Source organism: Nocardia anaemiae NBRC 100462, from assembly GCF_001612725.1.
In the GTDB taxonomy this organism is placed as follows: Bacteria; Actinomycetota; Actinomycetes; order Mycobacteriales; family Mycobacteriaceae; genus Nocardia; species Nocardia anaemiae.
In genome coordinates this window covers 1-57,671 of sequence record NZ_BDAZ01000071.1, presented here as the reverse complement: position 1 = coordinate 57,671, position 57,671 = coordinate 1, and the positions used below count along the sequence as shown (strand labels likewise).

Genomic DNA, 57,671 nt, shown 5'->3' with positions numbered 1-57,671 from the left:
CATCACCGCGACGATGCGCTCGCTCGGATCGGTGATCTCGCGAGTTCGCTCGGCCACCGCGGCGCCGACCCGACGGGCTTCCCTGTGCACGAAGGCGATTCGCAGCGCTTGCCGGTTCGGGAAATAGCGGTACAGGGTGGCGCGCGAGCAGCCCGCGGCCTTCGCGACATCACCCATACCGGTATTCGTGACGCCGCGCTCGACGAACAGTTGCGCGGCGGCATCGAGAATCTGCTCGGCCGCGATATCGGCGCGCTTGGGGCGCAACCAATCTCCCGATCCCGCCGTCATCGCGACACCCGGAACGGCACCCGATCCGGCCAGCGCACATAACTGCCGGGGGCATAACGCACGCTGTCGATATCCACGACGAAATCCGGGCAGCGCGAAAGCAATTCCTCCAGCGCGACGCACGCGACCATGCGTGCCGCGGCCGCGCCGAGACAGTGGTGGTTGCCGTGGCTGAAGGTCAGGATCTGCTTGGGCCGCCGCAGCACATCGAGTTCGCCTGCATCGGAGCCGAATTCGCGTTCGTCGCGATTGGCGGAGGCGTACAGCAGCAGCACGCGACGCCCGGCCGGAATGGTGGTGTCGTGAATCTGGACGTCGCGCACCATGGTTCGTGCCAAACCCTGCACCGGGGAGGTGAGCCGCAAGAACTCCTCGACCGCGTCCGGGATGAGCGCCGGATTCTCGATCAGCAGTCGACGCTGATCCGGGCGCTCGGTCAGCAATTGCACCGCGCCGCCGAGATTGCCGGTGGTGGTGTCGTTTCCGCCGGTGATCATGGTGAAGGCGAAGCCGAGAATCGAGATGATGCCCGCATAGTCGCCATCCGCGCCGAGCCCGGAAGCCACCAGATGCGAGATCGTATCGTCGGCGGGTTCGGCGCGACGGCGTTCGATCAGATGGGTGAAGTACTGCATCAATTCGCCGATTGCCTCTTGGGCATCGAGCGGACTGCCGCCCGCGGAGGCGGTCATGATGTGATCGGTCCACTCGTCGAATTTCGGCCGATCCGGCTCCGGCACACCGAGATAATGCGCGACCACCATGCTCGGCAGCGGCTTGAAGAGTTCGACGACGATATCGCCCGCACCCGCCGCGCGCAGCCGCTCCAACCGCTCGACGACGAACGCGCGCACCTGCGGTTCGACCGAACGCACCTGCCGCGGCGTGAAACCCTTCATGACCCGTTTGCGGAAGGTGGTGTGGTCCGGCGGATCGGTGAAGACGAACGGCCGCGGTTCGGGCAGCCCGATCTCGCCGAGGTCGCGGTAGTCGACGGTCAGGCCGCCCGCCGAGGAGAAGGTCGCGACATCCCGCGCCGCCGCGTACACGTCCGAATAGCGGGAAAGGACGTAGTAGTCGCTCGCCGGATCATCCTGGGGCACAACGTGATGCACGGGGTCATGGGCGCGCAGTTCGGCATACATCTGCCACGGGTCGCGCCAGGTTTCGGCGGATCGCAATTCGAAATGCGGTCGGTGAGACAACTCTGTCGTCATGACCCGAGAGTAAGACAAAATGCCAACTCTGTCTAGAACGCGTTCCAGCTGCGGTCAGCGGGAATCCCTCGCCACTTCGAACCGGCTGCGATACACGTGTTTCGCCTCGTCGATCACCTTTTCGTCGATCACGGCAACCGGGATGACATCGGTGACCACCGGCTCATGATCCGGCCCACGCCCGACCTCGCGACCGCGCAGTATCCACGCGAATCGCCCACTCTCGCGACCGAGTTCGGCGTATTTGCACAGTCGGCGCGCTATCCAGTCCTCGGCCGGGCGGGTCCACCACGGCTCCGGAGCCAGCGTTGTCACCGACAGTCCGGGCAGCTCCACGCCCGACTCGTAGTCGAGACTGGGTCCGTCATCGGTGTCGGGGCCGTCGGAATAGCGAAGGTAGACCGGCCGCCCGGTGACCAGGTCGACGAGGTCGGCCAGGGCGTGGATAGTCGGCAGCTCTGCCACGGGTCGCCCTTCGGGTTCAGAGCAGTGTTATCACCAGCAACACCGCAACCACGATGAACAGGATCGCCAGCACCGCGCCCATGGCGATGAAGCCGACTCCGGTGGGCGGGAAGTGTCGGCTGGTGCGCGGTTCTGGCGCGGACAGGCCGGAGGTCTGCGCCGTCTCGGGCGGGGTCGATCCGGGACGGACGCCGCCACCCGCCTCGAGATCGGGAGTGCGTCGGGGATCAGGATCCATCGACATTGCGCTGCCCTTCATTGCCGGTGATCATTTCCGGGTCCGACGGTTTCCCTGCGCGTTTACGCCGTAGCACCCATATGGCAACGGCCACCGGTATCACGACGAGTACCAATAGAAGCTCCATACCGGCCGCATACCCGGACTCGCACCACTTAAAGGTCCTTGTTCACTCGAAGATTGCCAGAAGCTCGAGATCAGGTGGAACCGCCCGCCTCCGCGTTTCTGTGCCTTCGCGATGACATAGGACGGCGGTACGGTAGTAGAAGTTCGGCCGAAATGCGGGGAGGCGACGATGGTGCAGATCGAGCGGCCCCCCAGCGTCCAATGGGAGCGGCCACCCGGGATCCGGTGGGAGCGGCCACCCAAGGTGAAGACACCGGATGCGGATGCGCCGTGGCACGAGATCGTGCCACGGCTGTGGATGGGTGGGCATCATTACGGGAACGCCGACGGCGTGCGGGTGCCGGTGATCGTCGGGACCGAATTCGATGTGGTGATCAGCCTGTTCCAGGCCGACGGGCACGGGCCGGGACCGGATGTCGAACACCATCACCTCGCCATTCCGGATGCGGAGCTGCGCGCCGAGCAGCTGACGGCGGTGCGCGAATTGGCCAGGATCGCCGCTGCCGCGGTTCGTGCCGATCGCTGTGTCATGGTGCGCTGCCAGTACGGATACAACCGCTCGGGTTTGGTGGTCGCCCAAACGCTGCTGGATCTGGGGCATTCGGTCGATGACGCGATCGCCCTGATCCGGCTGCGGCGCTCGCGCTACGCGCTGAATAACGAGTTCTTCGTGAACTACCTGACGATCGGGCTCGACGGAACCTGAAATGCCAAGTGCCCCAACCACTTGGTCGGGGCACTCCGATTTCGGCAACTGAAGCCCATCAACGCGGGGCGTTGGCCGGATCGGCAACGGTCGGATGCGTGCCTTCGCGATGCGACCGCCGCACGTCCTCGAAGAACTCCCGCGAGAACATTGCCGACAGCACGGCGATGCCCGCACGGTGCACCCGGAATTCGCTGCGGTTGCTGGTGCCGACGAGGCGGATGACGCGACCCGCGACATCCTGTGGCCGCGCGAAATCCTTTACCCGGCCGCGGCCGGTCCAGTGCAGTTCGGTCTGGTCGACGACGGCGTCATCCGGGACGAGCAGTTTCACCATGGCGTGATCGAGATCGGCGTGCACGACGATCTCGCCGTCGCCGGCGATCTGCGGCGAGCGCAGGTCGATCACCACGCTGCCGTAGCGGGCGGTGATGTCGAAGGTATCGGCGGCGGTCCAGTTGCCGAGGCGCTTGACGGTCTCGTGGTCGACGTGGATCCGGGTGGCGGTCTTGGCGGTCATTTTTCGATCCTTTCGGGCGGCTTCCGCTGGTGTATTCATAGTGGCATACACACTAGTGTCTTTGCAACTAGTATCTTACAACCTAGTTGTCGGAGCACCACTAGAATGGCGGTATGACGGCATCGACGCAGTTCAAGCGCTCGCCCCTGGCGATGGCGCTGCTCGGCATCCTGCATCTGGAACCGATGCACCCCTATGCGATCCAGCGACGGATCAAGGAGTGGGGCAAGGACAAGGTCGTCAATGTCAGCCAGCGCGCCGCGCTCTACAAAACGATCGGCAGGCTGCAGGAGGCCGGACTGGTCACGGTCCGCGAAACCGGCCGCGACCAGCAATATCCGGAGCGGACGGTCTACGAGATCACCGATGCGGGCCGTTCGGCCTGCGCGAATTGGCTGGCCGAGATGATCGGCGAAGCACGCAACGAGTATCCGGAATTCCCTGCGGCGCTGTCGTTCCTGATGCTACTCGGCCCCGAGGGGGCCCGCACCGAACTGGAGCGGCGCGCAAAGTCGGTGCGCGCCAAGCTCGCCGAGATGGATGCCGATGCGAAGCAGGCCGCCGCGATGCGACTACCAAGGGTGGTGATGCTGGAGGACGAGTACCAGCGCGCGGTCACCGAGGCCGAATTGCATTGGCTCGACGCCGTTATCGCCGATCTGGCCGCGGGCACTCTCACTTGGTCCAGGGAATCCCTACTGCCTTACCAGCAGCCGTAGCCACAGCAACGGACAACTTCGCCATACGACGCGCGAGATGGCGCGTTCGGAGCGACGATGTATTGCGTGGCAGGACAATTCGTTCCGGTCCCCGACTGGCCCTGGTGTTCGTCGTGAACGATCAGGGTGTGCCCTCGACCGGGCAGTGGCTGCATCCGAGCTGATTGTGACCGGTCACAGGCGCGGACCGCGGTAACTGTCACCTGGTCCGTTGCCGCCATGGGCGAGCGCTCGGCCCGTAAGGTACCGATCATGGTTCCCACCGAGATATCCGAGCTGGTCGAGTCGGTCGTGGAGTCGTATCTGCTCGACGGACCGCGCCGCTACAACCGGACCGAGGTCGCCGAACAATCCGGGACGACCACCGCCCTGACCAAGCGGCTGTGGATGGCACTCGGCTTCCCGGCCGGTCTCGACGACGCCGCCGTCGACTACGCCGATGCCGATATCGCCGCGGTGCGCAATTTCCGCGCGCTCAATGTGCTCGCCTCGGCAGACTCCCGGCAGCAGGCCGCGACCGCGCGCACCCTCGGCCAGGGCATGGCGCGCCTGGCCGAATGGCAGGTCGACCTGGTACTCGCCGAAATCAGCGCTCGGATGGCCGAGGCCGCGCCCGGCACCGACCCGGCCGAAATCGCGCGCACCGCCACCGAGGCGGCCATCTCCACGCTCGAACAGCTCAATACCTACGCGTGGCGTCGCCACCTCGCCGCGGCCCTGGCCCGCTCCCTCGATCCGGGCACCACCGCGGGCGAGGCGGTGCGCGAATTGGCGGTCGGCTTCGCCGACATGGTCGGCTACACCCGGCTCACCAGGCATCTGCATCCGGACGAATTGTCCATGCTGCTGGAGGCATTCGAATCCACCACCACCGCCGCGATCACCGAGAACGGCGGCTGGGTGATCAAGAATGTCGGCGACGAGGTCATGTTCGCGGCCGATTATCCGACCGATGCGGCCCGGATCGCGCTCGCCATCCAGGAGAGCACGATGATGGTCGGCGGCACACCGGAACTGCGGGTTGCGGTGGCATACGGACCGGTGCTGCAGCGCTTCGGCGATCTGTACGGTTCGGTGGTCAATATCGCCTCCCGGCTCACGGGTGTCGCCCGGCCCGGCACCGTACTCGTCGATGACGAGGCCGCCGCGGCCCTGGACGGCAATCCGGAATTCGATATTCGCAATCTGCGCAGCGTGCGCGTCCGCGGCTTCAACCGCCTGCGCCCCCACACCCTGCGCCGCAACGGCAGGCATCGATAGCGCGCCACTTGCTGCGCCACAACAGCGGGCACCCGCACGACCTAAGCTCGTTCGGTGGAGTTCGAGTGGGCCGAGTTGCGGAAGAGCTGCGTTATCGAGGAGGACGCGGCGGTATTGGCGTTGAACAAGCCCGCCGGGATTTCGGTGACCGGGGAGCGGCACGACAGCGATATCGTCGAGGCGGCGGCCGCGGTGGGGGAAACGCTGTATCCGGTGCACCGGATCGACAAGGTGACCTCCGGACTGGTGCTGCTGGCGAAGGATCTGGGCGCGCACGGGCAGCTGACCAGGCAGTTCAATAAGCAGACGGCCGAGAAGGCCTACCTGGCGATCGTCGAATCGACCGGCCTGCCCGATCGCGGCGTCATCGAACTGCCGCTCAGCGTCGGCCGCAAGAACCGCGTGCGAATCGCCGCGCCGCGTGAGTCCATTCGCGAGCAGGCGGGGCGCTGGTTCGTCGATGACGCGGATCTCTTGGCCACCAAGAACTATCCGTCGACAACCCGGTTCACAGCGGTCTTGCGCACCGACACGCACACCCTGCTCGCGGTCCGCCCGATCACCGGCCGCCGCCACCAGATCCGGGTACACCTGGCCTGGATCGGACACCCCATCGTCGGCGACCCCCTATTCGACAAATCCGCCCGACACGACCGCACCTACCTCCACTCGTGGCAACTCGCCCTGGCGGCCCCTTGGCGCACACCCCCGACACTCACCCTCCAAGCAACCCCGACCCCCGACTTCTGGCACCCACTACAACCCACCCCCGACGCGGAAGCCCTCCTCCAACACGCCGACAACCTGCTACACACCACCGAATCCCCGCTCCCCCCAACCGAATAGCCTTCGACCAGCCGAACCCACGCACGGATCACTCGGGCAATCCATGGGCGGCCAGCCAAATCGCGCTCGCCGAATCACCTGGCCGGATTCGGCATGCAGCCACATGCTGCATCTTCTGTCCGGCGGTCCAACGCCGCTCACCTCACGCCTGCACTTAATAGGGTGGAACCCCTGAACGGCAACCTGATTCGCGCCCGCTGCGACCAGTCGATGTGCCGCAGCAGCGGCGTGGGGGATCTCCGCGAGCGGCAATCGCCGGAGCGGAAGCGCAGAGGCAATCGCGCGAAGTTGACGCCGCCCGCCCAGGTTCACCACCACGCGCCGCATCAGGGACACGCACGGAATGCGGGAATTCCCTGCGTGGCAATCCAATTCGGCCTGGCGTTATCAATCGAGCGTGGACTAATCCGGCCAACTCGGGGAGCGCCCGAGCATGGCGACGATCTCGTCGAGCGCCGAGTCACCGGACCAGGTGATCACCGGGCCGAAAGCCGCGCCGGGTGCCAGGCGGGCCGAGCCGCCGGGGACGACTTCGGCTACCGATAATGCGACGGCGAGCAGGTCGTCATCGAAATGCACTGTGCGGCCGAGAGTTCGGGCAACGTCCCAGGAGTGCACGACGTAGTCGATGAAGTGGAAGCTGACCGCCTCGGGTCCGGAGAATTCGAAGGCTCTGGTGAATTCCGGCAGTGGGAAGGTGCGGTCGAGCACGCCGTCCTCGGCGAAGGATGCAAGTACATGTTCGGCGGCGGCACGGTAGTCCGCGACCGGGTCCGCGCCCAGCGGGCGCAGCCGCCACAGCGACAGGTCGCCCTCGCCGCGGGAGGCGGCCGCGAAGCCGTAGTGCTGGGTGATCATGTGCGCCAGCAATCCGTGCAGCGTCCACCCGGCGCACGGCGTCGGCTTGGCCAGATCGGTGGCGGTCAGCTGGGAAACAACGTCGATGCTGGTGCGCACGGCCTGGGCATTGAGGGCGATCAGATCGACCTGTGTCCCTAGCGATTTGAGTGTTTGCAGCTCGGCGGCGGTGGCGGAATCGGTGGTCATCGCTGTCCTCTCGATACATCCCAATTAATAAGCTCATGCGTATCGTATGCTCATGCTTATCATAAGCCAAGCGGTATTTTCTACCCATGCCCGAAAAGCGCCCCGATCTCGCCGCGATGATCGCGCCGCTCGGCCGCGCCCTCGCCGCGGCCGAGCTGCCCATACTCGAGCGGCACGGCCTGACCATGTGGGGCTATGTGGTCCTGCTCGGACTCGGCGACGAACCCGTCTATACCCAGGCCGCGCTGGCCAAGAAGATCCGCGCGGATAAGACGCGCATCATCGGCACGCTCGACGAACTCCAGCAGCGCGGCCTCATCCGCCGCGATCCCGATCCGGCCGACCGGCGCGCACGCCTGATATCGCTCACCCCGGCCGGTCGGACCACCCGCGACCAGGCGCAACGCGATATCCAGGAGCAGGAGAACCAACTGCTGTCCCAGCTCCCCGCCGCCGATCGCAAGTCGTTCCTGCGGTCACTGCAGACGCTGTGGGCCTCGGTCGTCGACTCGTCGAGCTGACCCGACGTGCGCGCGACCACTTCCGACCCCGCGGTCTGCTACCGGTGGCCAGCCTCATGACGACGCGGAACCCGCAGGTCATCTAGCCTGAAGGGGTGCCAGCACACGATGCGGGCACACTCTGACGCAATGGAGCGATCCCCCAGAGAAAGCGAACGCCGATGATCCTGGTGGCCCAGGTCAGCGATACCCATTTCGATCTCGGCACCCGCAATGCCGAACGCGCCGAGCGGGTCATGGCCTATCTCGCCGAGCTGCGACGCAGGCCCGATGCCATCCTGGTGACCGGCGATATCACCGATTCGGGTAAACCCGAGCAGTACGCCGAGGCACGCGTCGCACTCGACGCCGATATCCCGGTCTACGCCCTGCCCGGCAATCACGACGACCGCGCCGCCTTCCGCACGATCCTGCTCGGCGAAGCCGCATCTACCGCGCCGATCAACCACGCACACCGGATCGGCAATCTGACCGTGGCCCTGCTGGATTCGAGCGTCCCCGGCGAACCCGGCGGCCGACTCGGCGAGGAAACCTACGACTGGTTGCGCGGCGTACTCGTCGCCGCGCCCGCCGACGCGCCCATACTCCTCGCACTGCACCATCCGCCCGCACATCTGTTCAGTCCGGTCGTCGATGAAATCTCGCTGGCCGAACCCGAGAAATTCGCCGAGCTGGTCGCCGCCGACGAACGCATTGTCGGCGTGATCACCGGACATGCGCACTCCGCCGCCGCGACCACCTTCGCGGGCCGCCCGCTGCTGATCGCGCCGAGCACCGCCTCCGTACTCGGCGGGGAGTGGGAACTCGAACTCCCCCACCGCGTCATGGACTACGCACCGGATCCCGCCGTCGCCCTGCATGTCATCGACGAAAACCACCGCATCACAACACATTTCCGCAATGTCGCGATGGACGGCTGGATCGCGGTGCAGCCGGATTAGCGCCGCACCACGCGTTCGCGGCGGTAGGCGGCCGGTGTCGCGCCGGTCCAGCGCTTGAAGGCGTAGATGAAGGTGGAGGATTCGGCGTAGCCGAGCCGGATGGCCACATCGCTCACCGATAGCGGTGTGGCGGTGAGCATCTCCTCGGCGAGTGCGCGGCGCACCTCGTCCAGCAGTGCGCGATAGCTGGTGCCAGCGGCATCGAGGTGGCGGCGCAGGGTGCGGGTGCTCATATTGAGATCGCGTGCTACGGAGTCGATTCCGCGTGGGGCGGCGAATCCGTCCGCACCACCGGGCACCAGGAGTTCGCGTACCTCGGCCGCGATACCCGTGCGGGCGCGGCGGCGGTCCACCAGATCCCGGCATTGCGCCAGGCACATGGCCCAGGTGTGCTCGTTGGCCTGCGGCAGTGGCTGTTCCAGCATTGCCGGATCGATCGTGAACAGATTGCGCGGCTGCCCGAAACGCGGCCGCACCTGGGTGACCTCCATGATCCGATCGAGGTAAGTCGGCTCAGGAAAACGGAATTCGGCCCTGGTGAGCGGCAGCTGTTTACCGATCAGATCGCTCATCACCTGATGCATGGCGGTCACATCGCGTTCGACCAGGAATTGGCGCACATCGGCCGGAATCGATTCGTCGTGCACCCAGGCGATGAACTCGCCCTCTCCCCATTCCGCGACCGGCAGGCAGAAGGTGAAGCTCAGCTCCAGATAGCGCAGCGCGAACGAGATGGCCTCACCGAGCGTCGGACTGCTGACGCACGCGAAGCCGAAGATGCCGAAGGTGGTGATCCGATACCGGCGGCCGATCTCGATACCGAGCGCGGGTCTATCGGCGAGTTCGCGGACAAGATTGCGGATGACGGCGAGTTCGATGCGCGCATCGATCTGCGCGTCCGGATCATGCAGCATGGCCTCGGTCAGCCCGGTTCCGGCGAGCATGCGCGCGACGGGCACGCCCTGTTCACCGGCATAGCCGACCATAAGCGCCACGCTGGCGATGCCGCGCGGAAAGTTCCAGTCGCGGATGCCCGGATCCTGTACCCGCTCCACAGCGGACATTATGGCCGAAAATCTCTATACGCTGACCTGCACGATCGGCAGTCTTAGAGTGGAACTCAGCTACAGCGGTGTGAGGAGTGCCACATATGACAGCTGGCGAGCGGCCATCGGTCATCATCATCGGTGCCGGTTTCGGCGGCATCGGGATGGCAATCGAATTGCGGCGCAATGGTTTCGACGATATCACCATCCTGGAGCGCGGCACCGACATCGGCGGGGTCTGGCGAGAGAACACCTATCCCGGCGCGGCCTGCGATGTGCCGTCGCCGCTGTACTCGTTCTCCTATGAGCCCAAGCCGGACTGGCCGCAGCGCTATTCCGGACAGGCCGCGATCCACGACTACCTGCGCGGGGTCGCCCAGCGGCACCGACTGCTGGAGGCGATCCATTTCGGTGCCGAAGTGACCGACGCCGAATTCGACGACACTTCCGGCCGCTGGACCGTACGGACCAAGGACGGCACGGCCCGAACCGCCGACGTGCTCATCTCCGCGGTCGGCCAATTGTCCCGGCCAGCCCTGCCGAACATTCCCGGCATCGACACCTTCACCGGTCAGGCATTCCACTCCGCCGAATGGGATCACGGCGTCGAGTTGGCCGGTAAACGCGTCGCCTGCATCGGTACCGGCGCGAGCGCCGTCCAATACATCCCGCAGATCCAGCCGCGAGTCGAACACCTCACGCTGTTCCAGCGCACACCGGCCTGGGTGCTGCCCAAATTCGATACCGACTACACCCCGATCCAGCACAAACTCTTCGCGCGGCTGCCCGGCGCGCTGCTCGTCGAACGCTTCGGCTGGTGGGCCATCGCCGAATTCATCGCGCTCGGCCTTGTCGAATTTCCGTGGATCGCGCGAGGGGTCGAGCAGATCGCGTCGAAGCATCTGGAAGAACAGGTCCCGGATCCGGAACTGCGCGCCAAGCTCACCCCCGACTATCCGGTCGGCTGTAAGCGCGGGCTGTTCTCCAACGACTACTATCCGGCCCTGCTCGAACCCAATGTGCGGGTAGAGACCACCGCCATCACCGAAATCGTGCCGAACGGCGTGCGCACCGCCGACGGCACGGTGCACGAGGCGGACGTGATCATCTACGGCACCGGATTCAAGGGCACCGAATTCCTCTGGCCCATGACTCTCTACGGCCGCGCGGGCCGCAAGCTCGCCGATGCCTGGGCGGACGGCGCGCACGCCTACTGCGGCATCACCGTGCCCGACTTCCCGAATCTTTTCCTGGTCTACGGGCCGAATACCAATCTCGGCGTCGGCTCGATCATCTACATGATCGAATCGCAGGCCCGCTATATCCGCCAGGCCGTCCAACTACTCGCCGAACGTCCCGGCCACGTGCTCGAGGTGCGTCCGGAGGCGGAGGCGCGATTCAATACCGCGGTCCAGCAGCGTCTCGCGCGCACACCGTGGAACTTCTGTTCCAGCTGGTACCGCACCGCTTCGGGCCGGATCACGAATAACTGGCCCGGTCCACAACTCGCCTATCGCCGTCGCGTGCGCAAGCTGAACGCCGCCGATTACCAGCTGACCCGGGTCGCCTGACGCTCACGGTCTCCACAGAAAGACCACACGAACTGTGCACAGGATCCTGGCAGACTTGACCCGTGAGTGATCTGCCCGCCCGCCGCACCGAGCGCGGACCACTGCGCCCGATCGAATTGGCGGTGGGGGCGGTGCTCGGCGGCGCCACCGTCGGCTTGGTCACCGTCGGTGCGCTGATTCCGTTCGCCGCGGCACTGCAACTGGTCGCCGCGGTGCCGCTGGCCATGATCGCGCACCGCTATCGGCTGCGCGCGCTGATCACCGCGACCGGTTCGGCCGTGCTGGTCTGCTTCGTCGCGGCGGGCCTGGTGCCCGCGTTCGGCATTCTCAGTTCGGCAACCATCGCGGGCATTATCGGCACCGTCAAACGACGACGCGGCGGCTTGCCCGCGGTGCTCGGACTATCGGTAATCGCCGGGCTCGGCTTCGCGGCTTTCGCCGTCGGATCGCTGTTCGTACTGTCCCGGTCCCGGGATCTGCTGTTCAACACCATCCGCAGCACCGCGGAGGGCCTGGAGCGGACGGTGGCGCGCCAGCCCCAGCTGGAACCGCTCGGGCGCGGAATCGCCGATGCCGCGGATGCCGCGATCCGCTGGTGGTGGGTCCTGATCGGCGGTGGTGTGCTGGTCGGGATCGTCGCGACGGCGGTGTTCTCCTGGTTCGTACTGGGCTCGGTCCTGGACCGACTGGCCTGGCTGCCCAGTCAGGACCGGCTCGACGCACCACCGGACGCCCGGCCTATCGCCCCGCTTCCGGTGCGGCTGCGCGAGGTCGGTTTTCGCTATCCGGGCGCGCCGGTGGATGCGCTGTCCGGCATCGATCTCACCGTGAATATCGGCGAATTCGTGGCCATTGTCGGCCACAACGGATCCGGCAAATCGACACTGACCCGACTGCTCGCGGGACTTCCGCCGACCACCGGCAGCGTGGACCGTCCCGGCGCGGCAGGCCTCGGCCACCTGGGCGGCACTGCGCTGGTGCTGCAGCGGCCGGAGAGTCAAACGCTCGGCGTGCTCGTTGCCGACGATGTGGTGTGGGGTCTGTCCACCGAGCTCGCCGCCGCGGTCGATATCGATGGCCTGCTGCGCGAGGTCGGCTTGGACGGTCTGGGCGATCGCGAGACCGCGACCCTCTCCGGCGGTCAACAGCAGCGGCTCGCGGTTGCCGCCGCCTTGGCCCGCCGACCAGCGCTGCTCATTGCCGACGAGGCCACATCGATGATCGATCCGGACGGTCGCCGCGATCTGGTCGCGCTCCTGGCCGAACTGCCCAAACGTCATCCGATGGCGGTGGTGCTGGTCACCCATCACGAGGCCGATGCGGCCGCCGCCGACCGGGTGGTACATCTGGCCGGTGGCCGGACCGTCGAGCGGCTGCCTGCCTGGCCGCAACCCGGCGGCGCGGTCCGGCGGCGACCGATGGGCGAAACCATCCTGCGGCTGAGCGACGTCCGCCACACCTATAACCACGGAACACCTTGGGCCGCACCGGCTTTGCACGGCGTCGATCTGACCGTTCGACGCGGCGAGGCGCTGCTCGTGGTGGGCGGCAATGGTTCCGGCAAGTCGACGCTGGCCTGGATCATGGCCGGATTGATCGAACCGAGTTCCGGCCGTTGCGAATTGGGCGGTAAGCCGGTCGCGAAGCAGATCGGCCGGGTGGAATTGGCGTTCCAGCACTCCCGACTGCAGCTGCAGAAACAGACGGTCGGCGACGAAATCGCGGACTGGGGCGGTCGAGCCACCGGATCCGGCGCCGTCGGACGCGCACTCGACGCGGTGGGGCTGGATCGCGCACTCGCCGCGCGCTCCATCGAACAACTCAGCGGCGGTCAGGCCAAACGCGTGGTGCTCGCGGCCATTGTGGCCAGTCACGCGCCGGTCGTCGTGCTCGACGAGCCGCTGGCCGGACTTGATCCGCACGGCCGCGCCGAGATCGTGGAATTGCTTGCCCGCCTGCGCGATTCCGGGCTCACCCTGATCGTCATCTCACATGACGTGCACGATATGGCCGCGGTCTGCGATCGAACCGTCAACCTCGAGGCCGGACGCATACTGGAGACCGATCCGATCCGCGACACCGCGAATGTGCCCGCACACCAACCGGATCCACGTTCGGTGATGCCTGAACCGCGACCCGGCGATCCGGCCTGGCGACTCGGGAACGGAGGTCGATAATGAGCGCGGTGCTGTTCCGCGAAGTGCCGGTTTCCAGTCCGGTGCACCGGCTCTGGGCCGGAACCAAGATCATCGGCGCATTCCTGATCAGTGTGCTGCTCATGTTCCTGCCGTCCTGGCCGGTCCTCGGCTTGATGGCGGTATTCGTGATCGCGATCGGAGTGGCGGCCCGCCTGCCGCTGAGCACACTGCCGCGCCTGCCGTGGTGGTTCTGGGCGGCGATCGGCGTCGGCGCCCTGCTCAATGTGCCGGTGGGCAGCGAAGCCGTGCTGCGCTACACCAATGTCACCGTCTTCGGTCTGATCCTGCTGGCCTCCTCGTTCCTGATCGCCTGGACCACCCCGATGGGCGATATCGCCCCAGCACTGGCCAAACTCGGTTCCCCCTTGCGCAGATTCCGCGTGCCCGTGGACGAATGGGCCGTGGTCATCGCGCTGACGCTGCGCGGACTGCCGCTGCTGATGGAGGAGATCCGGGTGCTGCGCGCGGCCCGCCGACTGCGCCCGAAGAACAGCCTCCGCAATCGCGCCGCCGACAATCCACTCGTCGATATCCTCACCGCCGCCATGGCGGTATCCAGCCGCCGGGCAACCGAACTGGGCGAGGCCATTACCGCGCGCGGCGGCACCGGCCAGCTCACCGCCCGCCCGAGCGCCCCCGGCCGCAATGACGCGATCGCGCTGTCGATTGTCATCGCGGTCTGCCTCGGCGCGGTCGTCCTCGATCTGCTGACCTGATCGGCGATACTGGCCCCTGTGCCGGACCAAGACGACGATGTGCCCGCTTGGCAACGCAAGACGGAGGGTGAATCGCGGTGGGCCGCGACGCTCGCGGTGCTGGTGATCGTGGTGTTGCAGCTCGCGCCGAAGGAACTGCGACAGCAGCCCGCCTGGCTGGTGCTGCCGGTGCTCGAGGTCCTGTTGCTCGGTGGGCTGGTGGTGGCGAATCCGTTCCGGCTGAACCGGGAAGAGCGCTTGCTGCGCAACGGCAGCCTTCTGCTGACGGGACTATTGAGTGTCGCCACGGCCGGTTCGGCGGCTCGACTGGTGTTCCAACTGATCGATGGGACCCTCACCAGGCCCGCGGAACTACTCCTCTCGGGCGGTGCGGTCTGGTTGACCAATGTGGTGGTGTTCGGACTCTGGTATTGGGAGTTCGATCGCGGCGGACCGGCCGCACGCGCGCACGCGCGAAAGCCATTGCCGGACTTCCTGTTCGTGCAGATGCAGAGCCCGGACCTGGCCGAACCCGATTGGGAGCCCCAGTTCCTCGACTATCTGTATCTGGCATTCACCAACGCGACGGCGTTCAGCCCGACCGATGTGATGCCGATGTCGCGGTGGGCGAAGGCGACGATGATGCTGCAATCGACGATCTCATTGGTCTTGGTGATCTTGGTGATCGCCCGCGCCATCAATGTCATGTAGTGGCCGGGCGCATGGCTGGATAGCTAAGAGCTATAACAAGATTCATCATGCAAGCGACAATGAATACCCCGAAAAGCATTCCTCTAAACCTTTTGCGCGCGGTACGGTGTCCTCGGTGTGCGTTCTCTAGATCACATCGCGGCTCTGCACAGCGTCGGGGGGAGGATTTTTCGCGTGCGGAGCGTTGCTACGGCTTGCAAAACCTGATGAAGATTGGACACCGGAATGATTCTCCGCAAGATCACCGCGGCAGCCGTGCCGATCGTCGCCGCTGTCGCGGTCGGCGCGGGCACCTCCTATGCACAGCCGGATGCCGCGCCCGTCCCCGACATCGGGTACGAGGCAAAACTGGTGGGCGACACGATCGTCACCACGCTGACCAACGGGTCCTTCCAGATGTCGACGAACACCGTGGATATCAAGGACAACGCGGGAAATACGATCGTCACGCTGCCGCTGTCGTTCCGGCAGGACGGGCTGGAATTCGGCATGCCGCACGAGATCCGCGACTCGGGCCGGGTGCTGGAGTTGACCGCGGTCAAGGACTACTCGACGGCGCGGCAGGCGGCCACGCCGGTCGCGTCGCCGCGGGAGAATCTGCGCGCGCAGGATAACTTCCTGTCCCAGTTCGGCATTGCCACCGCCATCGGCGGCTTTGTCGGCACGGTGATCGGCGCCCTGGTCGGGCTCACCGGCATCGTCGGCGGACCGACCGTCATCGCCAGCGTCCTCGCCGGCGCGGGTATCGGCGGCATCATCGGTACCCTCGTCGTCGGGGGACCGACACTCATCATCGCGGGCATCGATCTGCTCGACACCCTGTCCGCCCCGCCCGGCACCACCAAATGGGTGGACGCTCCAGTCAAGTAGGACCGAACAGCACTCCGAACGCGGCGCGCAACGAATCCTCGTGGCGCGCCGCAGCTTTCGTTTATCACCCGTGGCAGCCGGGGGCGACCGGAACACCCGCGAAGCGATCGGCGAGGAAGCCCATCGCACCGGGCGCCTCGCCGATGGCTGTCACATTGTGTCCGGGCAGCGGCGAATGCACTGAAGTGAGATCGGCGCCCAGTGCGCAGTATCGCCCGACCAGATCGGTGAAGCCAGCGACCGGGATCACATCGTCGGTTGTGCTGTGGTACAGGTACATCGGCATGACGGGCGCGCTGCCGCCCAGCTCCTGCCGGTCGGTCGCGGCCCGAAATACCGGATGTGACAAGACATCCGGCACGGCCGCGAAGTCGTCCACATGGGCATTGAAGTATTTGAAGACCAGATCCGGACCACAAGCCGAGCCGTCCTCGGCTAGGGCAATGCGACCGCGCTCGTTGAGCAGTTCCGGCACACCGGAATTCGGCTCGTTCTTCGCGATCGCGATCAATACGAGCACTGCCAGCCCCGCCTGCACAGTCCCATCGACACCATGGGCCATGGCCGTCCAATCGGCGGGCACCCCACCCGAGGTGATTCCGGCGAACCGGATATCGGGCGCGTACTCCGGTTGCAGCTGCGCCGCCCACAGTGTCGCGAAGGCACCGCCCGAGTAGCCCCACGCCCCAATAGGGCTCGCCGGACCGACCGCGTCCGGTGCGAACGCCCGAGCGGCTCGGATGCCGTCGAGCACCGCACGGCCGGAGCTGACGCCGTCCAGGAATCGGGAGTCCGGCCCCTCGTAATCGCTGGCCACCACCGCCCAGCCGCGGCGCAGCGCCTCGGCGATGAAGGGCGTGTCGATGTAGGTATTCGCGCCGCCGAGGTCCCAGCCGCCGCGCAGCGCGTATGACGGCGCACACCGGGTGCCGAGACTGTCCTCGGCGATCTGATACGACAGCAGCGGCCGCTGGCCGGGACCGAACCACGGTAGGAGAGGCACGAGCACGGTGGCCATGCCCGGGATCGGCGAACCGTTCCCATCGTTGGTCCGGTATTGCACCTGCCAGGCCGAAACCGGAAGCGGAAGACCGTACAAAGCGATCGAGCGGGTCCGCAGCACGGCGCCGTCGGGCTGCGCACCCAGATCGACCGATGCCGCGTAGAACGGATCCTGATCCGGCGGCGGCACGGCTCGGGCGACGGGCACGAATGCGAATGCGAATGCCACGACCGCGAGAACGATGAGGATCGATATCGCACCGGATCTCCGGTTACCGCCGACGAATGGTGCAGACAAAATTTTCATCGGGGCCTCCAGTGTTCCGACGCGGCGCGACGCACAGTGCGCCGGGGACGCGTCGGCGCCGACTTCGCCCGGCCTCGAATGCCACCACCGTACTGCCTGATCACGGGCCCAGCAATGGTCACGTGCGACCATCTGTGATGCGGTGCGTGTCCGATTTCCGACATGGTTACAGTTGGGGCGAAGCGGGCCTCGGTGCGCTTCGAAAGTGGCCATCGCGCAACCGGATCACCGTCGGGCCGTACCCCGAACGCGATCGGTACCCGAACAGGAGTGAGCTGACCATGCGGCATGGCAACGGACTGGACATCCCCGAAGAACTCGCCGATGTGTGCGCGCCGCACCGCATGGCGGTGATCGTCTACGACATGCAGGTCGGTGTGCTCTCCCAATTACCGGACGGTCCGGAGATCATCGAACGGGTGGCGCGGGTGGTAGAAGCGGCACGGCGCGGCGGTTATCCGATCATCTTCCTGCGGCATTTCTTCCTGCCGCGCCGCCTCAGTGGCACCTTCGCGCTGCGAATGGCCATGAGCTGGCAGCAGGTCGACAATGTCGATGACGTGAAATTCATTCTGCAGCGCGACACCCCGGCCTTCGAGCTGGTGCCGCAGCTGCGGCCGACGGCCGATGAGGTGGTCTTCGACAAGACCTCGATGTCGGCCTTCGAGGGCACGCCATTGGCCGCGGTGCTGCGCGATCTCGGCATCGGCGCGTACGCGATCGCGGGTGTCGCACTGGAGATCGGCATCGCGCCGACGGTCACCCATTCGACCGATCTCGGCTTCGTGCCGGTGATCATCAGCGATGCCGTCGGCGGCCGCGACAAGGAGGCAATGGCGCGCGCCTACGACGATTTCGAATTCCAGGGGCACGCGATGGTCACCGACAGCGCGACCATCATTCCGCTGCTCGCCCGCGAACAGAACTGATCGCGGGAATGGCGGATCGGTACGCCCGGTCCGCCACCGGCGGTTCAGCCGTCCTTGTGGATGGCCTTCTTGGCGGCATCCTGTGCGGCGTCGACCTGGCTGGCGAACTTGCCGTCGGTCTGCTTGTCGACGAGATCGCCCACCTTATCGATGGCCGTATCCACCTTGTCCGCATTCTGCTGGGCCAGGTCCAGCGCCTTATTCGCCAGGTTCTTGAAATCCACCGTGCACTCCTCGTTTTCGAGCCGACACAACCGCGAACAAACGATACCCAGCGGGCTCCCCGCTGACCCGGCTAACCATCAGCGACCGCCGTCACATTTCGCCGAGCCAGGCCGGATGCCAGAGGCGACCGGTCTCGGTCCAGTTCATGAAGCGCACGGAGCCGCTGAGCTTCGGCGTCACCCACACCGCGTCCTCGCGTTCCTCGGCGGTGAGGTCGTTGTCGAACGGGGTGGTCTTGCGCTCCAGCTTGCCCAGCCTTTCGGCCAGATCCCGCATGACCGGCTCACTGAACCCGGTGCCGACCCGACCCACGTAATACAGCCTGCCCTCATGCGGAATGCCGACCAGCAGTGATTTGAAGTTGCGGGCGTCGCTGCGCCGCCAGCCGCCGATCAGCACCCGCTGGGTGCGCCAGTTGCGCTGCTTGACCCACGAATGTCCGCGCTTACCTGGCAGATATACCGAATCCTTGCGCTTGGCGACCACACCTTCCAGACCCTTTTCCTGGCTGTAGCGCAGCGCTTCGGCGCCGGAGCCGTCCAGTCGCGGCGGCACCCGCAGCGACGGTGCGTTGGCGGCGATCGCTTCCAGCACCCGCCGCCGATCCGAATACCGTTTGCGGATGAGGGAAGTCCCGTCCAGATACAGCACATCGAAGGCGACGAACACCGCGCGCGCCGCATCGGCCTGCAGCAGACCGACATTGGCGACGCCGTGATCGTCGAACACCACCGCTTCGCCGTCGAGCACCACATTGTGTCCGGCCAACTCCTCGGCCAGCACCGCCATACCCGGATAGCGTTTGGTCACCACATTGCCCACCCGACTGCGCAGCGTCAGTGTCCCGGAATCGATTTCGGCGATCAGTCGGAAGCCGTCCCATTTGGTTTCGAAGCACCACTCGACGTCATCGAGATCGGCCACCTCACCGTGCGTGGCGAGCATCGGCCGCAGACCGCGCGGAAAGGGCGCGGGCCCAGCGGTTCTCGGCACGACGAATGCGGCTTCGGGTCCGACCGGACCACTGGAGACCCGGTCCTCGGCCGGATCCTGATCGCGCATGAGATGCATCAGCCACTGGGTGCCATTGGTGCGAATCATCGCGTAGTGGCCGCGCAGTCGCTTGCCGTGGAAGGTGACGATGACCTCGTCCTCGCGCCATTTCTCGGTGTCATAGGTGCCGGAATCCCAGATCGTCATCTCCCCCGCGCCGTACTGTCCCTTCGGGATGGCGCCGTGGAAGGTCAAGTACTCCAACGGATGATCCTCGGTGTGCACGGCGAGCCGGTTCTGATCCGATGACGTCGGCGGCCCCTTCGGCACGGCCCACGACACCAGCACGCCGTCGCGTTCGAGCCGCACATCCCAATGCAGGCGCCGCGCGTGGTGTTCCTGGACGACGAACCGATTATTCGCCCCGGGGGTCGGGGTTTCGGAAGGTACCGGTTCGGGCGTCGCCGAGGCATCGCGCATCGATCGGTATTTCGTCAGCGCATCGCTGTTCGAAGTGGGCGGATCCAATTCGGCGAGCAGATCGCCGTCATCGCGCCAGCGGGCGAGCACCTCGTCGAAGCGCAAGTGCCGCAACTTCTTCCGGCTCTCCAACTCGGCCCAAGTGCGCGGTGCCGCCGCATTCGGCTCGGTGCGGCCGCGCAGCGAATACGGTGCGATGGTGGTCTTGGCCGGATTGTTCTGGCTCCAATCCAGGAAGACCTTCCCGCCGCGCGCCGACTTCGCCATCGTCGCGGTGACCAGATCCGGGTGCAGCTTTTCCAGATTCGTCGCCACCTGTTTGGCCACGGTGGACGCACCGCCAGGACTCAACTCCCGATCCAGCGGCACATAGATGTGAATTCCCTTGCTACCGCTGGTAACCGGGAAGGCGTGCAGCCCGATGCCCTCGACCATCTCGCGCACCGCCAGCGCGACCCGCGCGCATTCGGCCAGCCCCGCACCCGGCCCCGGATCCAGATCGAAGACCAACCGAGTGGCGTAGCCGACCTTGTCACCGTCGAAACGCCATTGCGGCACATGGACTTCCAGCGACGCCTGCTGGCCGATCCAGGCCAGCGCGGCCTCGGAATCGATGACCGGATAGACGACCGTGCGGCCGGAATGTTCGATAGTGTGGCGCTCCAGCCACGACGGTGCGTGCTCGGCGAGATTCTTTTCGAAGAAGGACGATTCGTCGACCCCGTTGGGCCAGCGCTTCCGGGTGACCGGTCGCCCGGCGATATGCGGAAGCATCGCGGGCGCGATGGCCGAGTAGTAGGCGATGACCTCGCCCTTGGTGGTTCCGGTTGCCGGATACAGCACCTTATCGAGGTTGCTCAGCTCAACCTCGATGCCCGGACTGCCCGGGCTGCCACCGAATTCCCGGCGGGTCACCATAAATGAAGTTTAGGGGCGAGGACCGACAGATATCGGTCCTCGCCACAGATCACGCCTGCGGCTGCCCCGGATCTTCGGGCTCGGGGGCAGGCTTGGGAGCGGGCGGCACGGACGGCTCCTTCGGCGCGGGCGGCTCCGGTGTGGACTGGTCCGTCGGGACCGCCTTCTTGGCGGCCTCCTGCACCTTGCCGATCTTGTCGGAGTATTTGTGGCCGGTCTTCTCGTCGATGAACCCACCGGCCTTGTCGACCACACCGTAAATTTTGTCGGCGTTCTCGGCCGCCGCTTCCCTACCCTTGCCGACCAGGCCCTTCAGGGTGTCCACGAGACTCATGCCTGCATTCCTTCCTGTCGACGAACCTAGGTATTCACCCAATATCCTCCCACCAGGAATCCCGGCTCGGCAGGTCATTGGGGTCGATGCGCTGGCCGGGTATCGGCACCGCCACCGCGGTACCGGCCGCACGGGCCGCCTCGACCATCCGGCGCACCGGTTCCGACCATCCGTGGAAGGCCAGGTTGAAGGTCGCCCAGTGGATGGGCACCAGCAGTCCGTGTCCGGGATCGCCGACGGCGAGATCGGCATGGGCCCGAACCGCCTCCTCCGGATTCATATGCACATCCGGCCAGGCCTCGTCGTAGGCCCCGATCGGCAGCAGCGTCAGATCGAACGGTCCGAGTGCGGTGCCCGCCTCGGCGAAGGCCTTGGTGTATCCGGTATCGCCGCCGAAGTAGACCCGCCGCGTCGGGCCGATGATCGACCAGGACGCCCACAGTGTGGTGTTGCGCACCAGGCCGCGTCCGGAGAAGTGTCGCGCCTCGGTACAGGTGAGCACCAGATCCGTGCCGTCGCGCTCGCGGCCGAGCGCGGCGAGGGAAACCGAACCGCCCCAATCCAATTCGACGATCCGATGCTCGGGCACACCCCAATGCCGCAGATGTGCGCCGATGCCGATCGGCACCAGGAAGGGCGCGGCCTGTCCCACCACCAGCTGACGGATCGTCGCCTTGTCCAAATGGTCGTAGTGATCGTGCGAGATCAGCACCGCATCCACCGGCGGTAGCTCCGACAGCGGCATCGGCACCGGATGCAGCCGGGCCGGGCCGACCAGGGCCGATGGCGAAACCCGTTCGCTCCAAACCGGATCGGTGAGGATCCGGTACCCGTCGACCTCGATGAGCGCCGATGCGTGCCCGTACCAGGTGACCGCGAGATCGGCGGCCTCGGTCGGCACGTCGGGGATGGCCAACGGAACCGCGGTGCGAGGACGACCGGCATTACGCCTGGTCAGCACCGAAAACAATAGGGAGGGAGCGGCACCCGAGACGAACTGGGTGCTCGGCTCGGTGTTGTGGAACTGCCGATCGCGATAGCTCACCGCACCTGTGGCGTAGGGCTGAATCGCATTGATCGAGGCGCCGATCGCCGACGGGATGTCCCAGACCGCGCGCACCACCCAGGTGAGGCCGAGCGCACCGGCGGCAATACCGAGTATCTTCTTCGGATTCATTTATCGCCCCAGGAATTTCGCCGCGCGCTTTTCTTCCCTGGCCAGCCGCCCCTCTCGGGCATCTTGACTGGTCCACGCCGCCTCCAGCGCCGCACGCTGCTGCGTGGTCTCCGGATCCCGGGTGCCGTCATCGTTGAACTCCAACTTCATATGCCGCAGCGAAAGCGGGGCCAGCTGAGCGATCGACTTGGCCCACGCCTGTGCGTCGGCCAGGGTGCCGAGCCGGTTGGCGAAGCCGAAGGAGTAGGCGTCGGCGGCCGATACCGGTTCCGCGCCGAGCAGAACGGTCCGCGCCGGGCCGCCGCCGATCAGCGATACCAACCGCCGCACGGTCCAGCGGTCGACGGTGATGCCGAGCTTGGCGGCCGGAATCGCGATATATGAGTCGGGTTCCATGACCCGCAGATCCGAGGCCAACGCGATCTGCACGCCCGCACCGAGCGCACCGCCATTGATCGCCGCGATCACCGGGACCGGTACGGATTCGATGATGTGCAGCATCTCGGTCAGGGCCGCCAGAAATTCCTCCGAGTACACCCCGGACAGGTCCGCGCCCGCGCTGAAGAGGGGGCCCCGGCCGGTGAGCACGATCACCCTGGCGTCCTCGGCCGCGGTGACCACCGCTTCGCGGAGCCGAGTGACGAGTTCGATGTTCAGCGCGTTACGCCGCTCCTCGCGCTGTAGTTCGATGGTGACGACATCGCCATCGCGGCTAACGTCGAGCATGCATCCTCCGCAACTGACCGGTTCGAGTGGTTACATCAACTCTGCCACAGGTGGCCGAACATACCGACCAAGCCGATACGATCTCGGTTTGTGCCGACAGACTTCCCCATCCTGGTGATCGGTGCTGGTCAGTCCGGGCTGTCGGCCGGTTACCACCTGCAGCGCCTCGGATTGCGCCCCGAGCGGGATTTCCTCATCCTCGATCACGCACCGGGGCCCGGCGGTGCCTGGCAGTTCCGGTGGCCATCGCTCACCCTGACCACCGTCAACCGGGTACACGACCTGCCCGGCATGTCCTTCGCCGAGACATTGCCACCCGATTCCGACGCCGTGCCCGCGGCCACCGCGGTGCCGCGCTATTACGAGTTGTACGAGAAGCGATTCGACCTTCGGGTGCGCAGACCGGTCTCGGTAACCGTGGTCTGCGACCGCAATACCGACGGAACCCCTTGCGCCGCAGGGCCGGATCTCGCGGCCGGCCGGGGCACGACGCTCAATGTCGAGACCGATTCCGCTGGCACGATCCGGGTGCGCGGGCTGATCAACGGCACCGGCACCTGGGAACGTCCCTTCATTCCGCATTATCCGGGTGCGGAGACCTTCGCCGGACGCCAGTTGCACACACACGACTACCGCATAGCCGACGAATTCGTCGACAAACATGTCGTGGTCGTCGGCGGCGGAGTGTCGGCGGTTCAGTTGCTCGATGAGATCTCACAGGTCACCACAACGACCTGGGTGGCTCGACGCGAACCGGTATTCCGCGACGCACCGTTCGCCGAGGAGGACGGCCGCGCGGCGGTCGCCATCGTGGAAGACCGCGTGCGGCACGGCCTGCCGCCGGGTTCGGTGGTTTCGGTTACCGGATTGCGGCTCGACGATCGATTGCGCGCCGCCGAGGCCCGTGGCGCGCTGCGGCGACATCCGATGTTCGCGAGCATCGAACCCGATGGCGTGCGCTGGGCCGACGGTTCGTTCCAGCACGCCGATGTGATCCTCTGGGCAACCGGATTCCGCAGTGCCCTCGACCATTTGGCCCCGCTACGCCTGCGCAGTCCTGGCGGCGGCATCACCATGACCGGTCGCCTCGCCACGCAGGTGGCCGTCGACCCGCGCATCCACCTGATCGGCTACGGCCCATCCGCGAGCACCATCGGCGCGAACCGAGCCGGACGCGCCGCCGCCCAAGAGCTGACGGCCTATCTCGGCCTGCGTTAGTCGAGCCCGGCGGTGAATGTGGTCGGATCGGGGCCGATGCGGGCGCCCTTGTCGAGCCCGCTGATGGCCTCCATCTGGTCGGGGGTGAGTTCGAAACCGAAGACGTCGAAGTTGGCGGCGATGCGCGCCGGGGTGACCGACTTCGGGATGACGACAATCCCCTGCTGAAGATGCCAGCGAATGATCACCTGGGCCGGAGTGCGGCCCACCTCGTCGGCGATGGAGACGATGGTGTGCTCGTCGAGCAGCGTGCCCTGGCCGAGCGGACTCCACGCCTCGGTGGCAATGGCATTCGCATCGTGGAACGCGCGTAGCTCACGCTGCGCCAGCCGAGGATGCAGTTCGATCTGGTTGACGGCCGGGATCTCGCCGGTCTCGCCGATGATCCGCTCCAGATCGGCCACGGTGAAGTTCGATACACCGATCGAACGCACCCGGCCCTGCGCCTTCAGTGTCTGGAAGGCCTTGAACGTCTCGACAAAGCGATCGGCCTGCGCCACCGGCCAGTGGATGAGATAGAGATCGAGGTAGTCCAGGCCGAGCCGAGCCATGCTGGCGTCGAAGGCGCGCAGCGTGGCGTCGTAGCCCTGGTCGGAATTCCACAGCTTGGTGGTGACATAGATCTCGTCGCGCGGCAGCCCGGATTCCCGGATGGCACGGCCGGTGCCCTCCTCGTTGCCGTAGATGGCGGCGGTATCGATGCTGCGATAGCCCGCCTCCAGCGCGGCGGTGACGACCGTCTGGACGTCCTCCGGCGGTACTTGGAATACACCGAAGCCGAGCTGCGGGATCACGTTCCCGTCGTTCAGCACGATCGAGGGAATGGCGCTGGTCTCGCTTCTGAAGGTCACATTCCGACCGTAGAAGTGCCGCGCCGCGTCGTCAACGAGAACCCCTGGTGTGTTGACCACCGGTTTTCCGAACGGAATCGCGTTTGCGCTGGATACCAGGGCTCTCAGGAATGGCCGAGGCGGCGATAACGGGTATGGCGGGCGGTCCGGATTTCGTCGAGCGGACGGGCGCGCAGCCCGGTGAGTTCTTCGGCGATGGCGGCGACCATGCGGCGGGCGAAGTCGACCGGTTCGTCCGCGGCATCCGGAAATTCCGGGACGATGCGGTCGACGACGCCGTCGGCGAGCAGGTCGGTGGCGCGGATGCCCTGCGCGTCGGCCAGTTCGGGGGCATGGTCGGTATCGCGGTAGACGATGGCACTCGCCCCTTCGGGCGGCAGCGGCGCGAGCCAGCCGTGCGTGGCGGCCAGGACGCGGTCGGCGGGCAGCAGTGCCAATGCGCCGCCGCCGGTGCCCTGGCCGAGCAGAACCGAGACGGTCGGAGTATCCAGGGTGACCAGATCGGCTATGCAGCGGGCGATTTCGGGGGCGAGCCCACGCTCTTCGGCCTCCTTCGACAAGGCCGCGCCGACCGTATCGATCACCAGCACCAGCGGCAGCCGCAATTCCTCGGCCAGCGCCATACTGCGTCGGGCCTCGCGCAATGCGGCGGGGCCCATGGTGTGTTCACCCTGCTGACCCGCGCGGTCGTGGCCGAACACAATGCACGGCTGTCCGCGAAAGCGGGCCAGCGCATGCACCATGGTGCGATCGGATTCGCCCTGACCGGTGCCGCTGAGCGGAACCCGTTGCGTCACATGGCGTAACAGGTCACGGATGCCGGGCCGACTTGGGCGGCGCGAGATCTGGACCGAGTCCCAAGCTGGAACATCCGAGCCCGATTTCGCGGTCCTACCTACCGGCGCGGCCCAACCAGGTTCCGCCGCAACAAGATCTGGCACGCCACCGAGCACGCTCAACGCCCGGTGCGCGATGCGGCGGAACACCGAAACGGGCAGCACGCCGTCGATCACACCATTGCGGTACAGATTCTCCGCGACCTGCACACCCTCCGGAAAATCCCTGCCGTACAACGCTTTATAGACGCGCGGGCCGAGAAAGCCGATGAGTGCGCCGGGTTCGGCGAAGGTGATATGCCCAAGCGAACCCCAGGACGCGAAGACGCCGCCCATCGTGGGATTGCGCAGATAGACCAGATACGGATGACCGGCCGCCTTGTGCGCCGCGACCGCACCCGCGATCTTCACCATCTGCACGAAAGCGACGGTGCCCTCCTGCATTCGGGTACCGCCGGAGGTCGGCGAAGCGACCAGGGGCAGGCCGGATTCGGTGGCACGCTCGACCGCCGAGACGATGCGCTCGGCCGCGGCCACCCCGATCGAACCCGCCAGAAATCCGAACTCGCAGGCGATTACGGCCACGCGTCGACCACGCAGCAGACCTTCACCGGTCAGCACCGCTTCATCTGTGCCAGCCGCCAGCTCGGCCTTGCGCAGATCCTCGCGGTATCGCGGGGATGCGGCCACCGTCACCGGTGGCCGGTCCCAGCTGATGTACGAGTCCGAGTCGAGCAGTTGCCCGAGCAACTCCCGCGCCGAAATCCTCATCGAGCGAGCTTAACCACTCGATTCGGGGGCAAGGGGAATGCGCGAACGCTCAGTAGCCCTGCATGACCTTACGTAGGGCGTACTCGGTGAGCGAGACCAACGCCTGCTTGGCCGGTTCGCGACGGCGGGCATCGATGGACAGGATCGGCACATCCGCGGGCACCGCGAGGGCCTGACGGATGTCCTCGATCGGATAGCGCGGCGCGTCGTCGAATTCGTTGAGCGCAACCAGGAATGGCAGATTGCGCGCCTCGAAGTAGTCGACGGCCGCGAAGCTGTCCTCGAGCCTGCGGGTGTCGACCAGCACCACGGCGCCGATGGCGCCGCGGATCAGGTCGTCCCACATGAACCAGAAGCGGTACTGGCCCGGCGTACCGAACAGGTACAGCACCAGATCGTCGGCGAGGCTGATCCGGCCGAAGTCCATCGCCACCGTGGTGGTCGACTTCATCGGAATACCGGTCAAATTGTCGATTCCGGTACTGGCATTGGTCACCAACGCCTCGGTGCGCAGCGGAACGATCTCCGAGACGGCACCCACCAACGTGGTCTTACCGACACCGAAGCCGCCAGCGACCACGATCTTTGCCGAAGTCGGCTTGCTGGTGCGGGTATCGACCTGTGCCGTCGAATCAAATACGCCGGAGTCCACTGAGAACCCTTTCGATCAGCTCGCGACGTTCATCGTCGCTGGAATCGTCTTTCAAAGTCGCCGAAACTCGCACATGCCCGGCCTCGATGAGGTCGGCCACGAGCACGCGGGCCACCCCGATGGGTATACCCAAACGCGCTGCCACTTCAGCAACGGACGGCGATTCTCTGCACAACTCCACGATGGACGTCTCGATGTTGGTCAGTTCGAACTGCCGCTCCAGGGCGACCGGATGCGATGCGACAAGTGCCTCCAACGCCAACTCGACCGCGGGCCTGGTACGGCCCGCAGTCAAGGAGTACGGGCGAACGAGACTCGGCTCGGCGCTCCCCATGCGGTGATCGTCTATGTCCATCCCACCATCAGGAACCCATCGTGACGCGTGGCGTGGCCTGCACCGTCTGGCCGACACGCTCGACCAACAGGGCCATTTCGTAGCCCACCTGGCCGATATCGCAGGAAGTATTGGTCAGCACCGCGAGATACGAGCCGTCGCCGACTGCCATGAGTAGCAGGTAGCCGTGCTCCATCTCGACTACCGACTGCAGCACGGTGCCGCCTTCGAATAGATTCGAGACGCCTACCGAGAGGCTGGCCAGTCCGGCGGTAACTGCCGAGAGCTGTTCGGCACGGTCCACCGGCAGCTGCGCGCTCGCCGCCATGAGTAGGCCGTCAGCCGAGACCAGGACGGCATGAGCTACGCCAGGAACCTCGTTGGCGAAGTTCGAAACCAGCCAATCCAGCTGACGATTCGTACCACCTAGATCGGGGTTCATCGGTCTCCTTTATCTCCGGTTAGGTTCATTGCCTTCATTGCGCGGCCATCCCGGACGCCCTGCTGGTGACGACTCAAGCTGGACCTGATCGTTTCTGGATCGCGACGCGGCGCGCGATCGGCGTTGCCGGTGACACCGCCGGGGACCAGCCTCCCGCCCGGATTGCGTTGAGGCAACCCGGCGGCCGTCTTTGTTTCGGCCTGGGCCTCGCTGGCGCGGCGGGCGGCCTGCCAGCCCTCGTCGCCCGGTGATTCGAAGGAGGCCGCCACCTGGGACCGGTCCGAATTCGGGTCCGAGAGCCACGCCGACATCATTTCGGCGAAGATCGGCGTCCCACCCATGACCGAATCGGAATCGACCGCGGGCTGCAACCTGGTCTGGAAGAACGACGCCGCCTTCTCCGGATCGGGCTTGAAGCTGTGCCGTCCCGGGTCGCGCGGTGTGGTCGTCGCGCCGCTTTCGGAAACCGCTGGTGTCTCACCGCTGGCCGCGGGCTGATGCGCACCGCGATCCCGTCGCGGCAGGCCGACGCCCGGCGGAACTTCCTTGCGCGGCAGTACGGTCGCGCCCGGATCGCGCTGCGGCAGACCGGTCGGACCAGCCTCCCGCTGCGGCAGGCTGTCGCGAGAGGGTAGCAGCCCGTCGCGCTGGGGCAGACCGCTCGGCGTCTGCGAACCCGACTGACGCTGCGGTAGGCCGTTCGCGGGCGACTGACGCTGCGGCAGGCCGGTGGCACCGGACTCCCGCTGCGGCAGACCATTCGATGCCGAATCCCGCTGCGGCAGACCGCCAGTGCTGTCCCGCTGCGGCAAACCGCCCAAAGCATCACGCTGCGGCAGACCACCGGTGCTCTCCCGCTGCGGCAAGCCTGAACCGGTGTCCCGCGGCGGAATACCGGTCAGACCGGACTCCCGCTGCGGCAGGCCATTCGATGCCGAATCCCGCTGCGGCAGACCACCGGTGTTCTGACGCTGCGGCAATCCACCAGTGCTTTCGCGTTGCGGCAGGCCACCGGAGCTCTCCCGCTGCGGCAAACCGCCCGGGGTCTCCCGCTGCGGCAAGCTGTCCAACGGATCACGCAACGGATCACGCTTCGGCGGACCACCGGCGCTTTCACGCTGCGGCAAACCGCCCGTGCTCTCACGCTGCGGCAAGCCACCCAGAGCATCACGCTGCGGCAGACCACTGGCGCTTTCACGCTGCGGCAGCCCATTCGACGTATCCCGCTGCGGCAAGCCGCTGGCAGGCGACTGACGCTGCGGCAGGCCGGGGGTCGCGCCTGGCTCGCGCTGCGGCAGCCCACCGGCGGCCGAATCCCGTTGCGGCAGACCACCAGAGCTCTCCCGTTGCGGCAGCCCACCCGACGCGTCACGCTGCGGCAGGCCCGAACCGGTATCGCGCGGCGGCACACCACCGGCACCCGGTTCGCGCTGCGGCAGACCGTTCAGCCCCGACGCACGCTGTGGCAGACCGCCCGCACCCTCACGCTGCGGCGCACCATTGCTACCCGGCTGCCGCTGCGGCAGGCCACCACCGGGCTGACCGCCCTCCGGCTGCGGCACGCCATTGCCGCCCGGCTGACGTTGCGGCAGCCCACCCGAATTCAGATTCCGCGGTGGCAGACCACCACCGGAAACCGTCGGCTCGGCGCCCGGCCGACTCGGCGGGGGCGGACCGCCCGGCGTGACAGTGCGCCTCGGCAGATTCGCGGCGGCGAGCTTGCCGCGCTGCGGAGCGCTCGGCGCCGGTCCGGCCGATGGGCGCAGGGTCGGATTCGGTTGCGCCGGTTCCTGACGCAGCCCCGAGGCACCCGAGGACATTGTGGAGCCGGGCGAACGCTGCGGCAGCCCACCCGCCGTCGGAATCGGACCGCTGCCCGCGGCAGGTGCCGGACCGCTGGTCGGAATCGGTCCGCTCACACCGGGATCGACGGTGACCATGACATTGCCACCCGGCGTCCGGGTGATCGCGCGCGTCTGCATCGACGCCGCTGCCGACGGCCGCTGCGGAGCGGCCGCGGCGACCTGCGGTGTCGCCGCCTGCGGCATCGCGGTGGTCTGGCCCTGTCCGAGCACGATCAGACTCATCGGAACGTGCACGGTGACCGTGACGCCGGGATCGCGTGCGGTATCGAAGGTCGGGCGCAGGCGCACGGTGAGTCCGTGCCGCTCGGCCAATCGGCCGACCACGAAAAGACCCATGTGCCGCGCGGTATCCGGCCCCGGCTCGGCGGTCTGTTCGAGCCGCCGGTTGATATCGGCCATTTCGCTGGGCGGCATACCGATGCCGCGGTCCGCGACCTCGATGAGCATGCCCTGGTCGTGTCCCTGCGCGAAGGTGAACTTCACGTCGGTCTCCGGCGGCGACGCGCGTAGCGCGTTGTCCAATAGCTCGGCGAACAGGTGCGCCATATCGGAGGCGGCGGGCTCGACCAGCGAACCACGCGGTGTCGCACCCAGCTTCACGCGTTCGTAGTCCTCCACCTCGGAGATCGCCGCACGCAGCACGTCCGCGATCTCGACCGGCGCAGACTTGCTGCGCCGCTGCCGGGTACCGGCGAGGATCAGCAGGTTGTCACCGTTACGGCGCATACGGGCCGCGAGATGGTCCAGCCGGAACAGGTTTTCCAGCAGGCGTGGATCCTTCTCGTCGTACTCCATCGCCTCGATGAGGCTGAGCTGGTGGTCGACGAGCGACTTGGAGCGCCGGGCCAGGGTTTCGAACATGTCGTTGACCTGGGCACGCATCTGCGCCTGGTCACTGGCCAGACGCAGCGCCTGGCCGTGGATATCGTCGACGGCGCGAGCCAGCTGACCGATTTCCTCATGACTGCGGATCGGCATCGGCTCCAGCGGCACATCCTCGGGGGCCGCGCCGTTACGCAGCTGGGCGACCTCGTGCGGCAGATCGCTCTCGGCCACGCGCAGTGCGGCCAGGCGCAGCCGGTGCAGCGGCACGATCATCGAGCGCGCGACGAACACGGCAAGCATCAACGCGGCGAGAATGGTCGCGATGACAACCGCGGTGTAGGTCCACGCGCCGGTGTTGGCCTTGGTCACCAGCGAACTCATCGCCGAGTCGATGTCCTTGGTGGACTTGGTGACCACTCGCTCGTAGACATCGAGGCTGCCGGTGAGCGAGTTCTTCAGATCACCGACCGGGATCTTGCCGGACTGCGCCTCCGGGCTGGTCAGCAGTGAGATCCGGTTATCGATACCGGCCCGCAGATCGGCGATCGCGGTGTCGCCCTCGGAGAAGCGGTGGGCAAGCACGTTGAGCATCGCCCGCTCGGTATTGGCCGCGGTGATCGCGCTCTGCACGCCCGCCGCCGAACCGCGCAGCACCTCGGGGAATGCGGCGACCTCGGCGACCAGCGCGTAACGGGTGTTCAACGAGTCGACCAGCCGCAGCTTCGCCTGTTCAATGGCCTGGTCGCTGACCTGACCGACCGTGCTCTCGACGATGTGCACACTGTCGTTGCGGACCTTGTCGATCGTGCCGATGACTTCGGCCGGGGTCTGCGTCGAGACGTTCTTGCCTTGGGCGCGCACCGCCTTGGCCTGGGTGAGCATGTTGTCCAGCGACGCACGAGCACCGGCCACACCGTCGAGCTTGCCCGCCGATGCCTCGGCATCGGCGATGACTTTGTCGAGGTCGGCCAGGTTCTTGTCCGACACGATCGACACGTTCGGCATGATCGAAATCATCTGCGAACCGGCGGTCGTCGCCGTCTGCGCACTCAGCGCGGTGACGGCAGGGATCGCCTCGATGTTCTTCGCGGCGGTGTCCAGTCGGTTCGCCTCGGCGAACTCGGTGGTAATCCTGGACACGCCGAGCCCAACCGCGACTGCCAGCGGAACGGCCAGGACCGCCGTAACCTTCCAGCGCAGGTCCCAGTTGCCGAGCGCCCAGCGTTTGCTGCCGGACCTTGCGGCGTCGCGCATCTCCCACTCACTTTCCAAACTGGCCCCAACCACGTGCCATCAGCGAACCTAGACAATCGCATGCTGGCTCGACAGGCAGAGCTGGCCGAGGAACTGCGGCTGGCCGAGAAATTGCGTCTACGACGGCCCAAATAAGTGACATCAGATTCTAACGGATCAATAACAGCTTGGGTGACGTTGAGTGTAGTTACGGGACTTGACCTGCCGATAATCGGCAAAACCAAAGGTCGCGGCACCCACCCGGGCGTCGCGTGAAGTCTGCCACAATCGTGCTGATCTATCGAGGCGGGCATAGAGGCGAGGCTAGGGAGTCACGGGATTGAGCGAGAATCAGGCGTACCGGCCGGTCTACCAGACCAGCCTGGTCGATCCCGCTGAGTTCTGGGCCGAGGCGGCCGAGGCGATCGATTGGGTGACCCCGCCGACTCACATCGTCGACACCACGGCTCGCTCGATGGCCAGGTGGTTTCCGGATGCTCGCCTCAATACCTCCTTCAACGCCCTCGACCGGCATGTGCACGGCGGCGACACTCCGGACGAGCCGAGCCGGGCCGATCAGCCCGCCCTAATATACGACTCCGCTATGACCGGCACCAGCGGTGTTTTCAGCTACGCCGAACTCCTCGCCGAGGTCGCCGAATTCGCCGGTGCGATGCTGCGTTTGGGGGTCGGCACGGGTGACCGAGTGGTCATCTACCTGCCGATGATTCCCGAGGCGGTGATCGCCATGCTGGCCTGCGCCCGCATCGGCGCGGTGCATTCGGTGGTCTTCGGCGGCTTCGCCGCACCCGAGCTCGCCGCCCGCATCGATGATGCCGAACCTGTGTTGATTGTCACTGCCTCGGGCGGCCTCGAGCCGGGCCGGACGATCGAGTACCCGCCGATCGTGTTGCAGGCTCTCGACCTCGCCGAGACGAGCGCGCCGCGGCATGTAATCGTCAAGCAGCGGCCGCAATTTCCGACCATCCACTTCCCCGCGCCGCAGGCCGCGACCGACTCACTGCCGAGTTCCACCCAGACCGTCGCGGCGCAATGGCTGGATTGGGAAGACGCCGTCCGCGATGCCCGACCCGCCGATCCGGTCCCGGTCGCCGCGACCGATCCGCTCTATATCCTCTACACCTCCGGAACCACCGGTAAGCCCAAGGGCGTGGTCCGCGACAACGGCGGACATGCGGTCGCCCTGTCCTGGTCCATGCGCAATATCTACGACGTCGGGCCGGGCCAGGTGATGTGGGCCGCCTCGGATGTCGGCTGGGTCGTCGGACATTCGTACATCGTCTACGCGCCGCTGCTCGTCGGTGCGACCACACTGCTCTACGAAGGCAAGCCGGTCGGCACGCCGGATGCGGGCGCGTTCTGGCGGGTGGTCGCCGAGCACAACGTGCGAGTGCTGTTCACCGCGCCGACCGCGCTGCGCGCCATCCGCAAGGCCGATCCGGACGCCGCGCTCGCGCACCGCCACGACCTGTCCTCGCTGCGCGCATTGTTCTGCGCCGGTGAGCGCCTGGATCCGGCGACCTACGCGTGGGCCAACGAAACGCTGCTCGCCGATCGGCCCGACTGCCCCGTCGTCGACCACTGGTGGCAGACCGAGACCGGCTGGCCGATCTGCGCGAATCTGCTTGGCCTGCAGCAACTTCCGATCAAGGCGGGTTCGGCGTCGGTGCCGGTGCCCGGCTACCGGCTGCGGGTGCTCGATGCCGAGGGCAATCCGGTCGCACCGGGCACCGAAGGCAATATCGTCATCGGCCTGCCACTACCGCCGGGCACACTAACCGGGCTATGGCGCGACGAAAACCGCTTCCAACGCTCCTATATGTCGGCGTTCCCCGGCCACTACCTCACCGGCGACTCCGGATACTTCGATGACGACGGCTACCTCTACGTGCTCGGCCGCAGCGATGATGTGATCAATATGGCCGGGCACCGGCTCTCGGCGGGCAGCATCGAGGCCGCCATCGCCGGACACGAGGCCGTCGCGGAATGTGCGGTGATCGGCTTGCCCGATGAACTCAAGGGCCAGCGGCCGATCGCCTACGTGGTGCTCAAGTCCGGCGTCGAGATCGATCCCGACCGGCTGCGCGACGAACTGATCGCCCGGGTGCGCGAGCAGATCGGCGCGATCGCCACACTGCACGACGCCGTCGTGGTCACCGCACTGCCCAAAACCAGGTCCGGCAAGATCCTGCGCAAGACGATCCGGCAGATCACCGCGGGCGATACCTATGAGGTGCCCTCCACCATCGAAGATCCGTCGGTGCTGGCCGCGCTGGAGGTGCAGATCCGGGCCAGCCGCCCGCAGCGGCCCGGCGCGGAAGTCGTTGCGCCCAATGGCGATCCGATCGTGCCCTGATAACTTTGCGATCGCATTTCGTTTCACCCCTTAGGGAATCCTCAGGGATTGTTCACACATGTGCCAGTGCGGGGCAATAGCGTCTAGGTCGCTGGATCCACAGCACCCATCGAAGCAGCAGCATCCCTCGAAAATCTGGAGGCACACACCATGAAGCTCTTCCGCAGTCGCCCGGCCGTCGCCGCTCTCGCCGCGGGCGGCATGGCCAGTGTGGCCGTGTTGCTCTCCCCGGCCATCGCGGCCGCGGATCCGATGACGCTGGCCGGGCCGCTGCTGAACTCCGACTGTTCCTTCGCCCAGGTCGATGCGGCGCTGCACGCCAAGGCCCCGCAGTTGGCGGCCATGCTCGACGCGAACCCGACCCAGAAGGCCGAACTGCAGCGCAAGTTCGACCAGCCGGTCGAACAGCGTCGTGCGGAACTCCAGGCCGCCATCAACGAGAACCCGAACGCCGCGCGGGACGCCGAAAATGACCCGCGCGCGTCCGGCCTGGCCGAAACCATCCGCACCGTGGCCGAAACCTGCCACAGCTACTGACACCGGCCGACGTGACTCCCTGGATGCCGACCGGTCGACTGGTCTCGCGAGAACATGGGTAACTCGCCGGAATATGCCGAGGCACCCGACGCGTGACCGGTTCGAAAAATCGCGGTACCTGCTGGTATGGCCTACGGATCCGGGGAGGCGGGGACAATGAGTGATGTGACCGAGCGGAGCGCGAACCCGACCGTCCTTGTCGTCGACGATGACGAGGACGTGCTCGCGTCGGTCGAGCGCGGCCTGCGCCTGTCCGGCTTCCAGGTGCGGGTCGCCCGCGACGGCGCCGAGGCACTGCGCAGCGTGACCGAGCGGGCGCCCGACGCCGTGGTGCTCGATATGAATATGCCGGTGCTCGACGGCGCGGGCGTGGTGACCGCGCTTCGGGCCTTGGGCAATGAAGTCCCGATCTGCGTGCTCAGCGCCCGCGCCTCGGTCGACGACCGGATCTCCGGACTGGAGTCCGGTGCCGACGACTACCTGACCAAACCGTTCGTCCTGGCCGAATTGGTGGCCAGAATAAAGGCGCTGCTGCGCCGCCGCTCGGACGCACCGGCCCCCGCCACGCCGGGCGCGATCACGGTCGGGCCGCTGCAGGTCGATGTCGCCGGATACCGCGCACTGCTCAACGGCCGCGAAATCGAGCTCACCAAGCGCGAATTCGAGTTGCTGTCCACGCTGGCCCGCAATGCGGGCGTGGTGCTGAGCCGCGAGCGGCTACTGGAATTGGTGTGGGGCTACGACTTCGCCGCCGACACCAATGTGGTCGATGTCTTCGTCGGCTACCTGCGGCGCAAGCTGGAGGTCGAGGGCACGCCGCGGCTGCTGCACACGGTCCGTGGCGTCGGATTCGTGCTGCGAGCACCCAAGTGAGTCGGCGATGACGCCGCAGTTGCCCGGAAAACGGCGGCGACGCACCTTCTCCCTGCGTACCCGGGTGGCCGGTGCGGCCGCGGTCGGCGCGATCATCATCGTCACGATCATCGGCGTGCTCTCGTCCCGGGCCATCGAGCGCAACAACCTGGCCCAGACCGATCAGCAGTTGGCCATCGCGTCGCGATTGGTGCTCATCGATTCGGTATTGGCCGTCGGGGTGCTCGGACTGGTCGGTCCGACCTACGACATGGCGGTGACGGTCCGCGACAACAACACCATCGTGGCGAGCACACCGATCCGCCTGCCCGAACAGCCGATCGGATCGCATACCGTCACCGTGAACGGCACTCCGTTCCGCGTGCTCACCACCACCGAGAACCAACCGGCGGGACGTGTTGTCTCCCTTGGCATTCCGTCCACCGAAGCGGCGCGCACAACCGCCGAGCAACAGCGCTGGGTACTCGCCGGAGCCGGACTGGCGATCGCCACCGCCGCCGCACTCGGCTGGTTGCTCGCGGGCCGCGCCGTGCGCCCGATCGTCGATCTCACCCGACAGGTCGGCACACGCAGCGGCTACCGAGATCCAGACAATCCACAACCACCGGTCGACGGTTCCGGGGTTCGGGAGGCGGAAAAACTCGCCGAAGCCGTGAACACCCTGCTGCAACGGGTGGATCAGGCACAAACCGAAACCGCCGCCGCCTTGGAGACCGCACGCGATTTCGCGGCCGTCTCCGCCCACGAACTGCGCACTCCCCTCACCGCCATGCGCACCGACCTGGAGGTGCTGCGCACCCTCGACCTGGATGAGGCCCAACGCGCCGAAATCCTCGCCGACCTGCAACGCAGTCAGGGCCGCGTGGAAACCACCTTGGCCGCGCTGGAACGTCTCGCCTCGGGCGACCTGACCCACGAACGCGATCACGTCGACACCGACGTCGGCGACCTGTGCGACCAAGCCGCGCACGACGCCATGCGCCACTTCCCCGGCGTAACCGTCCGCATCGATACCGACGCCGAACTGATCACCCGCGGCCTGCCCGCCGGACTGCGCTTAGCCATCGACAACGCCCTGGCCAACTCCGTCAAACACGGCGGCGCCACCGAGGCCGTCGTCTCCGCACACCGAATCCCCAACGGCCACATATTGATAACCGTCGACGACAACGGCCGCGGCATCCCCATCGACGAACGCAGCGCCGTCTTCGAACGCTTCTTCCGCGGCAGCCAAGCCAGCAAAGGCGGCTCCGGACTAGGCCTCGCCTTGGTCGCCCAACAGGCGCAATTGCACGGCGGCCGAGCCTATTTCGATGACAGTCCGCTCGGCGGCGTGCGCTTGGTACTCGACCTTCCGGAACGTCGGACCATCTGACCCGAAAGAGCCACTGCGGCCTACGGTTCCCATCATTTCAGGCAATCAGTTGCGGACCACCTCGACGGGGTCGGTGAGCGCAAGTGCCAGCGCCGACTGCTGGGCGCTGCTGCGCTGCGGCAGCGCGGCGACGGCCTTATCGGTCTGGGTGCTGAGGTTGGTCACGATCTGCTGGAGTTGCGTGACGCCACTGGTGAGTTGGCTGATGGCGCTGACCAATTGAGCGCCGCCCTGATCGGCCAATTGCGGCAGGCCCTCGGCGAGTTTCGCGCCCTCGGCCAATTGCGCACTGGCACCGGTCAATCGGTCCACAACCGTGCGCAAGAGCGTGCCGAGGTCGGTGCTCGGGTCGACCGCGCTGCCGACCAGTTCGCCCAGATTGTTCAGCTGTGATCCGGCCTGGCCCGAAACATTTCGCAGCCCTTCGAGTTTCGCGATGATATCGGCGACCTGGGGATCGCCGGCGAACGGCAGCCCACGCATCAGCGGCAGGATCTGATCCAGACCGCCGCGCACTGCATCCGCGGTCTGCTGCACCTGTCCGATCGTGACACCGGTCGAATCCAATGCCGAGGCAAGTTGATTCGCCTGTGCGGCGGCACCGGAGACGGTCGAGTTCAGCAGTGTGATGGCCGAAGTCAATTGTGCCGAGCCCTCTTTGGCGTAGGCCAAGAAGCCGAGCAGCTGATCCGCACCCGAGCGGAACTGATCGGCACCGGCGGCCGCGGCACTCACCCCGGCGTTGAGCAGTTGGGCGGTGAACTGCACCGAGGTCATCTGGGTACGAGCCTGCGCGACCGCGGCCAAGGCCGCATCGACACCGACCGCGCCGACCCGGTGCGTCACCGTATTCACCGCGCCGTTCACCACATTCGCGTCCGCGCCCTTATGTGTATCCACCGTCACCTTGGCACGTTTCGGCTGCGCACTAGCCAGCGTGCCCATGGATTCGCTCAGATCGGCGGGCAGGGTGATCACCGCCGCGTAGTCGTGCGCATCGAGTTCACCCGGCTTGCCGATGGTCCACTCGTAACCGCCGCCGTCCTGCTGCAGACCCTGCGCGATGCGGGCACCGGTCGGCCCGGTATCGGCATTCACCAATGCGATACCGCCGGGTGAGCTGGATGATCTCGAGCAAGCGGTGACGGCGCCACCGAGCGCCCCGGCAATGACAACGGCAACGGCGAGCAAGGCCCAGCGGGCGCGATTTCCAGCCACATCTGCCGACCCTAGAACCCCGAATTGGCCGAACTCTGAGAGTTCGATAAGAGCCGCGGATGATCAGGCGAGTTCGGCGCCGGTGGGCTCTTCGGTCCGCGCCTCGACGACCCGGCCGAAATCGAGTTTGACCAACTGGTCCGCGTGGTGGAAGTAGCGATCGTCGTGGGTGATCACGATGACGGTCTTCCCGCGCTGTTTGAGCTCGGTGAGGATTTCCTGATAGAAGACGTCGCGGAACTTGGGCTCCTGGTCGGCGGCCCACTCGTCGAAGACATAGATCTGCCGATCCTCGAGCAGGGCGGTCAACAGCGCGAGCCGTTTACGTTGGCCCTGCGACAGATCAATGGTGGACAACCGTCCGTCCCGCACCGTCACCTTGTGCGCGATCTGCAACTCCTCGAGATAGCGGCGCACCTCACCGTCGAGGCCTGGCCGATCGAAGCCCAGGTAGTCCTCGAACAGGTGGAAGTCGGTGAAGATCGCCGAGGAGTTCTGCCGGAACCACTCGATATTCTCGTGGTCGATCGGCTCGCCGTTGAGCGACAGCGTGCCGGTCTGCGGCACGTACAGTCCCGTGATCAGCTTGGCCAGTGTGGATTTGCCGCTGCCGTTACCGCCGACGATGAAGGTGATCTGGCCGGGTTCGAAGACCAGATCCAGGGGGCCGAGCCGGAATCCGGAATCGTCGCTGCTCGCCTCCGGTGGCGGGCCGAGCGGCATCGGCCGATTGTCGTGTCCGCCATGGTCGACGAACCGATGGCCGTTGACATCCGGTAGTGGCCCGCCGGGACGTGGACCCCGACCGGGTGGATGCGCGCCACCTCGCGGCCCACGGGGACCGGGGCCCCCCGGACCCGGCGGGAACGGCGGTGGCGGCTCCATCCGGTAGCTGTAGGTGACATTCGTCAGCTCCAGCCGCGCCGCGTCCACGGCGGGACGGTCCGTGAACGGCAACCGCTCCTCATCGTGCATGGTCGCCATGGACAGATTCATCGCGCGGATCTTCGCCAGCGCCACATCACCGCGCAGCAGATCCGGGATGCGGTGCATGAAGTTCTGCATCGGCATCGCCAGGAACGTCGTCACCAGGACATACCCGACCATCACATCGCGGGACAGATCAAGCGGCGCGACCAGTACAAATAGGATCAGCGCCATGGTGCCCAACTGCAGCGCCTGCCCGAATCCCTGTGCCACCGAGAATTTGGATCCGGCGTCGATATTCTGCGCACGCAGCGTCGCGGCCGAACCGAGCAGATGCCGCTGCATGAAATCGCGGCGTCGCCCCCGATGCAGCTTCAACTCTTTGATGCCGAGTGTCACGGCCTGGTAGGACCGCAACAGTGCGTCCTCGTTCTCCCGCGCCTCGCGGTAAATATGGCGCACCCGCTTGAGAATCAGCTCGACACAGCCGATCCCGAGCAGGGTGCCCGCCACGGTCACCGCGAACAGCGGACCCGACACCACCAATAGGAAGACGAAGCAACCGACGATGGTGGCCACGTCGATGCAGATGCTCGGAATGGCCGTCACCGCCTGCGAGAGCGAGCGCACATCCTCGGTCAGCGTGGCCATCAGGCGGTGCATGCCGAGCCGTTCCAGATGCTCGAGCGGCGCCGAAACGATCCCGGCACTCAGATCCGCGCGCAGCCGGTAGATCGCCTCTTGGGCAAGGCGAATCAACAGCACCTGCGACACCACGCCACTGACCAGAATGACCAGCCCCGTGAGGGCGAAGCTCTGGATATCGACGTGCGGATGCGGTTCCGGTGACACCACACCCCTGATGAGTGTCACCAGATAGGTATTGGCGGCACCGCAGATGAGGCCCGCGGCAATGACGGCCGCGATCCGCATCCAGGAGATCGAGATGAGGAATCGGATGAGTTGCATGGTTGCTGCGCTCCTGAGGCCGGTGCCTATTACCGGCGAATGATGTCGAAGATCATGCCTTCGAGGGTGACCCCCGGGGCGAAGGAGAACGCCACACCGGTCGAGATCGGCTTCGCCGTTTCCTGCCGAATCATTCGTTCCAACACGAAAATCAGCGACACGCTCAGCATATTGCCGAACTCGGCCAGCACATCCCAGCTCAACGCCGCCCGCTCCGGCGCGATCCCGAGCGAATGCACCGACTCTTCGATGATCTTCGGCCCACCCGGGTGGATCGCCCACAGATCGACATCGGACTTCTGCAATCCATTGCGGCCCAAGGCCTCGGTGACCACGGGATCGACCCCGGTGTAGATGTACTGGGGCAGATTCTCCGAGAGCTCGCAGGTGATGCCGTTCTGATTGACACCGAGCACGATGCCGTCCTCGGCACCGTCGAAAAGCCGGCTGAAGCTGTCCCGGATCACCACCTTGCCCGGCGCCAGTGGCTGCTGGACCTGACCGGCGCCGATGACCACAGCACCGCAGCCGTCGCCGAACAGACTGTGGATGATCACATCGTTGATGTTGTCGTCGAATACGGCGTTCACCGAGCTCAGCTCGATGCAGACCACCATCGCCTTCTTATCCGGATGCGCCCGAACATAATCCACGGCGGTCCGGATGCCGTTCATCGCGGCCGCGCAGCCCATGAAATTCACCACCACCCGCCCGACCGACGGCGACAGGCCGAGCTGCTTCACCACCGCGACATCCACCCCCGGCGCGATGAAACCGGTGCTCGTCACGAAGACCAGCAAGCCGATCTCGGCCGCCGCGTCGTCGATACCGGCGAGAGCACGGCCCGCGACATCGACGGCCAGCGGCACAGCATGGCGGTAGAAGAGATTCATCCGGTCCCGGATCGTGCCGCGTTCCCGGCCGAACCGCAGGAATTCGGGATCGAGCGGATCGACCACCAGGCGGCGGCTGTCGATCTTCGTCTTCTGGTAGATCCGCGAAATCCGCTCCCGCTGCCGCGGATCGGTGAACAGCTCGGCCACCCGATCGGCCGCACCTGCCTGGTCGACAAGCTGAGTCGGCGCACCGGTCGCGATGCTCTCGATCACCCCGACCGTGGTCGGCGGCGCGGGCGGCAGCCCGTGCTGCACGAGGCCGTGGCCGTGCTCGTCCCCCTGACGAGCCGCCGACGTTCCCTCATCGATAGTGATTGACACGAAATTCTCCCCGTTCTTGTGAAAAATGGTGATCGGCGCCGCAGTCGACCAGCGGTTCGATCGGTCGATCTGGCGGAAAAGGCTCAGACCGTGCCGATTCCGGTGAATCCCTGCACGGTGTAGACCGCACAGGTTTTCAGTGCCCCGGGCGAGCAGTGCTCGCGGATGAAGCCCCAATTCCGTTCCTCGGCTTCGCGCGAGGGCGACAAAAGGTAGGTGCGGCAGAGCTTCGGGAACCGATCGGTGAAGAAACTCTTGGCCGGGAGCCACTCGACACCGAATTTCGCGGACTCCTCGCGCAATACGTCTTCGGTAGCGATATTGGCGAAACCACTGCGCTGGAACGGCAGGACATGATGGACGCGATGCGAACTCAAACCGGCCGCGAGAAAGCAGTCGATATAACGATTTCCGATCACCTTGAGGTCGTAGGCCTGCTCCACCTGATTGACGGCCCAGTCCTCGGTATCGGCGGCGGGTAGTTCCTCGGCCTCCACCTCGAAATCATGGCTCGCGACGACCAGGAAGGTACTGATCCACAGCGTCACCACGAATTGCAGTGCCCAGGCCCAGAAGTCGCCCGCCAGCGTGAAAACCACCAACTCGCCGAGCAATAGCGCACGCACCCCGAAAGAACCGATGAAGTGCGGCAGCGCACCACCCCAGGTGCCGTACATATCTTTGATGCCGACTTTGCGGGTGAGGCGGCAGACATCGAGGAGTCGAATCGTCATGCCGGTCACCGTGTGCCCGAATTTGTGCAGGGTGTGAATCGGCACCCGATACAACCGGGGCACCCGCATCATCATGGTGAAGACATTCTTCTTGATGTCGACTTCACTCTGGGTATGTGGGTGGTGCAGCAGGGCGTGTCCGTCCGCGGTGACGAAAGCCAGTGCGACGTAATTGAAATCGAAGGTATTCGTATAGATCTTGTTCATGCCCTTTTGCGCGCGATGGATCGCGTAGTGGCCGAATCCGGCCAGCGAGCTGCGCAGCAGCACCATCAGGACGACGAAGACGGGCAGCGGCATCCAGCTGCGCTCGAACAGGCGCAGACCCTGGACCGCGAAGTACGCGACGGCCAGCACGGCGACCACGATGTCGAAGATCGTGTCCATGCGCCGCAGTCGCGCGGCCAGCTCCGGTTCTTTCAGCCGCGCCTTGACCTTGTGCAGCAGATCGTCTTTATTGTCGAACCGGTACTTCGGGGTGTCCTGCCAGCTGTCGAAACCCTCTTTGAACAGGAAGTCGGGCGCGTTGGCCTTCGGATGAATATCCTCTGGTAATGCGTTGCGCCCCACCGCATAACGCTCGAGCATTCGTCCGATTCGCTCGGGATCGCGGTGATAGGAGCCGATGATCGAGGTGATATCGCGATTTTTCGTTCGTCCGATGAAGAACTCGCCGCCCGGATGTTTGGAGATCCAGTCGCTCAGATCGTAGGCTTTTCCGTTGTAAACCCACACATTCGACAGTTGCGGGCCACCACCAGGAGGCGGGCCGGGCGGTCTACGGAAGTCCCGCTCCTCCGCTTCCGGCTGGCTGTTCGTCATCGCATTCCTCCGTGTCTGATCCGCGGTTCGGTGGCCGTTGTCGACCCCGGGGTTATGGCGTGTATCGCGGACAGGCGCGGGGGCGCTTCATCCGGCGAACCGGATGTCCCCCCGAAGTCACACACACTGCCTGAGCCTTCGTGACAGCATCGTGCTTGCAGCGCCTTACATCTCACTAAACAATCCCTTAACCCGGTAACTTTCGCGTCGGATTCCCCCCGATCTCTGCGAGAAGACCGAACCAAGGGTAACGTCAGCCCCCGTAGCATGCGCGATTCGGTGGAGGTCGCCTTCCCACTGCCGGGTCGAGTTGGCGTGGGGGACAGGCTAATCTGGCGGGCGAAATGCTGCACTACACCGGGCGGCAGCACCAGCTGTCCCCGTTAACCACCCGGTCGTACCCGACCTCGCACTCTTCTGGGGGCAGAACATTGAGTGATCTGACAGCGCGAGCACGCACCTCGCACCGAATCCGACTTCGCCGACCGGGTCTCGTGCCCGCCGTTGTCGCGGCGTCGATGTTCGCTGCACTGGTGACTGGCTGCGACTCCAGCTCCGACTCGAAGACCACCTCGTCCGCGCCGCCGTCGGGTCAGCTGCCCGATGCCGCGCAGATCGTGCAGGAGTCAGCAAGGACCACTCAGACCTTGCAGGCCGTGCACCTGAATCTGAAGGTGGACAACCTCACCACTCTCCCGGTTGAGAGCGTCTCGGCCGATGTGACCAACCAGCCGCAGGGCGCCGGTCAGGCGATCGGCGAGGCGAAGGTCCGGACCAAGCCCGAGGCCGACTTCATCCAGGCCAAGTTCCTGGTCGTCGACAAGGAAATGTACGCGCAGACCGGTGGCTCCTCCGCCTACGCCAAAATCGGTCCGGCGGAACAGATCTACGATCCGGGCGTCATCCTCGACAAGGACAAGGGTCTGGCCAACCTGATCGCTCAGGTGAAGAACCCCAAGGTGGAGGGCCGCGAGAAGGTCGACGGCACCGACACCGTGAAGGTGACCGGAACCATCGACTCCACGGTCATCGACCCCATCGTGCCCAAGTCGGGTGACCCGGCCGGCACGTTCCCGATCACCCTGTGGATCGCGGATGTCGCCCCGCCGTCGGGTGGGGCATCGGCCCTGCCGTCCACGGCCGCCTCGCCCGGCAACGGCCCGAACCTGGTTCAGGCTGTCGTCACCCGCGATCCGGGCACCATCAAGGTGACCCTGTCGAACTGGGGTAAGCCGGTCAAGGTCACCGCACCGCCGAAGTAGGACACAGATACCGCGAACCGGTCCGAGAATGCGTGACGGTAGCAGCACCCGTCACCCGCACTCCCTGACCGGTTTTCGCGTTTCCGGATCGGACGAGAATGTATTGGTGGAGGGGCACTCTCGACGTTTGCCGCCACTGATACCTTCCCGGCTGAGACGACTGCGGCCCATGCTCTACGAGAGCACGGGCCGCAGTTGGGTTTTCAGGTCAGTTGACGACGCTGAGCAGGTCGATCACGAAGACCAGGGTTTTGCCGGAGAGGCGGTGGCCGGAACCGGCGGGGCCGTAGGCGAGTTGCGGCGGGATGGTCAGCTGGCGGCGGCCGCCGACTTTCATGCCGGGGATGCCGTCCTGCCAGCCCTGGATCAGGTTGCGCAGCGGGAAGGTGATGGATTCGCCACGGTTCCAGGAAGAGTCGAATTCCTCGCCGGAGTCGAATTCCACGCCGACATAGTGCACCTCGACGGTGCCGCCGGGCACGGCCTCGGCGCCCTCGCCCTCGACGATGTCCTTGATAACCAGCTCGGTGGGCGCTGAGCCCGCCTGGAATTCGATCTCCGGCTTAGTCATTCGGCTATCCCCTCTGATAGGTGATGATGTTGCGGACAGAAATCAACGGCCAGCGATGTCGTGGTAATCGCGGTGACCGTAACCGGTGTAGATCTGGCGCGGACGGCCGATCTTCAAAGGCTCACTGTGCATTTCCCGCCAGTGCGCGATCCAGCCCGGCAGCCGACCCATCGCGAACAGCACGGTGAACATGCGGGTCGGGAAGCCCATGGCCTTGTAGATGACACCGGTGTAGAAGTCGACGTTCGGGTACAGCTGGCGCGAGATGAAGTACTCGTCGGTGAGCGCGGCCTCTTCCAGAGACTTTGCGATATCGAACAATTCGTCGTCGCCGCCCAGCTTGGACAGGATCGCGTCGGCATGCTTCTTGGCGATCGAGGCACGCGGGTCGTAGTTGCGGTAGACGCGGTGTCCGAAGCCCATGAGCTTCACACCGTCTTCCTTGTTCTTGACCTTGCGGATGAATTCCTTGACGTTGCCGCCCTCGGCCTTGATGCCGTCCAGCATTTCCAGCACGGCCTGGTTGGCGCCGCCGTGCAGCGGGCCCCACAGCGCGTTGATACCGCCGGAGACGGAGGTGAACAGGTTGGCGTCGGAGGAACCGACCAGGCGCACGGTCGAGGTGGAGCAGTTCTGCTCGTGGTCGGCGTGCAGGATCAGCAGCATGTCGAGTGCGGCGGCGATCTCCGGGTCGACCTCATAGGGCTCGGCCGGGAAGCCGAAGGTCATCCGCAGGAAGTTCTCCACCAGGCTCAGCGAGTTGTCCGGGTAGAGGAAGGGCTGGCCGACCGACTTCTTGTACGAGTAGGCCGCGATGGTGGGCAGCTTCGCCAGTAGTCGGATGGTCGACAGCTCGACCTGTTCGGGGTCCTTCGGGTCCAGCGAATCCTGGTAGTACGCCGAAAGCGCGTTCACCGCGGAGGACAGCACCGGCATCGGGTGCGCGTTGCGCGGGAAGCCGTCGAAGAACCGCTTGAGGTCCTCGTGCAGCAGAGTGTGGCGGCGGATCCGGTCGGTGAACTCGTCCAGCTGCGCCTGGGTCGGCAGCTCGCCGTAGATCAGCAGGTAGCTGACCTCGATGAAGGTCGAGGACTCGGCGAGTTGGTCGATCGGGTAGCCGCGGTAGCGCAGGATGCCCGCTTCGCCGTCGATGTAGGTGATCGCCGACTTGGTCGGCGCGGTGTTCATGAAGCCGGGGTCGTAGGTCACATACCCGGTGCTGGCCAGCATTTTGCCGAGGTCGATGCCGTCATTGCCCTCTTTGGCTTGGGCGATCGTCATGGCATATTCGCCGCCGGGGTAGCTCAGAACCGGCTTGGCGTCGTTGATGTGGTCTTTTTCGGGCACGGAAGGATCCCTCTCAGGCTAGGACCGTCGGCATCGGAGTGCGGTCGGCACGGCGGTGCTCTCACGTAGACGCTAGTCGCTACTCGCGCGGCCCGAGAACGAGGGTGCCCACCGGCCGACCTCACAAACAACTACGTCCCGAGTGAGGTTTACTACTCATCCGGACACTGGCACCGAGTGCCTTCTGGCGACTCTATAGCGCACAAAGGCCGGGAACACGAGCGCAGCCAGCAACACCCCGATAACGACCAACACACCGCCGCCCGCCGCTGCGACCGCGGTACCCAGGCTCGCCGCGGCAAAACCGTGGGCAACATCACCGATGCGCGGGCCGCCCGCGACGATCACAATGAACACCCCTTGCAGGCGCCCGCGCATCTCGTCGGTGGTGACCGTCTGCAGCATGGCGATGCGCAGCGCCGCCGAAACCATGTCGACCGCGCCGCCGAAGGCCGAGCAGCCCAACGCGATCCACAGTCCGGGCCCGATGCCGAGGCCGTGCCCGGTCCAGCCGACGGCGACCCCGAAGCCGACCATGGCCAGCCCCCAGAGCGCGATGCAGACCACCACCGCGAGACCCTGGCGGCGCACATGCGAGATCCAACCGGAGAAAACCCCGCCAAGCACCGCGCCGACCGACATGGCAGCGAACAGCAGGCCGAGCGCGACGCCGCCGCCCGCCGGATCACCGAAGGTCTCGTGCGCGATCTGCGGATAGAGGGCGCGCGGCATGCCGAAGACCATCGCGATCACATCGACCACGAAGGAGGCGAGCAGGATGCGCTGCGTGGCCAGATAGGCGAAACCGTCCAGGACCGTGCGGAATCCGGCCTTGCGCGCGGTTCCGGTCGGTGCGATGGCGGGCAGCCGCCACACCGCCCAGATGGTGGCGAGCAGCGCGATCGCATCGATCAGATACAGGGTGGACAGGCCGACCACGGGAATCAGCACACCCGCGAGCACCGGTCCGGCAATGGCACCGGTCTGCTGCACGGTCATGCTCAGCGCACTGGCGGCGGCCAGATGTTCGGTGGGCAGCAACCGCGGAATGGCGGCGCTGCGGGTCGGCTGATTCACCGCGAACAGCGCCTGTTGCACGGCGAACAGTCCGAGCACGATCCAAACGTTGTCGAGTCCGATCGCGGCCTGCACCCAGAACCCGAGTGCGGTCACCCCGGTGCCGCAGTTGGTGATGAGCATGAGTTTGCGCCGGTCCATCACATCGGCGAGCGCACCGCCCCACAGACCGAACACAATCAGCGGGACCAGGCCGAACAGACCGGCCAGACCGACATAGCCGGAGCTGCCGGTGATTTCGAAAATCTGCTGCGGGACGGCCACCACAGCCAACTGCGAACCGATGACGGTGACGATGTTGCTGGTCCACAACCGTCGGAACTCGGGATAGCGCAGCGGGGTGGTGTCGGCGAGCAGTTTCACCGACCGCAGCGTAATGAGTCGGTCAGCAGCCCAACAAGGTTGGGGTTCGCCGATTCGGCATCGCGGGGCGATTCGATGAGGGGTGACAGGTGAGCTTCTAGGGTTGTAGTCGGTCGACACTCATGGTGTCGCCGCTGATCCGCACCCGGATCCGGTTGTGCAGCCGACCCCGGCGCCCCTGCCAGAACTCCACCTCGTCGGGACGGATCAGATACCCGCCCCAGTGCGGCGGCACCGGGATCTCGTCCACATCGGCGAAGCGTGCGGTGGTCTCGGCCAGGGTGCGATCGAGTTCGGCGCGCGAGGCGATCGGCCGGGACTGGCGCGAGGCCCAGGCGCCCAACTGCGAATCGCGCGGCCGGGAGCGCCAGTAGACGGCGGTCGTCTCGGCGGAAACCAGCTCGACCGGCCCGCGCACGTGAACCTGTCGGCCCAATGCTGGCCAGACGAATGTCGCGGCGGCGAAGGGCACGCCGGCCAGCTGGTTGCCCTTTGCCGAGTCGTAATTCGTGTAAAAAGTCACACCTTCCGGCGAGAGGCCTTTACACAGCACCGTCCTGGCGACCGGACGCGGCCCCGACTCGGTGAGTGCGACGGTCGCGACCACCATCGCATTGGGCTCGGCGATGCCGACCGCGGTGGCCTGTTCGATCCAATGCCGAAGCAGCGGCTCCCAGCCGCCGGCCAGCCAGGTTTCGTCCAGATCGGTGTCCTCACCGCTGCCGAATGGCATGCCGCCGTAGTCGACCCGCATGGCGGCCAAATCGGTCGCCGGGAAAAGAACCCGATCGTTTGCGGCCATTTCCTGACCGAGAGATGAATTGTCCAGGTCACGCATGGGCCAGACGTTACTCCGCGGTAGCAGGGAGCTAAGGTTTTGTTGATCGGCATGTGCTCGGCGAGCCACACCCCTCATCGACGAGAACAGGCCTTTTCCAGCGACCCGCAAACAGTCGCTGAGGAACGAACCGAAGTGCAAGGGAGAGTCACAGAATGACTACCAGCCATGCGGTGCCCAGCGGGCAAACCGCCGTACCCCCTGATTTCGTCAGCGGTCTGGAAGGCGTGGTGGCATTCACCACCGATATCGCCGAACCGGATAAGGACGGCGGCGCGCTGCGCTATCGCGGCGTCGACATCCAGGACCTGGTCGGCTCGCGGGTGACCTTCGGCGACGTATGGGCACTACTGGTAGACGGCGAATTCGGTCGTGGCCTGCCGCCCGCCGAGCCGTTCCCGCTGCCGGTGCACACCGGTGACGTGCGCGTCGACGTGCAGGCCGGACTCGCCATGCTCGCCCCGATCTGGGGCTACCAGCCGCTGCTCGATATCGATGACGAGACCGCCAGGGAGAATCTGGCGCGCGCCTCTGTGATGGCGCTGTCCTATGTCGCGCAGTCCGCACGTGGCATCTACCAGCCCGCCGTGCCGCAGAAGAAGATCGACGAGTGCACCACGGTGACCGAGCGGTTCATGACCCGCTGGAAGGGCGACCCGGACCCGCGGCACACCGAGGCCATCGACGCCTACTGGGTTTCCGCGGCCGAGCACGGCATGAACGCCTCCACCTTCACCGCCCGGGTGATCGCCTCGACCGGCGCCGATGTCGCGGCGGCGCTGTCCGGCGCGATCGGCGCGATGTCGGGTCCGCTGCACGGCGGCGCGCCCGCGCGCGTGCTTCCGATGATCGAGGCCGTCGAAAAGTCCGGTGACGCACGCGCTTTGGTCAAGGGCATCCTGGACCGCAAGGAAAAGCTGATGGGGTTCGGCCACCGGGTCTACCGGGCCGAGGACCCGCGTGCCCGGGTACTGCGCGCCACCGCGCAGCGCCTGAACGCCCCGCGCTTCGAGGTCGCCGCAGCGCTGGAGCAGGCCGCGCTCGCCGAACTGCGCGAGCGTCGTCCGGACCGCGCCATCGAGACCAATGTCGAATTCTGGGCTGCGGTCATCCTGGACTTCGCCGAGGTCCCCGCGCACATGATGCCCGCGATGTTCACCTGTGGCCGCACCGCCGGTTGGTGTGCGCACATCCTGGAGCAGAAGCAGCTGGGCAAGCTGGTCCGCCCGGCCGCCATCTACACCGGCCCCGGCCCGCGCCAGCCGCAGGACGTCACCGGCTGGTCTGCCGTCGCGCACGCGTAGCTGTATCTTTGCCGCGCCTCGGCGCGGCGTGTTCGCGGCCCCCTGGTGTCTCGCGTCCGAGCCGTCGAGACTCGCGACTTCGTCGCATGCGCTTCGACGACTCGGCTGTGTCAATGGCCGCGCCTTCGCGCGGACGCGAGACGGGCCGCGAACGGGTCACTCGTAAGACTGGCTCCGTTGGGTTTGCCGATGACGGGACGCTCGGCACTTGGTGCACGGTTACTGGGTTGTCGAGTCCAGGCCTGCGACTTCGGCGACTCGGACGCGAGACGGGCCGCCGAACGGGTCACTCGTAAGACTCGCTCCGTTGGTGTGGAGTGAGTGAGCAAACTCGCTGTCGACATTCCGCGTAGCATCTCGGGGGACGCTGTGAGAGAGAGTTAACGGGGAATGCTGGATAGGAATGTGTCGCGGCGGCGGCTGATCGGGTTCGGGGCCGCGGCGGCGGCTTTTGTCGCTGGTTGCAGTACCGATAAGGGCAATACGACTGGCGCGCAACCGAGAACGACCACCGCCGCGAATGCCGTTGACGTGCAGGCCATTCCGAAATCCCCGGTGCAGCAGGCGCCCGCGGCGAACTCCCCCGCGGCGGTGGCCGCCCGGCACGCGGGTGCGCAGCCGACCAAGTGGGGCATGGTGATGGACGGCATCACCAGCACTTTCGCGGCGACCGGCAAACAGATGGCGGTCACCTTCGATGCGTGCGGCGGCCCCGGCAATAACGATATCGATGAGACATTGCTGAATCTGCTGATCTCCCAGCAGATTCCGGCCACGCTCTTCCTCAATAAACGCTGGATCGATGCGAATCCCGGTCGCGCCGCCCAATTGGCCGCCAATCCGCTGTTCGAGCTGGCCAATCACGGTGTGGCACATAAGCCGCTCTCGGTGAACGGCCGGGCCGCCTACGAAATCCCTGGCACCGGCTCACCGCAGGAGGCCGTCGACGAGGTGTGGGCGAATCACCAGCGGCTGACCACACTGCTCGGCAAACCGCCGCGGTTTTTCCGCGCGGGTACCGCGCATTACGACGATGTCGCGGTCGCGATCGTCAACGAATTGGGTGAGCGGCCGGTCGGTTTCAGCATCAATGCCGACTATGGCGCCACCGCGAGCGCGGCGCAGGTGCAGAATGCGATGAAAGCCGCCGCGCCCGGCGCCATCTCGCTGGCGCATATGCACCGACCGAATTCCGGAACGGCCGCCGGGATGACGGCGGCGCTGCCCGCGCTGCGATCTGCGGGGTTCACCTTTGTCCATCTCTGAGTACCGTTGCCGCCCGTAGTCGGGCTCGGCACACCATCGTGCCGGTGAGCCGCGGGGTGCAATTATTACGGTATGGCGTGCACGCCCCTGGGATCGCGCCAATAACGCGCAACCCGCGGCGGCGAGCCAGTATGGTACCGGTGCTGACCGGTGTCCCGATGTCAGCCGACCGCCTGCCGGTCGCTCGAAAAAACAAAGGTGAGACGGATTGCGGCCGTGCACCGGGCATTTCGCCAGCGCGAGGTGACCGGATCGGCGCGATCCGAGCGGAAGGCGGTATGTAGGGTGGCGCAGGGAATCTTCGCGCACACTCGATGGCGGAATCTCGAGCAATGGCGAGTCCGCTGGAAAGTCGGCGCGGCCGTTGCACTTCCGCTGGCCGCGGCCATTCTGCTCGGCGGTCTGCGCCTGACGGTCTTCTTCGGCGATTACTCCGAATACAACAGTGCGGCCGACCGCATCTCCGATATTCCGGCGATCACCGCGCTCGAATCGGCGGCCTCGACCGTCGCCGGTGGGCAGGTCTACGGCACCACCACCGACCAGGACCTGGTCGAATTGTCAACGGCTATTACCGAAGCCACGGTGCGCGCGGGCCGCAAGGGCATTGATGCGACGGTCGCCAGGGCGCTGCGGCAGATGACCGCGACCAGCGAGGTCATCCGCTCCGGCGGGAAGGGCGGCGGCGATCCGGTGAAGGCCATCGAGCTCAACAACGCGATCGTCGCCGATGCCATCGGCACCGTGGACAAATTGCTCACCCCGATCGGCGTCGGCTCGGTCGTGGCCGCGAAGGCGCAGCTCTCCGATGTGCTGGCGGGCAAGGTCGAGGGCTTCAACTGGCTGATGGCAGCCATGTCGGCGATCCAACAGCCGTCTCAGGCCGAGAGTTTTCATACCGAGCAGGGACGCATCCTGGCCATGGGCGATGCGATCGAACGGGTAATGCCCGCGGCCAAGCCCGACCTCGATCGGGTGGTGCGGCCGAATAACGCCGTGCTCAAGGACATGATCGAGGTCGCGATGCGCACGCACGTCGTCGACTTGGTTGAGTTGCGGCGGCTGGCCATCGAATCCCGCGATGTCTTCACCGGATTGACGCGCCAGATCGTGCAGGGCGTCATCCATGATGTCGACGACAAGGTCGCCGAGGCCCGATCCGCGGCCGTGCAGGCCTCCCTGGTCGTGCTCGGGACCGTGATCGCGGCACTCGCGCTCGCACTGTGGGTCGCGCACTCGCTGCTACAGCCACTGCGCAGGCTGCGGGCAGGCGCCAACGAACTCGCCGAGAAGGATCTGCCGAGCGAGGTCGAGCGGATCATGCGCGGCGCTCAACTCGAGGACATCGAGGTGAAACCGGTGCCGGTGCACACCGGTGAGGAGATCGGCGAAATCGCCCGCACCGTGGACGGTTTGCACACCCAGGCGCTCAAACTCGCCGCACAGCAGCAACTGCTGCGCGATCAGGTCAACGACATGTTCGAGACCATGGCGCGGCGCAACCAGACCCTGGTGGATCGCCAGCTCAGCATGATCGAGGCGCTGGAATTCGAGGAGAAGGATCCCGAGCGGCTCGGCCACCTGTTCCGACTCGACCACCTGGCCGCGCGCATGCGGCGCAATAGCGCCAATCTGCTGGTGCTGGCCGGAACACGGTCGCGGCACGATCGATCCGGACCGGTCGAGGTGCGCGATATTCTGCGCGCCGCGGTCTCCGAGGTCGAGGACTATCAGCGGGTCAAATCCGGTGCCACACCGGACGGTTGGGTCGCGGGCATCGCGGCCACCGATGTGGTGCATCTGATCGCGGAGATGCTGGAGAACGCGCTGCGGGCCTCACCGCCCGATAGCGATGTCACCTTCGCCTACAGCCGCACCTCCGAGGGCGGCCTGCTCATCGAGGTCGTCGATGAGGGCATCGGCATCGTGGCGAACGAACTGAACGAGATCAACCAGCGGTTGGCGACGCCGACCGCGGCCACCGTCGCGACGACGCGGCAGATGGGCATGTTCGTGGTCGGCAAACTAGCCGAGCGACACGGCATCACGGTTCGGCTGCGCCGGACGCACGATCGTGCGCTCAGTCCGGGAATCACCGCGAGCCTGCACATTCCGCCCGCGCTGATCGAGGTGCCGTCGCAGGATTCGGATGATCCGGCGACGCTGAAGCCGGTGATTCCGGTGCACCGGGACACGCTCGGTACCAAGGCGACGGCCGAGGCGGGCGCGGGTGTCGCCAAGGCGGGCGCGGGGATTGCCGAGACCGCGACCAAGACGGTCACGCCTGCTGCCAAGGCCGAACCCGCGGCGCGGCGGATCGGTGCCCCGCCGTCGGCGGCGCCCAAGCCTGCGGAACCGGAACCCGACGCCCCCGCGGCGCCGCCGGTGATCACCAGTTATGGTCTGCCGAAACGAGTTCCGGGAGTCAATCGCAAGGGCCGTCGCAAGGCGGGCGGGGCCGCCGCGAAGCCGGCCAGCACCACCGCGGCCGCTGGCGCGCCTGCCCCGTCCGCTAGCGTGGCCGATTCGGGTCCCCCGACCGGTCCGCAGGAGCGGGTGGCCAAGACCACCTCGTTCTTCCAAACCGAAGACGGGGATTCGGCGGAGTCCGTCGAATCCACTTCGAACGGATCGGCGCAGCCCACCGAGGGGGAAGCGGCGACGCCGATTTTCGCGGGCATGATGTCGGCGTGGTTGGCTGATCCGACTACAGGGGAGCTACCGATTTTGACCAATTGGCATTCGGCGGCGGATGAAGGCTGGTCCGCGGCGCAGCGGGCGGCGGATGTCACGATCACGGAAAGGACAACGTCCGGGCTACCGAAACGAGATCCAGGGAATCAGTTGGTGCCGGGAGGGGCCGAATCGGGGTCGGCGGCAACGGAATCTGCGGCGAGCACGCGCCGCGACCCGGAAGCGATCCGCACAGGATTGAACCGGTATCAGCGGGGGGTACGTGACGGAAGAGCCACTGGTAAGTTGAAACCCCTTGCAGCCGAGGATGTTCGATGACCGCACCTGAACAAGCACCACCCGAGACCACATCCCGCGCGGTCTCGGCGAAAATCGTGATAGCCGGGGAGATGGGGGTCGGCAAAACCACCCTGGTCGGCGCGGTTTCGGATATCGTTCCGCTGAAAACCGAAGCCCTGATGACCGATCTGAGCTCCGAAATCGACGACACCTCGGCGGTCCCGGATAAGACCACCACCACGGTGGCGATGGATTTCGGCCGGATCACCCTGAACGACGATCTGGTGCTGTACCTGTTCGGCACACCTGGCCAGCACCGGTTCTGGTTCATGTGGGACGACCTCAGCCTCGGCGCGATCGGCGCGATCCTACTGGTCGACACCCGGCGGGTGGACGAAAGTTTCGCGGCGGTCGACTATTTCGAGGAACTCGGCCTACCGTTCCTGGTCGCGGTCAACGAATTCGAAGGCGCCCCCAGGTTTCCCGAGGAGGCCATCCGCGATGCCCTCTCGCTATCCGACGATGTTCCGGTGATGATGATCGACGCCAGGGATCGAGAATCCGCCAAGACCGCGCTCATCGCACTGACCGGACATGCGCTGGCCCGGGTGAAGGCCAAGAGTTAGCGAAACGGCGGCTCGATCATCGAGCCGCCTCGCTAGTCGTCGTCGAGGGAAGCGAGCCAATCGACCGCGACGGATTCGCCGTGGTCGACTGTGAAGAAGGCCACCTCGAGGTGTTGGCCCAGATCGACGAGGCCGATCGCGGCCAGCGGTACCGGTTGGATCAGTCGCACCCGCCACGGTTTCGCCTCGTCCCAGGCGCGCAGTTCTAGGTCCAGCCGCAGCACCGGGTCATCGCGACCGGCGTAGTCGGCGGCGACCGGTGCGGCGGCGAGCACGGTGGCATCGGCACGGCGACCGTCGGCGAGGATCTTCGAAATGCTCGCCCGGCCGGTCTCGGCGATATCGGGCACGTAGAGCACCAGGCGGTCGCGATCACCCGGATCGACCCGGCAGCCGACCACATCACCGGGCTGCATCCACTCCAGGTCATCCGGCCGCATCCGCTGCCGCACCCGGGTCTCGTATGGCAGCGCGCCTTCGACCTGCACTCGAACCCAGAAAACGTGTCCGGGTTCGCTGCGCCGCGGCCGCGCACCGAGGATGGTCGCCGAGCCCATCACGCCGTGAATGAGCAATTCGCGCCGCTGCGAATCCGAAAGCGCCCCCGCGCGCAGTCCGAAATTCCGCGGCCCCCTGCTACGCGCTCGCCACCCCGAGTTAGCCGACGCAAGGTCCATGGGCGACTACGTTAGCTGGAGTGTGGTCAGTGTCACAGCATTACCACCGTCTACCCTGTTGGCCATGACCGCTGAGTTCCCGACCATTCCCGACGATCTCAAGCCCGCCGACGGACGGTTCGGCTGTGGCCCCTCCAAGGTGCGCCCGGAGCAGTTGCAGTCTCTGGTCTCCGTCGGCGCCTCGGTGTTCGGAACCAGTCACCGGCAGAAGCCGGTCAAGGATGTGGTCGCGCGCGTGCGCAGCGGCCTGCGTGAACTTTTCGCACTGCCCGAGGGCTACGAAGTGGTGCTCGGCAACGGCGGCACCACGGCGTTCTGGGATGCCGCCGCCTTCGGCCTGATCCGCGAGCGTTCGCTGCACCTGACCAATGGCGAGTTCAGCTCGAAGTTCGCCGCCGTGGCCAAGGGCAACCCGTTCATCGGCGATCCGATCGTGGTCTCGGCAGAGCCGGGCAGTGCGCCCGAGCCGGTTTCGGACCCGTCGGCCGACCTCATCGGCTGGGCGCACAACGAAACCTCCACCGGTGTTTCGATCCCGGTGCAGCGTCCGGCCGGTTCGGAGAACGCGCTGATCGCCATCGACGCCACCTCGGGCGCGGGCGGTCTGCCGGTCAACATCACCGACGCCGATGTGTACTACTTCGCACCGCAGAAGTGCTTCGCCTCCGACGGTGGCCTGTGGGTCGCGCTGATGAGCCCGGCCGCGCTGGCCCGGGTCGAGGAGATCAAGGCCTCGGGTCGCTGGACGCCGGACTTCCTTTCGCTGCCGATCGCGATCGACAACAGCACCAAGAACCAGACCTACAACACCCCCGCACTCGGCACCCTGCTGCTGTTCGCCGACCAGATCGAGTGGATCAACGGCAACGGCGGGTTGGACTGGGCGGTCAAGCGGACGCTGGATTCCTCGTCGCGGCTGTACTCCTGGGCCGAGTCGAGCTCCTTCGCCACCCCGTACGTCGCGGATCCGGCGCACCGCTCGCAGGTCGTCGGCACCATCGACTTCGCCGACTCGGTCGATGCGGCCGCCGTCGCCAAGGTGCTGCGCGCCAATGGAATCGTGGACACCGAGCCCTACCGCAAGCTCGGCCGCAACCAGCTGCGCGTCGGCATGTTCCCCGCCATCGACCCCGAGGATGTTTCGCAGCTGACGCGTAGCATCGACTGGGTTGTCGAGAAACTCGGCTGACAAACCACTCGGCTCAAACCACCATGGCCCAACCAACGGGCCGCGAACACTTAACTCGACGCAAGTGACCCGCACCACCGACCACCACGGAGCGAGTCTTACGAGCGACCGTTCGCGGCCCGTCTCGCGTCCGAGTCGTCGAAGCGCATGCGACGAAGTCGCGAGTCTCGACGGCTCGGACGCGAGACACCAGGGGGCCGCGAACACGCCGCGGCCACGCGGCCAAAAATACGAATAGAGCAGATTAGCGGGGCGCGGAGGGTCTTTCACAGATTTCCGCCCCGCGTGTCTTGCCTCGAGATCCTCAGTAGTGCACTACTGTTTCGGAAAGTGGGCGGTGTCGCGAGCCGACGCGATAAGGAGGTAACGGTGCGTGAACTTCGAGTGATCGGGGTGACGCCCGACTCCACGCACATCGTGTGCATCGACACCGAGACCGGCACCAAGTACCGGCTGCCCGCCGACGACAAGCTTCGAGCCGCAGCACGCGGAGACCTTGCCCGATTCGGCCAGATTGAGATCGAGATGGAAGCAACTATGCGTCCCCGCGATATTCAAGCTCGTATCCGTGCCGGGGCATCCGTTGAACAGGTCACCGAAGAATCCGGTATGCCGCTGAGTCGCGTGGAGCGATTCGCCTACCCGGTGCTGCTGGAGCGGGCCCGCGCCGCCGAACTCGCGCAGAAGGCGCATCCGGTGCGCGCCGACGGTCCGGCCGTGGAAACCCTGATCGATATCGTCACCGCCGCGTTCACCGAGCGCGGGCACACACTCGAGAACGCCGAATGGGATGCCTGGAAGGACGAAAAGGGCTTCTGGGTCGCGCAATTGCAATGGCAGAACGGCCGTTCCGAGATCGCGGCGCATTGGCGCTACCAGCCCGACGCGCACGGCGGCTCGGTTTCCCCGCTCGACGATCCGGCCTCGGATCTGATCGATCCCGACTTCGGCCGGGCGCTACGCGGCCTCGCGACCATCCTGCCGCCGCAGGCGGAGATCGAGGCGCCCCCGGCACCCGAACCG

At 66.1% G+C, this 57,671-nt stretch carries 52 protein-coding genes (1 of these 52 running past the window's edge); 24 read left to right on the top strand and 28 right to left on the bottom strand.

Annotation, left to right across the window (positions count from 1 at the left end):
* The 4 genes in view from NA5_RS33125 to NA5_RS33110 are tightly spaced (at most 54 nt apart) and all read right to left on the bottom strand, a layout consistent with a single transcriptional unit that may run on beyond the window.
* Nucleotides 1–291: the 5' portion of a TetR/AcrR family transcriptional regulator gene (locus NA5_RS33125; RefSeq protein WP_062992960.1), read on the bottom strand. 285 nt of this gene lie to the left of the window's left edge; 291 of the gene's 576 nt are visible here — the first part of the coding sequence; the start codon lies at nt 289–291; its stop codon lies beyond the left edge, outside the window.
* Complete coding sequence (locus NA5_RS33120) at nt 288–1,508, bottom strand: cytochrome P450 (RefSeq protein ID WP_062992959.1); 1,221 nt, start codon at nt 1,506–1,508, stop codon at nt 288–290. Before NA5_RS33120 ends, NA5_RS33125 begins: the two co-directional genes overlap by 4 nt.
* 54 nt (nt 1,509–1,562) lie before the next feature.
* On the bottom strand, nt 1,563–1,973 hold the full coding sequence (locus tag NA5_RS33115) for a DUF6098 family protein (RefSeq protein ID WP_062992958.1): 411 nt from the start codon (nt 1,971–1,973) through the stop codon (nt 1,563–1,565).
* Between the two features lie 16 nt (nt 1,974–1,989).
* On the bottom strand, nt 1,990–2,217 hold the full coding sequence (locus NA5_RS33110) for a DUF6480 family protein (protein ID WP_157110776.1): 228 nt from the start codon (nt 2,215–2,217) through the stop codon (nt 1,990–1,992).
* A gap of 289 nt (nt 2,218–2,506) precedes the next feature.
* Here NA5_RS33110 and NA5_RS33105 point away from each other — a divergent pair, with 289 nt between their 5' ends.
* Nucleotides 2,507–3,043, top strand: coding sequence for a protein-tyrosine phosphatase family protein (locus NA5_RS33105; protein ID WP_157110775.1), 537 nt, complete (start codon nt 2,507–2,509; stop codon nt 3,041–3,043).
* A gap of 58 nt (nt 3,044–3,101) precedes the next feature.
* On the opposite strand, the gene NA5_RS33100 is transcribed toward NA5_RS33105, so the two are convergent.
* Nucleotides 3,102–3,563, bottom strand: coding sequence for a hypothetical protein (locus tag NA5_RS33100; RefSeq protein ID WP_062992956.1), 462 nt, complete (start codon nt 3,561–3,563; stop codon nt 3,102–3,104).
* A 113-nt stretch (nt 3,564–3,676) separates the two neighbouring features.
* Between NA5_RS33100 and NA5_RS33095 the strand changes: the two genes are divergently transcribed.
* The 3 genes from NA5_RS33095 to NA5_RS33085 all read left to right on the top strand — a co-directional run bounded on the left by NA5_RS33095 (nt 3,677) and on the right by NA5_RS33085 (nt 6,388).
* Nucleotides 3,677–4,282, top strand: a complete 606-nt coding sequence (locus NA5_RS33095) for a PadR family transcriptional regulator (protein ID WP_062992955.1) — start codon at nt 3,677–3,679, stop codon at nt 4,280–4,282.
* A gap of 252 nt (nt 4,283–4,534) precedes the next feature.
* Nucleotides 4,535–5,542 (top strand): adenylate/guanylate cyclase domain-containing protein, encoded by a 1,008-nt coding sequence (locus tag NA5_RS33090; protein ID WP_062992985.1) that lies wholly within the window; start codon nt 4,535–4,537, stop codon nt 5,540–5,542.
* 54 nt (nt 5,543–5,596) lie between these two features.
* Nucleotides 5,597–6,388: an RluA family pseudouridine synthase gene (locus NA5_RS33085; protein ID WP_062992954.1), complete on the top strand. Its 792-nt coding sequence runs from the start codon at nt 5,597–5,599 to the stop codon at nt 6,386–6,388.
* A 402-nt stretch (nt 6,389–6,790) separates the two neighbouring features.
* Here the strand turns inward: NA5_RS33085 and NA5_RS33080 are convergent, their stop codons facing one another.
* Nucleotides 6,791–7,435: a TIGR03086 family metal-binding protein gene (locus NA5_RS33080; protein ID WP_062992953.1), complete on the bottom strand. Its 645-nt coding sequence runs from the start codon at nt 7,433–7,435 to the stop codon at nt 6,791–6,793.
* An 86-nt stretch (nt 7,436–7,521) separates the two neighbouring features.
* On the opposite strand from NA5_RS33080, the gene NA5_RS33075 reads away from it, so the two are divergent.
* Both NA5_RS33075 and NA5_RS33070 read left to right on the top strand, forming a co-directional pair.
* Nucleotides 7,522–7,956, top strand: coding sequence for a MarR family winged helix-turn-helix transcriptional regulator (locus NA5_RS33075; protein WP_062992952.1), 435 nt, complete (start codon nt 7,522–7,524; stop codon nt 7,954–7,956).
* Between the two features lie 161 nt (nt 7,957–8,117).
* Nucleotides 8,118–8,897 (top strand): metallophosphoesterase, encoded by a 780-nt coding sequence (locus NA5_RS33070; RefSeq protein WP_062992951.1) that lies wholly within the window; start codon nt 8,118–8,120, stop codon nt 8,895–8,897.
* On the opposite strand, the gene NA5_RS33065 is transcribed toward NA5_RS33070, so the two are convergent.
* Nucleotides 8,894–9,961: an AraC family transcriptional regulator gene (locus tag NA5_RS33065; protein ID WP_062992950.1), complete on the bottom strand. Its 1,068-nt coding sequence runs from the start codon at nt 9,959–9,961 to the stop codon at nt 8,894–8,896. The genes NA5_RS33070 and NA5_RS33065 overlap by 4 nt on opposite strands.
* An 86-nt stretch (nt 9,962–10,047) precedes the next feature.
* Between NA5_RS33065 and NA5_RS33060 the strand changes: the two genes are divergently transcribed.
* The 5 genes from NA5_RS33060 (at nt 10,048) to NA5_RS33040 (ending at nt 15,988) form a co-directional block, all read left to right on the top strand.
* Nucleotides 10,048–11,514, top strand: coding sequence for a flavin-containing monooxygenase (locus tag NA5_RS33060; protein WP_062992949.1), 1,467 nt, complete (start codon nt 10,048–10,050; stop codon nt 11,512–11,514).
* A gap of 62 nt (nt 11,515–11,576) precedes the next feature.
* Nucleotides 11,577–13,691, top strand: coding sequence for an ABC transporter ATP-binding protein (locus tag NA5_RS33055; protein ID WP_062992948.1), 2,115 nt, complete (start codon nt 11,577–11,579; stop codon nt 13,689–13,691).
* Nucleotides 13,691–14,428 (top strand): energy-coupling factor transporter transmembrane component T family protein, encoded by a 738-nt coding sequence (locus NA5_RS33050; RefSeq protein WP_062992947.1) that lies wholly within the window; start codon nt 13,691–13,693, stop codon nt 14,426–14,428. The genes NA5_RS33055 and NA5_RS33050 overlap by 1 nt, the downstream gene beginning before the upstream one ends.
* An 18-nt stretch (nt 14,429–14,446) precedes the next feature.
* On the top strand, nt 14,447–15,118 hold the full coding sequence (locus tag NA5_RS33045) for a DUF1345 domain-containing protein (protein WP_062992946.1): 672 nt from the start codon (nt 14,447–14,449) through the stop codon (nt 15,116–15,118).
* Nucleotides 15,119–15,343: 225 nt separating this feature from the next.
* Nucleotides 15,344–15,988 (top strand): DUF8020 domain-containing protein, encoded by a 645-nt coding sequence (locus NA5_RS33040; protein WP_062992945.1) that lies wholly within the window; start codon nt 15,344–15,346, stop codon nt 15,986–15,988.
* Nucleotides 15,989–16,052: 64 nt separating this feature from the next.
* On the opposite strand, the gene NA5_RS33035 is transcribed toward NA5_RS33040, so the two are convergent.
* Nucleotides 16,053–17,297 carry a lipase family protein gene (locus NA5_RS33035; protein ID WP_169811401.1) on the bottom strand — a complete coding sequence of 415 codons (1,245 nt, stop codon included), beginning with the start codon at nt 17,295–17,297 and terminating at the stop codon, nt 16,053–16,055.
* A 281-nt stretch (nt 17,298–17,578) separates the two neighbouring features.
* Here NA5_RS33035 and NA5_RS33030 point away from each other — a divergent pair, with 281 nt between their 5' ends.
* Nucleotides 17,579–18,226: a cysteine hydrolase family protein gene (locus tag NA5_RS33030; protein ID WP_062992984.1), complete on the top strand. Its 648-nt coding sequence runs from the start codon at nt 17,579–17,581 to the stop codon at nt 18,224–18,226.
* A 44-nt stretch (nt 18,227–18,270) separates the two neighbouring features.
* Here NA5_RS33030 and NA5_RS33025 read toward each other — a convergent pair whose 3' ends face one another.
* From NA5_RS33025 to NA5_RS33005, 5 genes are all read right to left on the bottom strand, one after another.
* Nucleotides 18,271–18,450 carry an antitoxin gene (locus tag NA5_RS33025; RefSeq protein WP_062992943.1) on the bottom strand — a complete coding sequence of 60 codons (180 nt, stop codon included), beginning with the start codon at nt 18,448–18,450 and terminating at the stop codon, nt 18,271–18,273.
* A gap of 91 nt (nt 18,451–18,541) precedes the next feature.
* Nucleotides 18,542–20,842, bottom strand: coding sequence for an ATP-dependent DNA ligase (locus NA5_RS33020; protein ID WP_062992942.1), 2,301 nt, complete (start codon nt 20,840–20,842; stop codon nt 18,542–18,544).
* Nucleotides 20,843–20,891: 49 nt separating this feature from the next.
* Nucleotides 20,892–21,176, bottom strand: coding sequence for an antitoxin (locus NA5_RS33015; RefSeq protein ID WP_062992941.1), 285 nt, complete (start codon nt 21,174–21,176; stop codon nt 20,892–20,894).
* Between the two features lie 34 nt (nt 21,177–21,210).
* Nucleotides 21,211–22,353 (bottom strand): MBL fold metallo-hydrolase, encoded by a 1,143-nt coding sequence (locus NA5_RS33010; protein WP_062992940.1) that lies wholly within the window; start codon nt 22,351–22,353, stop codon nt 21,211–21,213.
* Entirely contained in the window at nt 22,354–23,079 is a 726-nt protein-coding gene (locus NA5_RS33005; protein WP_062992939.1) for an enoyl-CoA hydratase, read from the bottom strand.
* A gap of 90 nt (nt 23,080–23,169) precedes the next feature.
* Here NA5_RS33005 and NA5_RS33000 point away from each other — a divergent pair, with 90 nt between their 5' ends.
* Nucleotides 23,170–24,297 carry an NAD(P)-binding domain-containing protein gene (locus tag NA5_RS33000; protein WP_062992938.1) on the top strand — a complete coding sequence of 376 codons (1,128 nt, stop codon included), beginning with the start codon at nt 23,170–23,172 and terminating at the stop codon, nt 24,295–24,297.
* Here the strand turns inward: NA5_RS33000 and NA5_RS32995 are convergent.
* The 6 genes from NA5_RS32995 to NA5_RS32970 form a co-directional block, all read right to left on the bottom strand.
* Nucleotides 24,294–25,148, bottom strand: coding sequence for an aldo/keto reductase (locus NA5_RS32995; RefSeq protein ID WP_062992983.1), 855 nt, complete (start codon nt 25,146–25,148; stop codon nt 24,294–24,296). The two genes, NA5_RS33000 and NA5_RS32995, sit on opposite strands and share 4 nt — an antisense overlap.
* A 104-nt stretch (nt 25,149–25,252) precedes the next feature.
* Complete coding sequence (locus tag NA5_RS32990) at nt 25,253–26,755, bottom strand: acetyl-coenzyme A carboxylase carboxyl transferase subunits beta/alpha (protein WP_062992937.1); 1,503 nt, start codon at nt 26,753–26,755, stop codon at nt 25,253–25,255.
* A 49-nt stretch (nt 26,756–26,804) separates the two neighbouring features.
* A complete protein-coding gene (locus NA5_RS32985; protein WP_174414979.1) occupies nt 26,805–27,407 on the bottom strand; it encodes a GTP-binding protein in 603 nt (200 codons plus the stop codon).
* The gene (locus NA5_RS32980) at nt 27,388–27,762 is read right to left on the bottom strand and encodes a DUF742 domain-containing protein (RefSeq protein WP_040686485.1); all 375 of its coding nucleotides are present in this window, start codon (nt 27,760–27,762) and stop codon (nt 27,388–27,390) included. Before NA5_RS32980 ends, NA5_RS32985 begins: the two co-directional genes overlap by 20 nt.
* A 7-nt stretch (nt 27,763–27,769) precedes the next feature.
* A complete protein-coding gene (locus tag NA5_RS32975) occupies nt 27,770–28,183 on the bottom strand; it encodes a roadblock/LC7 domain-containing protein (protein WP_011207200.1) in 414 nt (137 codons plus the stop codon).
* Nucleotides 28,180–32,127: an ATP-binding protein gene (locus NA5_RS32970; protein WP_084484622.1), complete on the bottom strand. Its 3,948-nt coding sequence runs from the start codon at nt 32,125–32,127 to the stop codon at nt 28,180–28,182. The genes NA5_RS32975 and NA5_RS32970 overlap by 4 nt, the downstream gene beginning before the upstream one ends.
* Before the next feature lie 319 nt (nt 32,128–32,446).
* On the opposite strand from NA5_RS32970, the gene NA5_RS32965 reads away from it, so the two are divergent.
* The 4 genes from NA5_RS32965 (at nt 32,447) to NA5_RS32950 (ending at nt 37,268) form a co-directional block, all read left to right on the top strand.
* Complete coding sequence (locus NA5_RS32965; RefSeq protein WP_062992936.1) at nt 32,447–34,483, top strand: AMP-binding protein; 2,037 nt, start codon at nt 32,447–32,449, stop codon at nt 34,481–34,483.
* Nucleotides 34,484–34,633: 150 nt separating this feature from the next.
* Complete coding sequence (locus NA5_RS32960; protein WP_062992935.1) at nt 34,634–35,020, top strand: hemophore-related protein; 387 nt, start codon at nt 34,634–34,636, stop codon at nt 35,018–35,020.
* 156 nt (nt 35,021–35,176) lie between these two features.
* A complete protein-coding gene (locus NA5_RS32955; protein ID WP_062992981.1) occupies nt 35,177–35,893 on the top strand; it encodes a response regulator transcription factor in 717 nt (238 codons plus the stop codon).
* A gap of 7 nt (nt 35,894–35,900) precedes the next feature.
* The gene (locus NA5_RS32950) at nt 35,901–37,268 is read left to right on the top strand and encodes a sensor histidine kinase (RefSeq protein ID WP_084484619.1); all 1,368 of its coding nucleotides are present in this window, start codon (nt 35,901–35,903) and stop codon (nt 37,266–37,268) included.
* A gap of 45 nt (nt 37,269–37,313) precedes the next feature.
* Here the strand turns inward: NA5_RS32950 and NA5_RS32945 are convergent, their stop codons facing one another.
* The 4 genes from NA5_RS32945 to NA5_RS32930 form a co-directional block, all read right to left on the bottom strand.
* On the bottom strand, nt 37,314–38,486 hold the full coding sequence (locus tag NA5_RS32945; protein ID WP_062992934.1) for a YhgE/Pip domain-containing protein: 1,173 nt from the start codon (nt 38,484–38,486) through the stop codon (nt 37,314–37,316).
* Between the two features lie 63 nt (nt 38,487–38,549).
* Nucleotides 38,550–40,382, bottom strand: a complete 1,833-nt coding sequence (locus NA5_RS32940) for an ATP-binding cassette domain-containing protein (protein WP_062992933.1) — start codon at nt 40,380–40,382, stop codon at nt 38,550–38,552.
* A gap of 29 nt (nt 40,383–40,411) precedes the next feature.
* Nucleotides 40,412–41,593: a type III polyketide synthase gene (locus tag NA5_RS32935; protein ID WP_371856477.1), complete on the bottom strand. Its 1,182-nt coding sequence runs from the start codon at nt 41,591–41,593 to the stop codon at nt 40,412–40,414.
* An 89-nt stretch (nt 41,594–41,682) separates the two neighbouring features.
* The gene (locus NA5_RS32930; RefSeq protein ID WP_084484618.1) at nt 41,683–43,155 is read right to left on the bottom strand and encodes a cytochrome b5 domain-containing protein; all 1,473 of its coding nucleotides are present in this window, start codon (nt 43,153–43,155) and stop codon (nt 41,683–41,685) included.
* A 431-nt stretch (nt 43,156–43,586) separates the two neighbouring features.
* Between NA5_RS32930 and NA5_RS32925 the strand changes: the two genes are divergently transcribed.
* Complete coding sequence (locus tag NA5_RS32925; protein ID WP_063813740.1) at nt 43,587–44,417, top strand: LppX_LprAFG lipoprotein; 831 nt, start codon at nt 43,587–43,589, stop codon at nt 44,415–44,417.
* A 208-nt stretch (nt 44,418–44,625) separates the two neighbouring features.
* Here the strand turns inward: NA5_RS32925 and NA5_RS32920 are convergent, their stop codons facing one another.
* From NA5_RS32920 to pdxH, 4 genes are all read right to left on the bottom strand, one after another.
* Entirely contained in the window at nt 44,626–44,988 is a 363-nt protein-coding gene (locus tag NA5_RS32920) for an FKBP-type peptidyl-prolyl cis-trans isomerase (protein WP_062992930.1), read from the bottom strand.
* 42 nt (nt 44,989–45,030) lie between these two features.
* On the bottom strand, nt 45,031–46,335 hold the full coding sequence (locus tag NA5_RS32915; protein WP_084484617.1) for a citrate synthase: 1,305 nt from the start codon (nt 46,333–46,335) through the stop codon (nt 45,031–45,033).
* A gap of 156 nt (nt 46,336–46,491) precedes the next feature.
* The gene (locus NA5_RS32910) at nt 46,492–47,775 is read right to left on the bottom strand and encodes an MFS transporter (RefSeq protein WP_084484616.1); all 1,284 of its coding nucleotides are present in this window, start codon (nt 47,773–47,775) and stop codon (nt 46,492–46,494) included.
* Nucleotides 47,776–47,872: 97 nt separating this feature from the next.
* Nucleotides 47,873–48,613 (bottom strand): pyridoxamine 5'-phosphate oxidase, encoded by a 741-nt coding sequence (pdxH, locus tag NA5_RS32905; RefSeq protein WP_084484615.1) that lies wholly within the window; start codon nt 48,611–48,613, stop codon nt 47,873–47,875.
* A gap of 155 nt (nt 48,614–48,768) precedes the next feature.
* Here pdxH and NA5_RS32900 point away from each other — a divergent pair, with 155 nt between their 5' ends.
* From NA5_RS32900 to NA5_RS32885, 4 genes are all read left to right on the top strand, one after another.
* Entirely contained in the window at nt 48,769–49,917 is a 1,149-nt protein-coding gene (locus NA5_RS32900; RefSeq protein ID WP_062992929.1) for a citrate synthase 2, read from the top strand.
* A 405-nt stretch (nt 49,918–50,322) separates the two neighbouring features.
* A complete protein-coding gene (locus tag NA5_RS32895; protein WP_062992975.1) occupies nt 50,323–51,183 on the top strand; it encodes a polysaccharide deacetylase family protein in 861 nt (286 codons plus the stop codon).
* Between the two features lie 285 nt (nt 51,184–51,468).
* Nucleotides 51,469–54,195, top strand: coding sequence for a HAMP domain-containing sensor histidine kinase (locus NA5_RS32890; protein WP_062992928.1), 2,727 nt, complete (start codon nt 51,469–51,471; stop codon nt 54,193–54,195).
* A complete protein-coding gene (locus tag NA5_RS32885; protein ID WP_062992927.1) occupies nt 54,192–54,782 on the top strand; it encodes a GTP-binding protein in 591 nt (196 codons plus the stop codon). The genes NA5_RS32890 and NA5_RS32885 overlap by 4 nt, the downstream gene beginning before the upstream one ends.
* Before the next feature lie 32 nt (nt 54,783–54,814).
* Here NA5_RS32885 and NA5_RS32880 read toward each other — a convergent pair whose 3' ends face one another.
* A complete protein-coding gene (locus tag NA5_RS32880; RefSeq protein ID WP_062992926.1) occupies nt 54,815–55,459 on the bottom strand; it encodes a hypothetical protein in 645 nt (214 codons plus the stop codon).
* Between the two features lie 64 nt (nt 55,460–55,523).
* On the opposite strand from NA5_RS32880, the gene serC reads away from it, so the two are divergent.
* Entirely contained in the window at nt 55,524–56,648 is a 1,125-nt protein-coding gene (serC, locus tag NA5_RS32875; protein WP_062992925.1) for a phosphoserine transaminase, read from the top strand.
* Between the two features lie 369 nt (nt 56,649–57,017).
* Nucleotides 57,018–57,671: septation protein SepH (sepH, locus tag NA5_RS32870; RefSeq protein WP_157110773.1), on the top strand; the 654-nt coding region annotated here is incomplete at its 3' end.

What these genes read in the sequence shown, in the direction of transcription:
- NA5_RS33120 (WP_062992959.1), bottom strand. Translation starts at nt 1,508, where the DNA reads ATGACGACAGAGTTGTCTCACCGACCGCATTTCGAATTGCGATCCGCC.
- NA5_RS33110 (WP_157110776.1), bottom strand. Translation starts at nt 2,217, where the DNA reads ATGTCGATGGATCCTGATCCCCGACGCACTCCCGATCTCGAGGCGGGT.
- NA5_RS33105 (WP_157110775.1), top strand. Translation starts at nt 2,507, where the DNA reads ATGGTGCAGATCGAGCGGCCCCCCAGCGTCCAATGGGAGCGGCCACCC.
- NA5_RS33100 (WP_062992956.1), bottom strand. Translation starts at nt 3,563, where the DNA reads ATGACCGCCAAGACCGCCACCCGGATCCACGTCGACCACGAGACCGTC.
- NA5_RS33095 (WP_062992955.1), top strand. Translation starts at nt 3,677, where the DNA reads ATGACGGCATCGACGCAGTTCAAGCGCTCGCCCCTGGCGATGGCGCTG.
- NA5_RS33090 (WP_062992985.1), top strand. Translation starts at nt 4,535, where the DNA reads ATGGTTCCCACCGAGATATCCGAGCTGGTCGAGTCGGTCGTGGAGTCG.
- NA5_RS33080 (WP_062992953.1), bottom strand. Translation starts at nt 7,435, where the DNA reads ATGACCACCGATTCCGCCACCGCCGCCGAGCTGCAAACACTCAAATCG.
- NA5_RS33075 (WP_062992952.1), top strand. Translation starts at nt 7,522, where the DNA reads ATGCCCGAAAAGCGCCCCGATCTCGCCGCGATGATCGCGCCGCTCGGC.
- NA5_RS33070 (WP_062992951.1), top strand. Translation starts at nt 8,118, where the DNA reads ATGATCCTGGTGGCCCAGGTCAGCGATACCCATTTCGATCTCGGCACC.
- NA5_RS33065 (WP_062992950.1), bottom strand. Translation starts at nt 9,961, where the DNA reads ATGTCCGCTGTGGAGCGGGTACAGGATCCGGGCATCCGCGACTGGAAC.
- NA5_RS33060 (WP_062992949.1), top strand. Translation starts at nt 10,048, where the DNA reads ATGACAGCTGGCGAGCGGCCATCGGTCATCATCATCGGTGCCGGTTTC.
- NA5_RS33050 (WP_062992947.1), top strand. Translation starts at nt 13,691, where the DNA reads ATGAGCGCGGTGCTGTTCCGCGAAGTGCCGGTTTCCAGTCCGGTGCAC.
- NA5_RS33040 (WP_062992945.1), top strand. Translation starts at nt 15,344, where the DNA reads ATGATTCTCCGCAAGATCACCGCGGCAGCCGTGCCGATCGTCGCCGCT.
- NA5_RS33035 (WP_169811401.1), bottom strand. Translation starts at nt 17,297, where the DNA reads ATGAAAATTTTGTCTGCACCATTCGTCGGCGGTAACCGGAGATCCGGT.
- NA5_RS33030 (WP_062992984.1), top strand. Translation starts at nt 17,579, where the DNA reads ATGCGGCATGGCAACGGACTGGACATCCCCGAAGAACTCGCCGATGTG.
- NA5_RS33020 (WP_062992942.1), bottom strand. Translation starts at nt 20,842, where the DNA reads ATGGTGACCCGCCGGGAATTCGGTGGCAGCCCGGGCAGTCCGGGCATC.
- NA5_RS33015 (WP_062992941.1), bottom strand. Translation starts at nt 21,176, where the DNA reads ATGAGTCTCGTGGACACCCTGAAGGGCCTGGTCGGCAAGGGTAGGGAA.
- NA5_RS33010 (WP_062992940.1), bottom strand. Translation starts at nt 22,353, where the DNA reads ATGAATCCGAAGAAGATACTCGGTATTGCCGCCGGTGCGCTCGGCCTC.
- NA5_RS33005 (WP_062992939.1), bottom strand. Translation starts at nt 23,079, where the DNA reads ATGCTCGACGTTAGCCGCGATGGCGATGTCGTCACCATCGAACTACAG.
- NA5_RS32990 (WP_062992937.1), bottom strand. Translation starts at nt 26,755, where the DNA reads ATGAGGATTTCGGCGCGGGAGTTGCTCGGGCAACTGCTCGACTCGGAC.
- NA5_RS32980 (WP_040686485.1), bottom strand. Translation starts at nt 27,762, where the DNA reads ATGGACATAGACGATCACCGCATGGGGAGCGCCGAGCCGAGTCTCGTT.
- NA5_RS32975 (WP_011207200.1), bottom strand. Translation starts at nt 28,183, where the DNA reads ATGAACCCCGATCTAGGTGGTACGAATCGTCAGCTGGATTGGCTGGTT.
- NA5_RS32970 (WP_084484622.1), bottom strand. Translation starts at nt 32,127, where the DNA reads ATGCGCGACGCCGCAAGGTCCGGCAGCAAACGCTGGGCGCTCGGCAAC.
- NA5_RS32960 (WP_062992935.1), top strand. Translation starts at nt 34,634, where the DNA reads ATGAAGCTCTTCCGCAGTCGCCCGGCCGTCGCCGCTCTCGCCGCGGGC.
- NA5_RS32955 (WP_062992981.1), top strand. Translation starts at nt 35,177, where the DNA reads ATGAGTGATGTGACCGAGCGGAGCGCGAACCCGACCGTCCTTGTCGTC.
- NA5_RS32950 (WP_084484619.1), top strand. Translation starts at nt 35,901, where the DNA reads ATGACGCCGCAGTTGCCCGGAAAACGGCGGCGACGCACCTTCTCCCTG.
- NA5_RS32940 (WP_062992933.1), bottom strand. Translation starts at nt 40,382, where the DNA reads ATGCAACTCATCCGATTCCTCATCTCGATCTCCTGGATGCGGATCGCG.
- NA5_RS32930 (WP_084484618.1), bottom strand. Translation starts at nt 43,155, where the DNA reads ATGACGAACAGCCAGCCGGAAGCGGAGGAGCGGGACTTCCGTAGACCG.
- NA5_RS32920 (WP_062992930.1), bottom strand. Translation starts at nt 44,988, where the DNA reads ATGACTAAGCCGGAGATCGAATTCCAGGCGGGCTCAGCGCCCACCGAG.
- pdxH (WP_084484615.1), bottom strand. Translation starts at nt 48,613, where the DNA reads ATGCGTGACCTGGACAATTCATCTCTCGGTCAGGAAATGGCCGCAAAC.
- NA5_RS32900 (WP_062992929.1), top strand. Translation starts at nt 48,769, where the DNA reads ATGACTACCAGCCATGCGGTGCCCAGCGGGCAAACCGCCGTACCCCCT.
- NA5_RS32885 (WP_062992927.1), top strand. Translation starts at nt 54,192, where the DNA reads ATGACCGCACCTGAACAAGCACCACCCGAGACCACATCCCGCGCGGTC.
- NA5_RS32880 (WP_062992926.1), bottom strand. Translation starts at nt 55,459, where the DNA reads ATGGACCTTGCGTCGGCTAACTCGGGGTGGCGAGCGCGTAGCAGGGGG.
- serC (WP_062992925.1), top strand. Translation starts at nt 55,524, where the DNA reads ATGACCGCTGAGTTCCCGACCATTCCCGACGATCTCAAGCCCGCCGAC.